Here is a 53,240-nt window from a genome sequence, read left to right as displayed (position 1 = left end):
CGTCTCCCTCGTGCCGGCTGACGACGGTCGCCGCGACCGTCAGCGCGATGTCCGCCATGGTGCACCGTCCGAGTTCGAGCTGCTGGGCGTCGCCGAACACGTAGACGCCCGGCCGCACCTCGGTGGTCGCCGAGGTGCCCGTCAGCTCCGCGGTCGGGGTGGATCCGCCGCTCACCCGGGTGACCTCGAAGCCCGCGGCGGCGAGCAGTTCGGCGGCCCGCCCGAGGGCCTGCTGCTCCTGATCGGCCGCCTTCGCGGGCATGTCCGGTGCGTAGCCGTGGCCCGGGAAGGTGAACACACCCGCGACGCGGAACCCGGCGCCGGCCGCCGCCCGGGCGACCGCCACGGCCTGTTCCGGGCGGACGCCGCTGCGGTGGTGGCCGCTGTCGATCTCCACCAGGACCTCGATGCCGGCGGCCGCGGCGCCGAGGTGGCGGCCCGCCGCCTCGGCCGCTTCGACGGAGTCCGTTCCGATCGCGACCTTCGCCGTGCCGGCGAGCCGTCGCAGCCGCTCCGCCTGCCGGGGCCCGATCCACAGCGGATAGGCGATGAAGAGATCGGTGGCGCCGTGCTCGGCGAAGACCTCGGCCTCGCCGATGGTCGCCACCGTCAGCCCGACGGCCCCCGCCGCGAGCTGTCGCGCGGCGATCTCCGGCATCTTGTGGGTCTTGGCGTGGGGGCGCAGCCGCAGGCCCTTGGCCCGTAGGGCTGCTGCCATGCGCTCGATGTTCCGGTCGAGGACGTCCAGCTCGACCATGATGTCCGGGGTGTCGATCTCCGCCGGGATTGCGTTCATCCGCTTTCCTTCCCATTCGCGTTGCACGGGACATCTTCCCGCTCCGCGCGGATCCGTTCGAACAGCCCGTGCGGGGGCCGACCCAGGACGGGCGGGCCGACCCGACCCGACCCCTGCGGCGCGCTCCGCGGTCCGTCAGGCGACGAGCTGGTGGATGCTCGCGCCCGTCAGCCAGAGTCCGGCGACCAGGGAGAGGGTGCTGACCAGTTGGTCCTGATGCTGGGCGAGCCAGGTCCGCAGGGCATTCAGCCGGGTCTCGGCGGCGCCCGGGGCCCGGACGGCGTAGAGCTCCATGACCAGGAGGCTGAGGGTCGCCAGCAGGCAGTAGCCGGTCAGGGCGAGCCAGTCGGTGAGGGAGGAGAGGTCGGCGTCGACGACCGTGGCAGCGCCCGCGGCGACCATGGCCCACGGCTGGAGCAGCCAGGCCAGGCCGGCCGCGGTGCCGAGCGAGGCGTTGTCGATGCGGCCCGTCCAGCTCGGCGGCCGGCGCGGGCGGGGCGGCCGCCGGCGCCGGTACTCGCCGTACAGCACCAGGCCGACGCCGATCGCCAGCTTGGCGGCGACCGCGGCGGTCGACGACGACCCGTGGTGAACGGGCGGGGTCCCGCCGGTCAGCAGCACCACGAAGGCGACCACCACGGCCAGGTCGGCCAGCCAGGACAGCAGGAACGCCAGGCCGTTGCGGACACCGCGCCGCGACGAGAGCAGCAGGATGAAGGCACTGTTGTGCAGCGGCCCGAGGGTGATGGCGGTGCCGATGACGACCAGGTCGAGGACCATCGGCTCAGCCGCTCCCGGAGGTCGGGGCCACCCGGCGTCCCCGGACAAGCGGTGCGGCGGGCGTGCCCGGCAGGCGAGGGGTGCCGGCGCCCGCGCGCCGCGATCCGACTCTGCGGCCCCCGCCCCGGCAGGTCAAGCAGGCCACGCCGACACGGCGTCCGCGCTGCCGGCGCCCCGAGGTCGCCGGTCGGGGTGCACTCCGGCCGTGGCCCGCGCGTCCGGCCGGGCCGGAGTCGGTCACGCCCCTGGCGTGGTTCGCGGCGCCGGCCCGCGCGTCCGGCCGGGCCGGAGTCGGTCGAGCCCCTAGCGTGGTTCGTCAACGACCCGGGCGGACCGCCGCCGGGATCCAGGTCCACGGAGGCACCTCGACCATGACCATCACCCCCGCCGAGCTCACCGGGGACTACGTCCTCGACCCCGCCCACACCCGGATCGGCTTCGTCGCCCGCCACGCCATGGTGACCAAGGTCCGAGGCGCGTTCCACCAGTTCGAGGGCACCGCCCACCTGGACGGCACCGATCCGACCCGCTCCACCGCCCAGGTAGTGATCAAGGCCGAGAGCATCGACACCGGCGTCGAGCAACGCGACCAGCACCTGCGCACCAACGACTTCCTCGACGCCCCCAACCACCCCGACATCACCTTCCGGAGCACCTCCGTCGAGCCGCGGTCCGACAGCGAGTACCGCGTCACCGGCGACCTCACCATCAAGGGCACCACCCGCCCCGTCACCATCGACTTCCAGTACACGGGCAGTGCCGTCGACCCCTACGGCAACCTCCGGGTCGGCCTGGAGGGATCGGCGGCCATCTCCCGCAAGGACTTCGGCGTGACCTGGAACGCGGCCCTGGAGGGCGGCGGCGTCCTGGTCGGCGACAAGATCGTCCTGGAGTTCGACATCTCCGCGATCAAGCAGGGCTGAGCCGGGCCGGCCGGCAGCGCCCGGCCGTCCGCCCGCCCCCGGGCCGGTCGCGGGCGGCCGGGCGGTTCAGGCGGCGACGGCTCGGGCGGCGCGGAGGGGCGCCAGTGCGGTGCTCCAGGCGATGACCTGGTCGAACAGGGTGTTGAGGGCGGCCAGGTTGTAGTCTCCGGGCTTGAAGACGCGGTAGTTCTCGAATTCGGTGATCAGGGACAGCGCCACCTGCTGGCGTACGTCGGCCAGTTGGAGCTCCCCGGCCACCAGCCGCAGCTGCTCGACGGCGCGGACACCGCCGACGCCGCCGTAGGAGACGTAGCCGACGGCCTTGTTGTTCCATTCGGCGTAGAGGTAGTCGAGGGCGTTCTTCAGCACGCCGGGGATGCCGTGGTTGTACTCGGGCGTGACGATGACGAAGCCGTCGAACGCGTCGATGGTCTCGGCCCAGCGCCGGGTGTGCTCGTTCTGGTACTGGCCGATGGAGGGCGGCAGCGGCTCGTCGAGGTGAGGGAGGGGGTGCTCGCGCAGGTCGATCAGCTCGAAGCGGGCGTCGGTGCGGCGCGAGGCGTGGTCGAGGACCCAGTGCGCCACCTGGTCTCCGAGGCGGTTGGGTCGGGTGCTGCCGAGGATGATGCCGATCGTGGGCATGGGTGGGGCCTGCCTTCCGAGTCGCGGTGCCCGGCACCTGCGCGGAACATGAGCTGCCCGGTAGATCGTCTGCCGAGCAGACGATCTGATCAGCAAAGTATCGCCCGGTATTATTCCCCCATGGACGAGAGGGATCCGACCCCCGCGACGGGGGCGGGATGCGCCGATCTCACCGCGGACTTCGGCTTCTCACTCATGTCGGTGGCTCACGCCTACCGGGCGGCGGTCTCGCCGGCCCTCGCGGGCATTCCGCAGGGGGCGCGCGGCTACCAGACGCTCGCCGCCGTCGTCCACGGTGAACGGCCGAACCAGCTCGCCCTGGCCACCTACCTGCGGATCGACCGGACGGTCATGACCTATCTGCTGGACGATCTCGCCGCCGCCGGGCTGGTCGAACGCCGGCCCGATCCGAGCGACCGCCGCCGCCGGCTCATCCTCGCGACGCCGAAGGGTGCCGCGACCCTCGCCGCGTTGGAGCGGCAGGTCGCCGAGGCGGAGGCGTCACTGCTCTCGGTGATCGACGAGACCGACCGCGCGGTCCTCCGCGAGCTGCTGGCCCGGATCTCCCAAGGTGTCCAGAACACCGGGCAGGAGACGTGCGACACCCCGCCGCCCTGCGCCTGACCCGGGCTCACAGGGGGCCTGACCCGAGGCCGCGGAGGGCCTGACCCGGGTCGGCCCAGGATCGGCCCCGGGAGGTCACCACCGGCGCGCCTCACCGAACCGGCGCCCGCTCACCGACCTGGCCCTCGGCGCCCTGCGGGACCGGGAGCGCGTCGTCGAACTGACCGACACCCTGCTGACGGCCCTCCAGACGTGGGAGCCCGCGACCGCGCCCGCGCCGCTCTCCCTGGAGCTGTCCGCCTTCGTCGCCGCGGACTCCCCGGCGGCCGCGGCAGCGGCGCCTGCGCGCCCTGCTCGGAACGCCGGAGGGGCCGGCCCTGCTGGGCGGCGCGGTGGCGGAGATCCTGGGGCAGCGCCGGAGCGCCCTCGCCCGGGCCGACGAGCGGCTGTCCGAGCTGGCGCCGCCGGGCGGCTCGGCACGGACCGCGGCCGGCTGCTCGGCAGCTACGTCCACCTCCACTGCAACCGGCTGCTGGCCGAGCGGCGCCCGTCCGAGGGGCTGCTGGTTCAACTGCTCCAGCGGACCCGCAAGGGGCTGAGCCTGGAGCCCGCCGCCGCACGCGGCCGGAGCCGCGCGTGACGCCCGAGTAGCCGCGGTATCCCGGCCGTGGCAACGTGGTGATGGAGGCCTCCGACCGGGTCGCGCGGAAACGGGCGACGATTTCCTCCGAAGGAGCCCACACATGGCCAGCAACGCCCGCGGAGCATCGACGGGTACTCACGTCAGCCGGAAGCCGTTCGCCACCGGCTGGACCTTCTTCGCCGCCTGCATGCTGATCTTCGGCGGCGCGATGGCGGTCTTCGAGGGCATCGGTGCCATCGTCAACGACGACCGCTACGTCATCACCGGCAACTACGTCTACAAGTTCGACGTCACCGGCTGGGGCTGGCTCCACCTCGTCCTGGGCATCGTGCTCGTGGTGGCCGGCTTCCTGCTCTTCACCGGCGCGATGTGGGCACGGATCATCGGTGTCGTCGCCGCGGGGCTGAACATGATCACCAACTTCCTGTGGCTGCCCTACTACCCGTTCTGGGCCATCGTCATGATCGCCGTCGACATCGTCGTCATCTGGGCCCTGACGGCCGGCACGCACCGGCAGGAAGCCCCGGTTTAGAGCGCGTCAGGCGATTCCCGTCGTCGAACCGACGGGAACCGTCCGACACACCCGGACTCCACGGCGCCGCCGGGCCGCGTCCTCTCGACCGGCCCGGCGGCGCCGCACGCGCTCCTCGCCGCCCAGGGCCGCGAAGCGGGCCACCGGCCGGGAGTGGCCCACCGGCCCGGAGCGGCCCACCGGCCCCTCAACCGTGGTTGACGATGATGAAGATGCCCCAGCCGATGGCGGCGAGGACGACGGCGAAGCACACGACGGCCACCGCGCGTCCGAGCGGACCGGCGGTGGCCCGGCCGGCGGCGGCCTCTTCGGCGGTGCCCTCGCCCGCCCGGGCCGGCGGGTTGAGGGCCCGCACGCCGACGGCGAACAGCGCGGGCAGGCCGGCGCCCGCGAGCAGTCCCACCACGATGATCTTCCACAGCGCGTTCAGGTTGATCCAGGGGTTCACCGGGTCACCTCGTCCGTGGGCTGCGGGACGACCGAGCCGGTCCAGGCGGCGTTGACGTTCTCCGGAGTGACGGCCGGATGCCGGGAGGCGGCGTAGAACGCGACCGAGGCCAGCACCAGGAGGACGAAGATCACCGCCACGCCGGCGGTGCCTCCGATGGCGTTCGCGCACCAGTAGGCCAGCGCGCCGGCCAGGCCGGCGGCCGGGAGGGTGAGCACCCAGGCGGCCACCATGCGGTGGGCGATGCGCCAGCGCACCACCGCGCCCTTCTTGCCGACCCCCGAACCGAGGATCGACCCGGTGGCGACGTGGGTGGTCGAGAGCGAGTAGCCGAAGTCGGTGGAGGCGAGGATGACCGCGGCCGAGGCCGATTCGCTGGACATCCCCTGCGGAGGCTCGATCTCCACGAGTCCCTTTCCCAGCGCCCGGATGACCCGCCAGCCCCCGATGTACGTGCCGAGGGCGATCGCCACGGCGCAGGAGGTGATCACCCAGGTCGGGGACGTCGCCCCCGCGCCCAGCGTCCCGTTGGCGATCAGGGCCAGGGTGATGACGCCCATGGTCTTCTGCGCGTCGTTGGTGCCGTGGGCGAGCGAGACCATGCAGGCCGAGCCGACCTGGCCGTTCCTGAAGCCGCGCGCACGTGGCTCCTCGGGCACGCCACGGGTGAGACGGTAGACGAGTACGGTGCCGAGCGCGGCGATCGAACCGGCGATGACCGGCGACAGGGCCGCCGGCACGATGACCTTGGCGACCAGGCCCTGCCACTTGACGGCGGAGGAGCCGGCCGCCGCCATGGTCGCCCCGACGACGCCGCCGATCAGCGCGTGCGAGGAGCTCGACGGGATCCCGAAGTACCAGGTCGCCAGGTTCCACAGGATGCTTCCGGTCAGGCCCGCCATGACCACGGTCAGCGTCACGTCGTGACTGTTGACCAGGCCGCTGGCGATCGTCGCGGCGACCGCGGTCGACAGGAACGCACCCACCAGGTTCAGCAGCGCCGCGACGCCGACCGCGACGCGCGGCCGAAGGGCACCGGTGACGATCGACGTCGCCATCGCGTTGCCCGTGTCGTGGAACCCGTTCGTGAAGTCGAAGCCCAGCGCGGTGGCCACCACCAGTGCCAGAACCACATCATTGCCGGTCACGGGCACGAACGTAACCCGCCGCCCCTCCCCGGTTCGTGCCCGCGACACCCGGCGGGGCCGGAATTCGCCGGGCATCATCCGGTCGGACCAGCGCGGCGCGGGTCCCGGGGAGGTGTCGCCGCCGGCGACGGCGGCGGCGTGCTCAGTGGCCGACCGGCTCCCGCTCCAGCGCCTCGACCAGCTCGTGCTTGCTCATCCGGGAACGGCCCTCGACACGGGCCTCCTTGGCCTTCTCGTAGAGTTCGGCCCTGGTCGCGCGTTCCAGCTCCTCGTGCCGCCCGTCACCCGATTCGTCACCCGGTTCGTCACCCGTACCGGTCCCGGAGCCGTCCTCCGCCTCGCCGGCCAGCCTGCGCAACTCCTCGGTACGGCGGTGCAGGAAGTCCTCGCCGAGCCGGTGCAGCTCCCGTTCACCCACCGCCTCGCGCAGGGCGGGCAGCACCTCGCGCTCCTCCTGCTCCACGTGGTGGGTGACGGCGTCCACCAGTTCGTCGAGCCGGCGGTCGAACTCCTCACCGCGCAGTTCACCCGAACGCAGCCGCTCGATCAGCTGTTCAGCCTCCTCGTGCTCCTCGCGGCTGTGCTCGATCTGTTCCTCCTCGTCGGGCACCCGCTCGGAGACCGCGGGGTACACGCACTCCTCCTCGGCGCGCGAGTGCGCGACCAGCAGCTGGCCGACCTCCTCCAGGACGCCGGCGGCGTCGGCGTGACCGGACCTCAGCTGATCGAACAGCCGCTCCACCTGACGGTGATCCGACGTGATCAATTCGATGGCGTCGTCAGCCATGACACACTCCCTGCGCCGTCGTCCGTGACCGCGTGCGCGGTCGATCGCACCGGCGGCTACCCCGCCGTTCGCGGGCCAATCACCGATCGGAGGGCGGCTGCGACGCCGGCGTGCACCGCCTCGGGGCTCGGGCGTAGCGGGGAGTGACGCGTCGGCGGCGCGGTCCGGGGGGCGAAGCGAGGGGCGACGCGCCGACGGCCGGGGACAGCCCGTCCGGGCTGAAGACCGCCGCGGGCCCGGCGGGGAGTCGATGGTGTGCCTGCGGGATCGCTCCCGGCACGCGGCTGACCCGGCTGCTGGCCCCCAAGGGTGCCGACCGGGTCGTCCAGGTCGTCGACACGGTCGAGGAGGCCGTCGAGGCGCCGGACCGGATCGAGCACCGGTCCTGATCCCGCCGCCGGGTGTCGGGGCGCGCACATCGGGTAGCCGTCTCCGTCAGAGCCGAGCGCGACCGCTTGGGATAGCCGCCATGACCGCTGCCCCCGCTCCCGCCCCCGCGCAGCGGAGCCTGCGCTTCCGTCCGCACACCGATGCCCCGGTCACCCTCGGCGTCGACTTCGCCCGCCAGGTGCTCGCGGAATGGCACCTGCTCTCCCCGCGCCACGACCGTCCGCCCCACCTCGCCGAGGACACCGTCCTGGTCGTCGGGGAGCTCCTGGCCAACGCCAGCCGGCACGCCGACGGCCCGCAGAGTCTGGTGCTCACCCTGCGGGCCGAGCGCCTGCGCGTCGCCGTCGTCGACCACAACCCGGCGCCGCCGCGCCCGAGGCGTGCGGACCCCGCCGGTGCGGGCGGTTACGGGCTGCACCTCCTGGACCGTCTCACCACGGCCTGGGGAACCGCGTGCGGCACCCGCGGCAAGACGGTCTGGGCGGAACTCGCCACCACGACGGCCGACCGGCGCTGACCCCGGCCGGGCGCCGGCACGGCGGGGGCGCGGCACGGAGCGGATCGGCCGTCCGCCGGTGCCCGGGCACCACGGAACGCCCGCCGTCGCGCGCACCACGGAACGTCCGCCGTCGCGCCCCATGACCCGCCGGCCCCGGGGTTCTCCGCGGGCCGCCGGGCCGACCGCGCTTCCCTCGGCGGTCGGCCCGGCCGGGCTCACCCGCCGGCGCGGTCGGAGGGGCGTCGGCCGGGGCGGGCGGGATCCGGGTCGACGGTGTCCGGGCCGCAGTCGCCTTCGTAGGGCGTGCCTTCGGCGTCGTGCCACCCCGTCCCGGGGTCCGCCTCGGCGGACTGATCGTCACTCTCCCGGGCGCTGTCGGGCATCCGGGGTGCGGACTCGTTCTCCGGCCCGCGGTCGGCGGGTCGCTGTTCGTCGGACATGTCCGTCTCCTTCGGGCCGGGACACCGCAGCCGTCCTCCGCGGGCGGCCACCCGCGGCCCACCGTTACGAGCGGCCTCGCCCGGTGACGAGGTCGCGAGCGCGGTCCACCAGCCCGGCTCCCGGGGCGAGCAGCTTGTTCGCGGGAGGAGTGTCCGGCGCGCCGGGGTGCGGGCGGGTCGGGGCCAGCTTCTTCGCGGCCCGGATCCTGTCGCCCAGGTCGTTCAGCTCGTCGGCCGAGCAGACGTCGCCGAGGGCCGGGAAGAGGGTGCCCTCCTCGTCCGCGATGTGTTCCCTGACGTCGGCGACCACCTTCCGGATGATCTCGTCGAACCGGTCCTCGGCGGGATCGGTGCCTTCGAGCTCCTTGAGCAACCGCTCGACCTCGGCGTGGTCCGCGAGTTCCTTGTCGGCCATCGGGCCTCCGCCGGGCACGTGCTCGCGCACGGCCGGGTAGAGGTACTGCTCCTCGGCGACCGAGTGCCGGACGAGTTCGATGGTGATCTCGTCCGCCAGCTTCCGCCGCCCGTCGTCCCCCGGCGGCAGGGCGAGCACCTTCTCGAACATCTCCTCCACCTCGCGGTGGTCCGCCATCAGCTCGGCGATGACGCTTCCGCCGTGTCCCATGCTCCTCACACCTCTCCGTGTCACCGACTCCCGGCCGCGGTAGCCGTTCCCGGCCGCCGTCCCCGTCACCGACCGGGCTCGGGCACCGGAGGATGACGGGGTAGCGACCCGGCTGCCCGGTCGGAGTGGGTCGAAACCGTCGCGGGCCGGATCCGGGCCGGATCCGGCGGCCGGCGGCGGACCGTTTCCACCCCTGCGCACCGGGCAGCCGCCCCACGGAGCGCGCGCCGCGCGAGGGCGGACCGGCTGCCCCGGCCGCCTGCGGCCCGCCACCGCTCCGAGCCGCCCGCCGGCGGCGACCCGCCGGTCTCCGCGGGCCGGCACCAAGACGAAGGGACGGCCGATGAGCATCAGTCCGATCGACGTTCAGAAGGCCCTGCTGGGCATCCGTCATCCGGCCGACCGGGAGGAGCTGATCGAGACGGCCGGGTCGAACGGGGCCGACGACTCCCCGCCGGAGCGGCCGTCCGACCTCGGCCGGGAAGGCTCCGACGGCCCCGACGAGGTCAGCCGGGCGCCGTTCGACGAGGACTGATCGCCCCGGCGGCCGGTACCCGGGGCCGTGCCGGCCGCCTGCACCCCGTTCAATCTCATCTCCCGCCGGGCGGTGGGCCCCGTCACCGCCCGACGGCCGGAGAACGACCATGACCAGTCCCGGGTCCCGCACCGGCGGACTCCGCCCGCCCCGGGCCGTCGTCACCGGCGGCGCCGGCTTCCTCGGCTCCCACCTGTGCACGGCCCTGGTGGAGCACGGCTACCGGGTCATCTGCCTCGACGACTTCTGCACCGGTTCGGCCGGCAACGTCGCCCACCTGGTCGGCCGGAGCGGCTTCGAGCTGCGCCGCCTCGACGTGTCCGAACCCTTCACGCTGACCGGCCCGGTGGACCTGGTGTGCCACCTGGCCTCCCCCGCCTCGCCCGCGGACTACCTCCGGCTCCCCCTGCACACCCTGGACACGGGCAGCCTCGGCACCCGCAACGCGCTGGCGGTGGCCCGCGCGCACGGTGCCCGATTCCTGCTCACCTCGACCTCCGAGGTGTACGGGGACCCGAAGCAGCACCCGCAGACCGAACGCTACTGGGGCAACGTCAACCCGGTCGGACCGCGCAGCGTGTACGACGAGGCCAAGCGCTTCGCGGAGGCCCTGACCACGCCGGCCTTCCTCGCCGTCGGCGGCTTCCACCCGCTGCTGCACTTCGGTGGCGCGTCCACGAGCCGGTGGCCCGCCACGCCCTGCTCTCCGCGCTGGCCCGGCTTCCCGCCGCCGTCCGGCAGCGCCGGCCCGTGCCCGAGCGGGTGGAACGAGCCGCCCGACTGATGGAGGGTGGCGCCGCGCCCACACCACCCGACCGCGCCGAACCGGCGGTCACCGTCGTCGTGATCACCCACAACCGCCGCCGGGAACTCCTGCACACCCTCGACCGGCTCGCGGAACTGCCCGAACGCCCGCCCGTCATCGTGGTCGACAACGGCTCCACCGACGGCACCGCCCGGGCAGTGGCCCGCCATCCCGGAGGTGCCCGGCTGCTCCGGGCCGGGCGCAACGCCGGCGCCTGCGGCCGCAACCTGGCGGCCCGCGAGGTCCGCACCCGCTACCTCGCCTTCTGCGACGACGACACGTGGTGGGAGCCGGGCTCCCTGGCCGGGGCCGCCCGGCTGTTGGACGCCCACCCGCCGGTGGCGGCGGTCACCGCCCGCATCGTCGTCCACGACCCGGCCCGGCCCGGCGAGCCGCCCCACGAGGACCCGGTGGTCACCGAGCTGCGGTTCTCCCCGGTGCCCCGGCCGGACTGGCTGGCCGGACCGGCCCTCGGCTCCTTCCTCGCCGGGGCGACCGTGCTGCGCACCGGGCTCTTCCGTGCCGCCGGCGGCTTCTCGCCCCGCCTGTGGCTGGGAGGTGAGGAGGAGCTGCTGGCCGCGGACCTGGTGACGGCCGGTCACTGACTGCTGTACGCCGAGGAGCTGACCGTCCACCACCGGCCGTCGCCGGCCCGCGACGCGACGGTTCGCAGGCGCCTCGGCATCCGCAACACCCTGTGGTTCACCTGGTTGCGGCGGCCGGTGTGGCCCGCACTGCGCCGCACGGCGTTCCTGGCCCGGAACGTGCCGCGGGACGCGACCTCCGCACGGGCCTTCGGCGAGGCCGCGGCCGGCCTGCCCTGGGTGGTGCGGGAGCGGCGCCGCGTGCCCCCCAGGGTCGAGCGGGCACTGCACGTGCTGGACGCGCCGCAGCGCGGCTCGCGGGCGCGCCGCTACGTCGGGTGACCGGCGGGACCGGCGGCCGTCCGGGGCGTCGGTCCCCCGGCCGCGTGGCGTCCCCGACCGCGCGGAGTCGCCGGTCGCGCGAAGTCCCCGACCGCGCGGGATCGCCGGTCGCGCGGGTCCGTCCGGCGGCCACGCTCATGGGCGGGCGGGCCCGGCCGGCCTGGTACGGCGCCGGCGCTCACGGGGCACCCGGTCGGACGGGCGGCCGGGCCGGCGGGTGTGACCGGGCCCGGTGGGGGTAGCCGCACCACACCGGCGGACGGCCGTGTCCGCCCCCACCCCCTGGAGGCAGCCGTGACCGCCAGACGTCGGTCCTGGGCCGTGGCGATGGCCAACCGTTCGCACGATCCGGCCGAACACCGGGACCAACGGACCGACCGGGCGCACCGCGCCGGGGACGGCGGCGAGGCCGCGCCGCCGGGCCGAGGGCCGTCCACCGCGGACGCTCCGGCGGCGGGCCGGGACCGGGAGGACGGCGACGAACCCGAGCCGCCCGCCGCGGACCGGGCCGCACCGTGAGGGCGGGGCCGTGACGGCCGGGTGAGCCCTACGGCCCGTACGGCGTTAGCCGTTTCGCGTGCTCTGGCCGGGGCAGACACGACGGCGCAGGCAACGGCCGACGTCGTGGAGGACCCTCATGAGCCAGAAGATCAGGGACATCATGACCAGCAGCCCGGTCACGGTCCCGGAGCAGACCTCGGTGCACGACGCGGCACGCCGGATGCGCGATGCCGACATCGGCGATGTCCTCGTGATGGACGACGGCCGGATGTGCGGCATGATCACCGACCGCGACCTCGTCGTGCGGGCACTCGCCGAGGGCCTGGACCCGGACTGGACGCCGGTGGGCGACATCTGCAGCACCGAGCTGATCAGCGTGGGCCCGGACGACGACGTCGGGCACGCCGTCGACCTGATGCGCCACCACGCGCTGCGCCGGCTGCCGGTGATGGACGACGGGCGCCCGGTGGGCGTGGTCTCGCTCGGCGACCTCGCCATGGACCGGGATCCGCGGTCGGCGCTGGCCGACATCAGCTCCGCCGAACCCAACAGCTGATGACCGAACCCAACAGCTGAGGACCGGCCCCGGCAGCTGAGGACCGGCCCCGACCTCCGTGCAGGCCCGTCGGACGCTACGCCGACGGCCCTGCGCCGATGCCCCCGCGCGGGGCCGCCGCTCGCGCGGCCGGGTGTGGGCAGGCAGCCGCACGTGGTCGCCGGTGCCTGTCCGACGCCGCGGCCCCGCGTCCCCGGTCCGGCCCCCACGGGCCACGCCCCGCGCAAGAGGGCCGACCGGGAGACCGCCAGGTCCCACCCCGGTCGTGTGCGCGCGCGTTTGGCGGCGGCCCGGACGGACAGACGCCGCACCCATCAACGAGGAGGTGCCGGTGATGCGCCACGGGAACGCCCTGGCCGGGCCGAGGGACCCGGCCTCCGGGCCGGTGAACGGCGGGCCCCGGCCCGGACCCGCCGGCGGTCCCCGGGCGGCGGCACGACGGGCCGGCCGTGAGGTGGGCGGGGAGGTGCGCGCGGTGGCGACGGGCGGTCCCCCGGCCTGGCTGGTCGACTGCCCCGAGGGGCTGGGCCCGGTACGGCTGACGAGGAACAGCCCGCACGGCCCGCACGGGCACCCGGTCTACCGGGATGCCGCCGGTCGGCTCCGCGCGGAGGTGGCCGCCTGCGGTCTGGTGTTCATGATCGTGGTCGACGGCGGGCAGCCCTACCTGCTGGCCCACGTGGACGGGCTGGTGGTGCTCACCGCTCCGGACGGGCGGCACACCGGCGACCTCTCCGTGTACGCGGAGGCCGTGAACGGCGACCGGCGCGTCCGCGCATGGAGTCCCGGTTCCCGGGCAGGCGCCGCAACGGGCGGACGGCACCGCCCCCGGAACGGGAGGAGTGCGGGCCGCGGGCACCGATGACGAGAGGCGTGCCACCGCCGAGAAGGCCCGGGGCGAGGTCGAGGAAGTTGCCGTCCGAGCGACGGGGGACCGTGCGATCGAGGTGAAGGGCCGGCGCGAAGGGGTGAGGAACGACGCCGGGCAGGCGATGGAGAAGATCAAGGACGCGGACGGGCACCCACCCGTGGCCCGGAGGCCGTCCTCGGGCGGTCACCGGTCCGGGGCCCCGCCGTCCTGGAGGAGGCGAGAGGCATGAGCGAGCAGGACGACCGGGCCCGGGAGGAGCCCGCGGTCCGGGTGGAGACGCCCGAGTCCCGGATGACCGGGGAGGGTGGGCCTCCCCCCGAGCACGAGGAGGAGAAGGGGCCGCAGGACGGCCCCGAGTACGCGGTGACCGAACCCGCGCACGAAGTGCCCCCGCAGGAGCCACCGGACTGAGCCGCGGGAAGCCGCGTGGTGCCGGTTCGCCCCGGGGCCCGCTCCTTCGGGTGGGCCCGGTCCGCGGGCGCCGCGTGGCACGGGATGCCGACCCGCGCTCACGCCCCGTCGTCGCCGGCGGCGAGGACGGCGCGGGCGGCGGTGAAGAGCCGTTCGCAGCGCCGGGCCATGGCGTCGGGTGACTCGTCGGGGTGGTTGATCCACCAGCGGACCAGCGCGGTGCACAGGCCGCGCCATGCGTGCTTGAGCGCGTCGGCGTCCAAGGCGTCGGCGGCCGGCGCGTCGGCGTCCAGCGCGTCGCCGTCCAGGGATGCGGCGTTGAGCGGGCCCGTTGGGCCGGCCGCGTGCAGCAGGTCGGCGGTGCCGAGTGCGGCGAGGTCGTCGATGGCGTCGCGGTAGTGCGCCGCGCGCCGGGCGGCCTCGCTGTCGGCCGGCAGCGTGGTGTCGTAGAGGACGAACCACGCCTCGCGCTGTCCGTCGAGGGCGGTGAACAGCGCGTGCAACACGCGCAGGGGGGTGGACGGGGCACCGGCGCCGGGTTCGGCCATCGCCGTGCGGATGGCGTCCAGCAGCCGGTCGCCGACCGGGTCCAGGCAGGCGCGGTAGAGGTCCTGCTTGCTGCCGAAGTAGTGGTGCAGCAGCGGCTTGGTGACGCCGACCCGGCCGGCGATGGCGGCCATCGTGGTGGCCTCGAAGCCGTGGCGGCCGAACTCCGCGGTGGCCGCGGCCAGGACCTGTCGTTCGCGGTCGGCCCTCGGCACGCCCTTGGTGCCGGCTCTGGAGTGAAGCGTTGCCATGGGAACGGATCTTACCCTACGGTAATTTACCGCTGGGTCAATGACACCGACCTCCCTGGAGCGCACCCGTGTCCGCCACCGCGACCGATCACCCCGGCACGTCCCGCCCCCGCTCCTGGTGGGGCTGGGGCTACGCCGACAACCACCCCGACGACGCCGAGTGCACCGCCCTGGGCGCCCTGCTGCCGGGCACCCTGGCCCGTCCGCTGCCGATACCGCGGGTGGCCGACCTGGCCATCGGCCGCCCCGGCGTGACTCCCCCGCCGGCCCTCGCCCACCTGGTCAGCGCCGACCCGCGGTCGCGCGCCGCCCACGCCATGGGCAAGGCCTACCGCGACGTCATCCGGGCCCTGCGCGGCCGTCCCGGCCGGATCCCCGACCTGGTCGCCCGCCCGACGGACGACCAGGAGGTGGCCGACCTGCTGGACTGGGCCGGCGAGCACGGCGTGGCCGTCATCCCCTTCGGCGGCGGCTCCTCGGTGGTCGGCGGGGTGGAGTACCGCGGCGACGCCCACCGCGCCGTGCTGTCACTCGACCTGACCTCGATGGACCGGGTCATGGAGATCGACACCGCCAGCCGCTCGGCCCGCATCCAGGCCGGCGCCCTCGGCCCCGTGCTGGAGGAACAGTTGCGGCCCCACGGCCTGACCCTGCGCCACTTCCCGCAGAGCTTCGAGTTCTCCACCCTGGGCGGCTGGCTGGCCACCGGCGCGGGTGGCCACTACGCCACCGGCCGCACCCGCATCGACGACTTCGCGCAGTCCCTGCGCGTGGTCACGCCCGCCGGGGCCGGTACCTCCTGGCGCCTGCCGGCCTCCGGCGCCGGGCCCTCGCCCGACCGCTTCTTCCTCGGCTCCGAGGGCGCGCTCGGCGTCATCACCGAGGCGTGGATGCGCCTGCAGGAGCGCCCCCGGCACAAGGCCTCGACGTCGGTGGCCTTCGCCGACTTCGGCCGCGCGCTGGACGCGGTGCGTGCCGTCGCCCAGTCCGATCTCGCCCCGGCCAACTGCCGCCTGCTCGACCCGGGCGAGGCGCTGCTGTCCGGCGCCGCGCACGACGGGTCGGCCGTGCTGGTCCTGGGCTTCGAATCCGCCACCGCCCCGGTCGAGGACCGGCTCGCGGCCGCCGTCGAGCTGGCCCGCGACCACGGCGGCCGCAGCGGCCACGGCGCCTCGCCCGCGGCGGACCGCGCCGCCCCGGCCGGCGCGGCCGACGCCGCCGTGCACGCCTGGCGTTCGGCGTTCCTGCGGATGCCCTACCTGCGCGACGGCCTGGCCCGGATGGGCGCCGTCGTCGACACCTTCGAAACCGCCACCACCTGGGACCGGCTCCCGGCCCTGATCGACGCCGTCCGCACCGAGGTCGGGGCCGCCGCGCTGAAGGCGACCGGGCACCCGGCCACCCTCAACTGCCGCCTCACCCACGTGTACCCCGACGGCGCCGCCCCCTACTTCACCGTGGCCGTCGCGGGCCGCCCCGGGGGCGAACTCGCGGTCTGGGACGAGATCAAGGCCGCCGCGACCGACGTCCTGCACCGCCACCGCGCCACCGTCACCCACCACCACGCCGTCGGCCGCGACCACCGGCCCGGCTACGACCGGCAGCGCCCCGAGCCCTTCGCACTGGCCCTGCGCGCCGCCAAGGACGCCCTCGATCCCCACCGGATCCTCAACCCCGGCGTCCTGCTCGACTGACCGGCCCGCGGCTCGCAGAAGGCGGCAGCGGACGGGCGGCGGCGAGGCGGACGGCGGCGGCCGCCGCCGTCCGGCGGGTCGACGGGGCCGGCCGGACCGCCCGCCCCGGCTCAGGCGACCGTCAGGACGATCTTGCCGGTGGTGCGGCCCCGCTCGCCGATCTCGTGCGCCTCCGCCGCCTGCGCCAGCGGCAGGACCGTCTCCACCACGGGCTTCAGCGCGCCCCGCTCCACCAGGGCGGCGATCTCCCGCAGCCCCAGGTGGTCCGGCTCGACCAGGACCCACGTGGCCCGCACCCCGTCCTGGGCGGCGGGAACGTCGTCCGGCCCGGGCAGGGTGATCAGCCGGCCGCCGGCTCGGAGCACCTTCAGCGAGCGCTCGGCCGTCTCACCGCCGAGCCCGTCCAGCACCACGTCGACATCGGAGACGACGTCCTCGAACCGCACGGCCCGGTAGTCGACCACCTCGTCCGCGCCCAGCTCCCGCAGCAGGTCGTGCTTGCCGGCGCTGGCCGTGCCGATGACGTGGGCGCCGCGGGCCTTGGCGATCTGCACCGCGAGGTGGCCGACCCCGCCGGCGGCCGCGTGCACCAGCACGCGCTCCCCGGGACGCACGTCGGCCGCGTCCACCAGGGCCTGCCAGGCGGTCAGCGCGGCCAGCGGCAGCGCCGCCGCCTCGACGTGCGACAGGTTCGCGGGCTTCGGGGCGAGGTGCCGGGCCGGCGCCACCACGTACTCGGCGTAGCCGCCCGCCTGGCGCGGGAACAGCGGCATCCCGAAGACCTCGTCGCCGGGGCGGTACAGCCCCACGCCGGGCCCGACGGCCTCGACCGTGCCGGACACGTCCCAGCCGACCACCGGCACCGTGCCCCACTCGACAAGGGCGCCGGACGCCCGGGTCTTCCAGTCCACCGGGTTCACTCCGGCCGCGTGCACGCGCACCAGGACCTCGTTCAGTCGCGGTTCGGGGCGCTCCACCTCGCGCTCGACCAGGTTCTCGGGCCCGCCCCACTGCTCCACGACCACCGCTCGCATGCTGTCCGACCTCGCCATTCGTCCGATCCGTTCGCTCCGTGCGTCGCCGGGCTCCCCGGCGACGCGGTCCACGATCCGGCATCCCCGGCCGCCGCGGTGTTGGCCGTCCGGCCACTATGTGACAGGATCTGGCCATGGACGGAACGCGGGCGAACGGACCGGAGAGCGAGCGGGAGCGGGCGGGCGGGGCACCGCCCCGGCGGCACCGGATCGCCGTGCTCGCCCTGCCCGGGGTGCCGCCGTTCGAGCTGGGGATCCCCTCCCGCGTCTTCGGCAGCGCGGAGGACGCCGAGGGCCGCCCGCTCTACGAGGTCACCGTCTGCACCGCGGACGGCGCCCCCGTCCTCAGCGACGCCGGCTTCACCGTGCAGCCGGCCGCCGGCCCCGAGGCGCTCGCCGCCGCGGACACCGTGATCGTGCCGCCCACCCACGCGATGCCCGAACTGGGCCGCGGCGGGCCGCTGCCCGCCGAGGTCGGCGCGGCCATCGCCGGCATCCGGCCCGGCACCCGACTGGTGTCCATCTGCACCGGCTCCTACGTACTCGCCGCCGCCGGACTGCTCGACGACCGGCCGGCCACCACCCACTGGAACCTGGCACCCGAGTTCCGCCGGGCCTACCCCCGGGTCAAGCTCGACGAGGACGTCCTCTTCGTCGACGACGGCGACGTGCTCACCTCCGCCGGCGTGGCCGCCGGCGTCGACCTGTGCCTGCACATGATCCGCCGCGACCACGGCGCGGCCGTCGCCAACCGGGCCGCCCGCATGTGCGTGGTCCCGCCCTGGCGGGACGGCGGGCAGGCGCAGTACATCGACCGCCCGGTCCCCGAGCCCACCGTCGCCAGCACCACCGCCACCCGCGCCTGGGCCCTGGAGCGCCTCGGCGAACCGCTGCCGCTCACCCGGCTCGCCGAGCACGCCCGGATGAGCCTGCGCTCCTTCACCCGGCGGTTCCGCGACGAGGCCGGCATGACCCCGGTGCAGTGGCTCACGGCACAACGCCTGGAAATGGCCAAGCAGTTGCTGGAGACCACCGACCTGTCGATCGACCTGGTCGCCCACCGGGCGGGATTCGGCTCCGGGAACTCCCTGCGCTCGCACATGCGAACGGCCTTCGGCGTCTCACCCGCCGCCTACCGCCGCACCTTCAGCCCCCAGGACGCGGTCAGCGCACCCCGCTGATCCCAGGTCGGACCACCCGCGCGGGCGGGCGCATCCCGCCCCGCCACCGAGGGCGGGCGGGATGCGCGGCGGAGCTCAGGCGCCGTCCGCGTTCAGCCAGTCGCCGGGGAGCGTCTTGCGCAGGTCCGCCAGCGCCTCCGGGGTGCGCGCCCGGGCGTACAGGGGGCCGCCGGCGTCCTCCCGGAGCAGTACCTCGTCCCCGGCGAACCACCGGCTGCCGTGCGGCGCGGCGAACACCGGGTAGTCGGGGAAGGGCAGTTGGACGTACTGCTGCTCGACCGTGCGCAGCGCCGCGTCGTCGAGCGGTTCGAGGAGGTCGCTGCGGTCCGCGGGGGCGTGGAGGGACTCCGAGAGGACGAGTTCGACCAGGGCGACGGAGAGCCGGTCGAGCCAGGGCTGCCAGTCGCCGCCGCGCGAGTACAGCACGGCCGGGTCGGGCCGGTGCAGTTCGTCGAGGCCGACGCCCCAGGCGGCGGCGTCCTGGTTCCCGTGGCGGAGGACCAGCACGCGGCCGTCCTCGTCGAGGTGGAGCGCGGCCGGGCCGAGCAGCGCGTGGTGCTGGGCCGTGAGGTCGGAGCGGCGCCCGAACAGCCCGTAGGCCTCGCGCAGCGCCGCGGGCAGCCGGAGGCCGAGCCGCTCCTCGGCGGCGGCCAGGTCGGCCTCCGTCCAGCCGTCGCCGTCCCCGAGCGGAACGGCCCAGTGCTCCGCGAAGTCCTGCACGAACCACCAGGCCGCGGCGCGGTCCTCGAGACCGGCCGCAACGCCTTCGACGAGATCGAACCTCTGTGTCATACCCCGGACCCTACCGGGCCCGGCCGCTCTCCCGGGACGGGCCGGAAACGGGACGACGGCCCGTCAGCCGGTCTGGCAGTCTGGGCGGATGATGGACAACGAGGAGTGGGTGAGGATCTTCACCGTCGAGAACGCGCCCGGCCTGCCGCACCCGAGGATCGCCCTCGCCGTTTGACTGCGCGACCGCGGGATCGACTGGTGGCCGCTCGACGCACGGGACGTCCGCTTCGACCTGGTCTGCGGGCGCGACCCCGCGCTGGGCCGCTGGCGCGGCTTCACCACCGCGTCGGTCCGGGCCGGGGCCCTGCGCCCGCTGGGCCTGCACCCGGACCAGCCGACCGCCCGGGCCCGTGCGCCGCTCGCCCCCGACTGGTGGGGTTCCTGGACGCGCGGCCGGAAGGCGCTGGTCCCGCGCGCGGAAGTCGCGAAGGCCCGGCTCCTGTGGACGGACGCCGCCGGAAGCGGCGACGGGGGCGGAGAGGACCGCTCGTGAGGCCCACTCCACGCCGTAAAGGCAATGATCCTGCGTTAGTCTGGGCCCATGACCGAGAGAGCAGGCGCGCGCCCCGGGGGCCGGAGCGCGCGCGTCCAGGAGGCCGTCCACCAGGCGGTGCGCGAACTGGAGGCGGAGGGCGGGCGCGGGGCGGTCTCCGTGCCCGCGATCGCCGCCCGGGCCGGCGTGACGCCGTCGACGATCTACCGCCGCTGGGGGGACCTCGCGAGCCTGCTGGCCGATGTCGCGGTGGAACGGCTGCGGCCGGACGGGCCGCCCGCGGACCACGGCGGACTGCGCGCCGACCTCGAAGCCTGGGCGGAGCAGTTCGCGGAGGAGATGGGCTCCCCGGCGGGCCGCCGGTACCTGCGGGACGCGGTGGCCGGGGCGGAGCCGGACGGCGCGGCCGGCCGCTGCTCGGACCACGCGGCCGAACAGCTGCGGGCGATCGGGGTCCGCGCGGCCGGTCGGGGCGAGGCGGTCCCGGGCGTGGAGACGCTGCTGGACGCGGTGGTGGCACCGCTGGTGTACCGGATCCTGTTCCGCCCGGACGGACTCTCGGCGGACTACGCGCGGTCGCTGGTCCGGGCGGCACTGAAGGACTGACGACGCCACTAAAGCTCAATATTTGCGAGACCGGCGGGCGCCGTGGCAGAGTCGCTAACGCAAAGATGGCGCGTTAGCGATCCCTGGACGAGATTCTGCCTGCCCCGGACACCCCGCCGCTCGGCACGCACTTCCCCCAGCCGACCGGTGGCCTCGTCCGCCGCGACGGCACCGGCCGCTACCGCCTGCGCCCCGAGCCCGGCACCCCCACCCCGCCGGCACCCCGACCGGGCCGGGCCCGGCAGACCGGTGACGACCGGATCTCCTGAACGCCGGCCTCCCGGCACTCAGGAGCCGCAGAGCCGCTTGAGCTGGGCACTGTCCGCGTTGATGTCCGCGATCACCTGGTTGGGGTCCGCGCCGACCATGCCGGTCAGCCGGAAGCTCAGTTCCTGGAACTCGGCGGACAGCCGGTTGATCGTCGAGCCGACCGCTCCCTGCGCGTCGAGGGCAGCGCCCATCAGGTCCTGGCGGGCCTGGCTCGCCGCGGCCGCCTGGCTGCCGCGGGTCGTCCCGGCGTTCCTGCGGTACGCGGCCAGTCCCGCCTCCGCGCGGTCGCAACCGCCGGGCCGGATCGTCGGCAACGGCGGCTCGGGCGACGGTACCGCCGGCCGGGTGGAGACCGGCTCGGCCGTGAGGCTCGGGCTCGGTGACCGGACGGGGTCCGAGGTGGGCGACCCGGGCGGTGAGCCGGCGGGCGGCGACGTGACGGGCGGCGGCTCGGGCGCCGGGGTGCCGGTGCTGGTGGGCGTCACCGGGCCCGGCGGCAGCGGGGCCGCGCCGGTGACCACCGGGGTGACCGCGGACTGCTCCGGCGGCACCAGATAGGCGACCAGCGCCACCACGGCCGCCACCGCACCCGCCAGCGCCCCCACCGCCCCCCAGTCCGGACGCGGGACACGTCCACCGCCCGGCGCCGAGGAGGACCGCTCCGGCGGCGGTGTCGATCGACTGTCCGTCATGCCCTCATCGTGCTGCGCCCGCCGGACCCCCGTCCAGCGCCGCACCCGCTGACCTTCCTGAACACCGGTCCACCGATCGACCGGCCCCGGCACGGCCGCCCGGGAAGCGCGCAGCACGTGGGCATCGCCTCGCCCCCGCAACCCTGGAACCGCCGCGCGCCCCGTCCGCAACGGCTGTGAGCACCCGTCACACCAGCCCCGTGACCAGTGGTTTCGCGAACTGGGAAAGGACTTCGGCGTCCACCGACCGTCCGGAGCGGGCCGGCGGGCGCCGTCAGCCGCCGCTCGGAGGCTTGGGGAGTGCGCGGTGGGCGTACCAGGCCGCACGGGCCTGGGCGCGGGTGCCGGTCGGGTTCCGCCCGTGCCAGGCGCTGGTGAAGCGGTTGAACTCGAACTGCTCCGCGATCTCGCGGGGCAGGGCCGCGTCCGGGCGGGTGGCGTGCCAGTGGGCGACCGCGTCCGCCAGGGTCCGGCCGGGATTCCGGGCGATGAAATCGCGCATGAAGGCGTCGAAGTGGAAGCCGGGGCCGATCGCCTCGACGAAGTACCTGCGCAGGACTTGGCTGCACCGCTGTCCGGGCGGGATCACGGTGTCGCCGTCGACGGGCTCGGCCAACTGCGCGCCCGCCGGGCGGCGGGCCGGGGCGGCCGGCAGCGGCCGGCCGTCGAGGGCCGCGGCGAGCCGGGCCGTGAGCGCCGTCTTGCCGCCGTGCCGCGCGACGCCCATCGTGCGGGCGAGCCCGGTGAGCTCGTCCAGCGTCCAGTACCAGCGCAGCAGCTCGGCACCGGTGAGGTCGGCCGTCAGCGGCGGTCTGGACTCGGCGGCCGTCGCACCGGCGTTCCCGTTCTCGTTCATGGCCGTCATTCTGCCGGGCCGCGCCCGCCCGTCCGCCACGGGTTCGGCGGTGGGCCGCCGCACGTCACCGCCGGCGTGACGACGCGGTCAGGCCGGCTGCCACAGCTCGATCCGGTTGCCCTCGGGATCGGTGACCCAGCCGAACCGCCCGACCCCCTCCATGTCCTGCGGCTCCCCGGCCACGTCCGCCCCCTTGGCACGCAGCTGCGCGAGCATCGCGTCCAGGTCGCGGACCCGGAAGTTGAGCATGGTCTGCTGGGAGCGGGAGCCGAAGTAGTCGGTCCCGGACTCGAACGCCGCGAACACCGTCGGCCCGGCTTCCTGACGCCACAGGCCGTGCTCGTCGGCGTCCAGCCCCACGCAGTCGCGGTACCAGGCACTCAGCGCCGCGGGGTCGGCGGCCCGCAGGAAGTACCCACCGATTCCAAGCACACGTTCCATGCCGCCATCCTGCCAGGACGCCGGGCGGCCGGCCCGGAACACGTCGGCACGCCGCTGCCGGACCAGCCGGCCCGCTCTCCCCGTGCCTGCCCGCCGGACGAGCACTCCGGGGCAGCCGCACGGCGCGACGGCGTGGCCCGACCTGGGCGCGGAGGCGGCGTCAGTGCCCCAACGCCGCCTTGGCGGCCACGATCACCAGGCCGAGCAGCAGGTTGGCGAAACCCTCGCCGATCGCCATCCGGCGGGACGCCCCGGCCCGTACCGCCCCGAGGGTCGCCCACGCGACCTGCTGGGCCACCGCGACGGAGAGGGCGAGCCAGGCCGTACCGGCCAGGTCGAGGCCGAGGAGCGGGCTGACCGCCACCGCCACCGCGGGCAGTACGGCGGCCTCCACGATGGACCACTCGTGCCGGGCGACCCGCCGTACCTCCCGGCGGTCGACGGGCCTGCCGACCACCCGCTCGCCCGCGACCAGCGCGTAGACGTGCGCCGCCCAGAACACCACGCCCGTGACCAGCAGGAGTCCGATCAGCTGGAGCCGGGGGAAGTTGCCCGAGGCGCCCGCGGTGGCCACCACGGAGGCCGCGAGGAGCGAGCCGTACACGGCGCCCGCGTAGTCCGTCCGGCCGGGGCGGAGCCGCGCGCGCCCGGGCTGCGTCGGGGCTGGAGAACTCGTCACCCGGCACAACATAAGGGCCGAGAACCGAAACTCCGGTGAACGACGCCGATCTGACGGGTGGTGCGGCGTGCGTCCTCAGCCGGTCGCGGCGCCGCGGTCCTCGACGAACCGCTTGAAGCGGCGCAGGTCGCCGCGCACCTGGCGGTCGAGCACGCCCAGCTTGTCGGCGGCCTTCTCGGCCAGGCCGGTGGGCGTGAAGACCATGGTCATCCGCACCCGGGTCCGGCCCGCGCCCAGCTGCTCGAAGTCGACCGTGCCGGTGTGCTTCACGCTCTCGCCGGTGGTCCGCCAGGCGACCCGTTCCTCGGGCACCCGCTCGACGATCTCGGTATCGAACTCCCGGGCCAGCCCGGCGATCTTCGTCCGCCAGTGGGCGTGGCGGTCGTCCAGCTGCCTGACCTCCTCCACGCCCTCCATGAACCGCGGGAACTCCTCGAAGGTCGCCCAGTGGTCATAGACGACGCGGACCGGCACGTCCACGTCGATCGACTCCTCCACCGTGCTCATCGCCGCACCTCCACCTTCAGGCTGGCCCCTCCGCCGGGCGACGGCAACCGGCGCCCCCGGCCGAACCTCAGCGCCGCACGCCGTCGATCGCGAGCCGCAACTGGCGGGGCCCGCGCAGCACCGCGTTGGTGCGGTACGGCGGCGGGTCCTCGACCAGCCGCGGCCGCTCCAGCCGGCGGGCGAGCTCGGCCAGCGCCAGCTGGGCCTCCAGCCGGGCGAGCGGCGCGCCGAAGCAGCTGTGGATGCCGCTGCCCAGGCCCAGGTGCTGGACGTCCACGCGGTCGGGGTCGAAGCGGTCCGGGTCCGCGAAGCGCTTCGGGTCGCGGTTGGCGGAGGCCAGCATCAGCCAGAGCGGGGCCCCCTTGGGGATGGTCGTGCCGGCGACCTCGATGTCGGTGATCGGCGTGCGGCTGGGCACCATCTGCACCGGCGGCTCGTACCGCAGCAGCTCCTCCACCAGCGGCACCGCCAGCCGCGCGTCGGCGCGCAGCCGCTCCAGCACCTCCGGGTGGCGCAGCAGGGTGAGCATGCCGTTGGTGATCAGGTTGACCGTCGTCTCGTGGCCGGCGATGAGCAGCAGCGCGGCGGTGCTGAGCACCTCCATGCCGCTCATCCGGCCCTCGGGGCCGTCGCCGGTGGAGAGTTGGGAGAGCATGTCGTCGCCGGGCGACTTGCGGCGCTCCTCGATCAGGCCGTTCAGGTAGAGGCCGAGCTCGATGCGGGCCTGCTGGGCGGTGCGGTCGCGTTCGGCGACGTCCTGGCCGGGCTGCGGGTCGAGGGTGGCGACGAGGGTGTCGGCCCAGCCGTGGAAGCGGCTCTCGTCCTCGCGGGGCACGCCCAGCAGGCGGCAGATCACGGTCACCGGGAACGGGTAGGAGAACCGCTCGACCAGGTCGATCTCGTCGCCGTCCAGGGCGTCGATCAGGTCGGTGACGATGGTCTTCAGTTCGCCGCGCATGCCGTCGACGCGGTGGGGGCTGTGCGGCGGGCCGAACGGGCGGTTGGTGATGGCCCGCAGCCGGTCGTGCTCGGGCGGGTCCAGGCGCAGGAAGTTCGGCGGCAGCGTCCCGCCGTCGTCGCCGTCCTCCTGCCCGGGCAGCGCCGTGGTCGCCGTCCGGTTGCGGCGCTCGGAGCTGATCCGCGGATCGTGCAGCAGCGCGAGCACCTCGTGGTAGCCGCCGATCACGTACGGGCCGGTCTCGTCGTGGTGGACCGGCTTCTCGCGCAGCCGCGCGTACAGCGGGTACGGGTCGTGGCGGTTGGAGTAGTCGGTGATCTGCTGCAGCAGTGTGAGGTCGCTCATCGGGGGTCCTCGGGTTCGTGGGGCACCACGCGCGTCGTGCGGCGCGGCGGGCACGGGACGGCCCGCGGCGCGTCCGCCGCCGACGCGGGGCCGGCGGCGGAAGGGCGGGCGCGGAAGGGCGGGCGCGGAAGGGCGGGCGCCGGTCAGGCCCGGCCGGGGGTGAAGGCCACGGTCCGGTCCGCCGGGGAGTAGCCGCTGACGGTGACGGTCGGGCCGTGCGTGGGCACGGACGGGTCGGGGAAGCCGGCCGGGCGCGGCCCCACGCCCTCCTTGGGCCGGTCCATGGTCGGGAACGTCGGCGGGAAGGGCGCGGTCTTCTTGATCAGGTCCTCGTAGAACGGGAGCCAGCGGCCGTGGTCGAAGGTGACCGCGCCGATCACCCGTCCCTGGTGCCCGTACACGGCGGTGAAGCGGCGTCCGCTGAGGGAACCCTGGGTGACCATGATCTCCTCGCCCATCGACGGCACCCCGACCGACTTGATGTTCACCCCGAACTGGGACGACCAGAAGGCCGGCACCCACAGGTGCGGCAACCGGTCGTGGGCGGGGCTGATCATGTTGTGCGCGGCGATCCGCGCCTGTTCGACGGCGTTGCCCCAGTGCTCCAGGGAGAGGAACTGGTAGCCGAACAACGGGTGCGGGGCGCGCGCCACGTCCCCGGCGACGAACACGTCGTCGGTGACGATGCCGCGCACGTCGAAGGCCCGGCAGCCGGCGTCGCAGGCGATGCCGCGCGGGCCGGCGCCCAGCCCGGACCCGGCGAGCCAGTCGGTGTTGCGGATCGCGCCGAGCGAGACGATCACGACGTCGGCGTCGACCGTCGTGCCGTCCGACAGGGCCACCGAGCGGACCCGGCCCGCGGCGTCGCCCTGCAGGGCGGTGACGGTGACCGAGCACCGCAGGTCGACCCCGGCGTCGAGGTGCATCTGCGAGGCCACCTCGCCGATCACTCCGCCCAGCGCGCCCACCAGCGGCGCGGACCCGCGCTCGGCGACGGTGACGGCCAGGCCGCGCTCCCGGCACGCGGAGGCGATCTCCGAACCGGTGAACCCGGCCCCGATCACCAGCACCCGGCGCGGCCCCGCCGCCAGCCGGCGTTCCAGCGCGGCGGAGTCGTCGCGGCCGCGCAGCACGAACACGCCGTCCAGGGCGGCCTCGGCGGCGTGCGGCCAGGGGCGGGACCGCACCCCGGTCGTGATCAGCAGCCGGTCGTACTCGACCTCGTCGCCGTCGGCCAGCTTGACCCGGCGCGCGGCCATGTCCAGCCCGGTCGCCGCGTTGCCGAGCCGCCAGTGCGCGTCCAGGTCACGCCGTCCGGGCAGCGCGGTGTGCTCGGCGGGCGCCATGCCCAGCAGCACCTGCTTCGACAGCGGCGGCCGGTCGTACGGGCCGTAGGGCTCGTCGCCGACCAGCGTGAGCGAACCCGTGAAGCCCTCCTCCCGCAGGGTCTCCGCCGCCCTCAGCCCGGCGAGGGAGGCGCCCACGATCACGATGCGTCCCTCGCGCCGGAACTGGTCCAGCCAGCCGTCGCCGTTCACCGCCGACCACCTCCGTGGCCGTCGCCCCGCGCCCCGCCGGCTCCGCCGCCGCCGGGGGGCGCGGCACCCTGCCCCTCGTCGCCGTCGTCCACGAGGATCGCCTGCACCGGGCACGCCGCGACGGCCCGCGCGAGGCGCTCCCGCTGCTCGGTCCCGGCGCGCGGGGCGTAGAGCAGCGCCTCGTCCCCGTGCATCCTGAAGACTTCGGGCGCGAGGAACGCGCACTGCGCGTACCCCTGGCAACGATTGAGATCAACGACCACCCTCACGGGGCACCACCCTCACGACACGCGGGTCAACGTCCCGGCCAGCCTCCGCCACCCCGGCTGCCCACGCCCGCTGGGAGACCCCCATCGAGTGACCCGGCCGGGCACGGTCTCCGGTCGCCGGCGCGCGGTGGCCCGGTGGTGTCCAGTGGCGCGGCCCGAGCCGGGTGGCGCGGTGGTGCCGGCGCCGCCCCGGGAGGCGGCGCCGGGTCACCGGGCGTGCTGGCTGTCGCCGGCGCGGGCGGCGGCCACGTGCCCCAGCAGGAGCATCGCGTCGTGGTCCGGGCTGCCCGGTTCGGCCTGGTAGACGATCAGCCGGTGGCCGTCGGTGCGGGCGACCTCGTACGCCTCGTAGCCCAGCGTCATCGTCCCGGTGGCGGGGTGGGTGAAGTGCTTGCGCCCGTTGGTGCGGTTGCGCACCTCGTAGCGCTGCCACAGGGCCGCGAACTCCTCGCTCTTGACGACGAGTTCGCCGACCACCCCGGTGACGTCGGGCGCGTCCGGGTACCGTCCGGCCACCGCGCGCAGATGGGCGACCGTGGCCGCGGCGACGTCCTCCCAGTTCCCGTACAGGCTGCGCGCGGCGGGGTGGAGGAAGGTGTAGCGGGCGGTGTTGCGGCGCTGCCGCGGCCACTGCTCGATGCCGGGCAGCAGGAGTAGACCGCGGGTGTTGGCGGCCAGCAGGTCGTTGGCCCGGCTGAGCACGTACGCGGGACAGGGGTCGACGATGTCCAGCATGCGCAGGACGTCCGGGCGCAGCGTGCGCGACGGCGCCGCCCCGGCCGCCGCGGCGTCCGCGGTGACCGACCGGGGCGCCCTGGCCAGCTCGAAGAGGTGCCGCCGCTCGTCCTCGTCCAGCCGCAGGACCCGGGCGACCGCTTCGAGGACGGCCGTGCCGGGCCGGTGCTGCTTGCCCTGTTCCAGCCGGCGGTAGTACTCGATGCTCACGCCCGCGAGCAGCGCCACCTCCTCCCGGCGCAGGCCCGTGGTGCGCCGGCGTCCGGTGGTCGCCGGCAGGCCCGCCTGCTCGGGCGTGACCCTGGCCCGCCGTATCCGCAGGAACTCTCCCAACCCGGGTGTCTTGTCGATGTCCACGAAGCGATTATGACGATCACCCCGTCACCCGAGAGGGGCCCTGCGAGGGCCCCCCTTCGGCGGGTGTCCCCAAGCGCGGGCCGCCCGAGCAGACTTGGTCCGGACAGCGGCGGACCGCAACGGACGGCCGTCGCGCGGAGCCGGATGAAAGGGCGTCAAGAGATGGCGAACGTGGCAGTGGTGGGGCTGGGCATCATGGGCCGGGGCATGGCCGAGAACCTCCTGAAGCACGGGCACACCGTGACCGTCTGGAACCGCACCCCCGGGCGGGCCGCCGAACTCGCCGACGCGGGAGCCACCGTGGCGGCCACCCCGGCCGAGGCCGCGGCCCGCGCCGACGTGGTCTTCGAGGTGACCGCCGACGACGACTCCTCCCGCGCCGTCTGGCAGGGCCCCGACGGCATCCTGGCCGGCGCGCGCCCGAACGCCGTCCTCATCGCCTCCGCCACCCTGTCGGTCGGCTGGATCGAGGAGCTCGCCGCCCGGTGCGCGCAGCAGGGGGCGGCCTTCTACGACATGCCGCTCACCGGCGGGGCCGCCGCCGCCCGGACGGGGAACCTGGTCCTGCTCGCGGGCGGCGACGCGAGCGGCCTGCCCGCGCTGCGGCCGGTGTTCGACGCGATCGCCCGGGACGTACGGCACTTCGGCCCGGCCGGCGCGGGCACCCGCTTCAAGCTGGTCCTCAACGCGCTGCAGGCCGTGCACCTGGCGGGGTTCGGCGAGGCGCTGCGGCTGGCCGAGGCGGCGGGCCTGGATCCGCACCAGGTCGGCGAGGCCCTGCTCGACCGCCCCGGCGGCGTGGTCACCCGGCTCGCCTGGGACAGCTACCTGACCCCGCCCGAGCCGCTGAACTTCTCGGCCGCGTGGGCCCACAAGGACCTCTCCTACGCGGCCCGCATGGCGGACGGGGCCGGCCAGGACCACCACCCCCTCCTCGACGGCGTCCTGACGCTCTTCTCCGCCGCGCTCGCCGAGGGGCGGGGCGAGGAGGACTGGAGCACGGTGAACCCGACCGCGTCGCGGTGACGGGCCCCGGGCCCGAGGCCCCGGGCGGTACGTCCGGTCGCGGCACGTCCGGTCTCCGTCGCCGGCACGGGCCGTCAGCTCCCCGTGATGTACTACGTGTTCACCCTTCCCACACACCACACACGGATTCGGAGCCCCCCTCCCGATGACTGCCACCTGCCCCGGGTGCGCTGCGGCGGACCAGACCGTCGCCGTGCCACGAGCCCTGACGGACATCGACCGGCCGCTCGACGAGCCGACGCGGGCGTTGTTGTCCCCGCCGCCCGAGCCCGCGGGCATGAGCGGGGCCGCGATCACCCTGTTCATCCTGGCCGGCCTCCTCGGCCTGCTGGGACTGCGCGGGCTGCTCTCCAACACCGGCCGCGCCGGCTCCGACGCCGCCTACCAAGCCGGCTACGCCCTGGGCCCCTTCCTCCTCGCCGCGATCCTGCTGGCCGCCGGATTCATCGTGCACACCGCCTCCCGGCGCCGTCGGCTCAGGACGGCGGCTCCGCACCCGCAGCAGCGCGAGCAGTGGCAGCGGCTCCGCCAGGTGTGGCGGGCGGCCTGGCTGTGCCGACGCTGCCAGGTCGCGTTCCTCCCCAGTGGGTCGATCCGCCCGGACTCCCCCGCCTCGCCCCCGATACCCCTGACCGAGTTCCCGCACTGGATGGCGACGACCGCGGAACGGTCCAACGGCGCGGGCCTGCCCTCGCCCTGATCGCGTCACCGCCAGGAGTGAAGCGACCCCCTCCGACGGGCCCGTCACCCCGGACACCGGCCCGAGACCCTCGGTCCGCCGGCACACTGACGCTCCCACCCCCGTTCGCCGTTCAGCCTCGGCCGGTCAGGACCAGCGGCTGGAACTGCGGCGACTTCGGGGTGACCCCCGCGCCGACGGCGGTCAGCCGGCCGCCGGGAGCGGCGACCACGGCCTGGTAGGAGGCGGTCGGGTAGCCCGGCACGGAGAGGTCGAGCGTCTCCCAGCGGCCGCGGGTGAACCGCAGGCCGAGCGGGCGGTCGTACTCCCCGCTGGCGTCCCAGCCCACCGCGGCCATGCCGCCGGGGACGGCGGTCACGGACCAGAGCTTCCCGGCGACGCCCTCCGGCGCCGCGACGGTCGTCCAGGTGCGGCCGTCGAAGTGGGCGACCAGCGGGTGTCCGCGGTCCTTGTCCGCCAGGACGGCACGGCCCACCACCCACACGTCGTCCCGGCCGCCGGCGGCGACGCTCTGGTACTCGCCGTACAGTCCGGTGAACGGCGGGGCGTCGACGCGCTTCCAGGCGCGGCCGTCGTAGTGCAGCAGGACGGGCTTGTCGTCCGGGTAGGCGGTGTTGCCGACGGCCCAGACGTCGTCCGGCGCGATCTCGGTGACGGCGTTGAGCCACCAGTCACCCTCGATCGCGGGCGTTTCCAGGCGGTGCCACGCGGTGCCGTCCCAGCGCTCGATCAGGCCGGTGGTGCGGGTCACGGTCTCGGGCGGGCCGCCCGGGGTGGGGCTGGGGATCCGGCCGGTGACCACGCTCGCGCCGCCGACCGCCCAGGCCCGGCCCGGCCTCGGGGCGGAGGCGCCCAGGAGGTAGCCGGTGCTGAGCTCCCCGGCGGGCTTTTCGATCTCGGCGCTGCTCCAGGCCGCGCCGTCCCAGTGCCGGGCGAGGAACCGGCCGCTCGACGACTCGAAGTCGCCCAGCAGCCAGGCGTCGCGCGCCGAGCTGCCCGCGACCGCCGTCGCCCTGCCTTCGAAGTCCGCCGCGGGGGCCGGGAGTTCCGTCCACCCACTGGCCCGGCCGTCGCGGGCGACGACCACCGGCGCGAAGCGCACCGCCTGCCCCTCCTCGATCACCCGGAACCCCGCCGCCCAGGTGGTGTGCGCGTCCAGCTGGACGGCGCTGCTCAGCACCGCGCCCTCCACGGGCAGTTTCGCCGGCGTGAACCCGGCCCTCCCACCACCGGGCGCGGCGGCGGACACCGGCGGCTCCTCCGCCGCGGCCGCGGCTGTCGCGGCCGTGACACCCGTGACAGCGGTGGTCGCGGACGTCACACAGATCACCAGCGCGGCGGCCGCCCACCCTCGTACTCGTCGCATACGTCGTCGCTCTCCCGCTCCTCATCGATCCACCTGCCGCGGGCGCCACCGAAACGGTCGCGCCCGCCGCTGGGAAAGAGGGCCGAGCGCCGCCGTTCTGTTACACCCCCGGCCTTGGTACTGGTGGGCTCTCGTGTTCAACTGTCGCCAGATCGCCGTGGAGTCCGACTTGCTGGTGACCTTGTGTGATCGTCAGCGGCGCACGGCTCCAGGTCCCGCTGGTCTCCTTCATCGGACGCGGCCGGGGGCCTTCGAGTCGCTGATAGATTCCTGCGGTGAGCGAGCAACTGCCCAGCGGCGGCATCGAGCTGTCACCCGACGAGATCGAAGCCCTCCATGCCAGGTGGTCGTCCTGCTGGACCCCGAGTGTGGTCGCGGAGCAGTTGGCCGGGATCGGCACGCCCTGGTACGTGGCCGCGGGCTGGGCGCTGGACCTGTTCCGCGGCAGGCAGACACGCGCGCATGGGGACATCGAGATCGCGATTCCGGCCGCGAGCTTTCCCGAGATCCGCTGCCGCTTCCCCAGGTACGTTTTCGACGCGGCAGGCAGCGGCCGGATCTGGGAGGACGCCACACCGGAGGTGCTGGCCGCCGTATACCAGACATGGATCCGCGATCCGGTCACCGGAAACTACCTGCTCGACGTGTTCCGCGAACCGCACGACGGCGACACCTGGATCTGCCGACGCGATGGGAGGATCCGGCTTCCCTACAGCGACATCATCCTGCACACCCAGGACGGCATCCCGTATCTGGCACCCGAACTGGTCCTGCTGTTCAAGGCCAAGCATGTCCGCCGAAAGGATCAGTCAGACTTCGACGCGATCGTCCCGCACATGACCCCGGCTCAGCGCGAGACCCTGACCGAGCTGCTCGCCCGCGTACATCCGGGGCATCCCTGGATTGCGGGCCTGTAGCGGCCCCTCTACCGGCGGGCTCTCGTACCAACTGTGCCGGTTCACCGACAGCGCGAGCAGTCGAAAGTCTGGGAGAAGCCGGCGCAGGTCGTACAGATCGCGGAGCCGTCGCCGGGGTGGAGCCCGGGGAGAGCCCGGTCCTGGCCGCACCCCGGGCAGGTGCCCCGTGTTCGCACCGCGCGGTCCGAACAGGTCCGGCAGACGTATCCGTCCGGCCGGCAGGGCGCCCGCCGGGGCCCGGCTTCGTTGGGGTCACCGGCCGGGGTCTGGGGACGAGGGGGGCGTGCCGCAGGCCCCGGCCGGTGGGGAGGCTCCGGCCGTGCGGGGGTCGGCCGGGCAGGTGGCGGCCCGGGTGCTGCTCCCGAGGGCCGCCGTGGGGGGAATGCTAGGCCCGCCGGTGCCGTCGTGAACAGGGCTGTGACCAGCGGTTTTTTCGGCCGCGGACATGCCAGGGGCGCGGCGGGGCGGTCGGCCCGGGGTGAGGGCGCGCTGGGCGTGCGGCGGGCGACCCGGCCGGCGCCCTACTCGCTGTGCACGAGCTGGATCAGGTTGCCGCAGGTGTCGTCCAGGACCGCGGTGGTGACGGGGCCCATCTCCGTCGGCTCCTGGGTGAAGCGCACCCCGAGCCCGCGCAGCCGCGTGAACTCCGCCCGGACGTCGTCCACCGCGAAGGACGCGGCCGGGATGCCGTCGCGGACCAGGGCCGTCTTGTACGGCTGCACGGCGGGGTGACCGGAGGGTTCGAGGAGCAGTTCGGGCCCGTCGGGGTCCTCCGGCGAGACCACGGTCAGCCAGCGGGCCGCGCCCAGCGGGATGTCGTGCTTCTTCACGAAGCCCAGCACGTCGGTGTAGAAGCGCAGGGCCTCGCCCTGGTCGTCGACGAAGACGCTGGTGAGGTGGATCCTCATGCGGTGCTCTCCGGTGCGTCGGGCCTGAGCCACCGCGGCACGGTGCGCTCCAGGCGGGCGGGGTCGGCCGGGGCCGTGGAGACATCCTCCGCCCCGGCCGTCCGGGAGGCCCGGCGCCGCTCCGGGACGCGCGACGGCGTCCCGGAGCGCAGGGGTGCCGGAGGGAGGGCCGGGATCAGCAGCCGACGACCACGTCCACCACCGAGGTGGGCGGGGGCGTGCCGAAGTCCGTCAGCGCGAAGGACGCCCGCACGGTCGATCCGCAGGGGACGACCGCGCTCGGTCCGCCGACGTAGGCGGTTCCGGCGCCGAAGAAGGCGGAGCCGCTCTCCGTGCCGAGTGACGCGCCGTCCACCACGGACGCGGAGACCTTGAAGATGTAGTCCCGCCCCGGCCCGGTGACCAGCTGGGTGCTGACGCCGTAGACGCGGACGGACGACCCGTCGACCGTCACGCAGACGGTGTTCAGCCTGGTGATCATCCGTACGGAGGGGCCGCAGCCCGTGGTCGCCGACGAGGTGGCAACGGCGGGGCCGGCGGATGCCGGGGCGGCCTCGGCGGCCGGGGTGGCCGCGAGCGGCAGGGCGAGCGCGGCCAGGGCCGCGAGAGTGAGGGCGGTTCGGTTCACGGGAGTCCTCCTGGAGGTCGCGAGGCATGCCGTGTGGGGCCGACACCCTACCTGAGCCATGTGATATGTCACATCTGACTCTCATGATGCCATGCCCGCGGCGTCGCCCGTGCGCGTCCGGGTGACCACTGGCGGAAGCTTCCGTGAACCGACGCCCCGTGCCGGAGACGGACGGGTGCGGACGGGGGAGGGCCTTCCTCCCCCTGGCACGAGCCTGTCGTGCGTACGAGTCCTGGTACGGGCGTCGACGCTCGCGGGAGCCGCAGGTGCTCGGCCTGCTCCACGCGCAGGCTCTGCACCAGCCGGATCGGCGAGCAGCCGAGGACGCGGGTCACCGTCCGCTGCAGGGTGCGCTCGCTGACGCCGAGGTCCCGGGCGGCCTCCGCGATCGACAGCGGCTCGCCGATCCGGGTCCGCACCCACTCCTCGAACGCCGCGACCAGCGGGTCGTACTGCCCCGGTGGAACCCACTGGGGCGTGTCCGGCGATTCCCGCCGGGACCGGGCGGCGTCCGGCTGCGGTGCGGGGTGACGGCGTGGGCCGGGTGGCGCGGCGTCAGGCGCGGGTGAAGGTCACGTGGGTCACGCCGCTCGGGCTGGTGACGGACTCGGTGCGGAAGCGGTCCTCGACGCCTTCCAGCCCCTCCCACAGCCGCACGCCCCGGCCGAGGACGATCGGCACCACGACGACGTGCAGGTGGTCGATCAGGTCGGCGGCCAGGAACGCGCGGACCGTGCTGGGCCCGCCGCCGATCCGGACGTCCAGGCCGCCGGCCGCCTCCCGGGCCCGGCGCAGCGCCTCCTCCGGCCCGGCGTCGAGGAAGTGGAAGGTGGTGCCGCCCGCCATCTCCACCGTCGGCCGCGGGTGGTGGGTCAGGACGAAGACCGGAGTGTGGAACGGCGGATTCGGGCCCCACCAGCCGGTCCACTCGTGGTTCTCCCACGGGCCGCGCTGGGGGCCGAACTTGTTCCGCCCCATGATCTCCGCCCCGATGCCGTGGCCCCAGGCCGCGGCCATCGCGTCGTCCACACCGGTGTCGCCGCCCTCCTGGCCGTGCATCCGCCGGAACGTCCGGGTCTGGAAGAACCAGCGGTGCAGCCGGTCGCCGGCGTGGCCGAACGGGGACTCCAGGCTCTGTCCCTCTCCGGTGCCGTAGCCGTCGAGGGAGATCGAGAAGTTGTGGACGCGGACCAGGGACACGGGCGGACCTCCGGGCTTCGGCGCTCCCGGCACGGGCGGACCGCGCCGGCCGGAGTCCGAGGCTATCCCGCGCCCGCCCGCTCCTCCGCCGACCGACGCGCCAGCCGACCGACGCGCCCACGAGGCGGTCGGGCCGGGCTGCTCCCCGGGTGCCCGCGCACGGTGGCGCGGGCACCCGGGAGCACCGCCGTGGGTGCGGTCAGCTCACCCGTGCCGTCCACCGCGGGTCGCGGCCGGTGAACGCGAGGAGCTTGTCGGCGCGGCAGGCGTCGGCGGGGACGTCGACCGTGGGGCCGAACTTGCCGAACGTGTCGCGGACGAAGTCGACGATCTGCCCGGCCGGGACCTCCAGCCGCGCCGCCATGGACTCGTCGAGCGGAAGGTCCTGGCCGGTGGCCCGGGCGATGTCCCAAGCGTGGACGGCGGCGTCGAGCGCGGCGACGGCCGTCCCGGCGTGCGCGGGCATCGGACCCATCGGGGTGCGCACGCTCTCCGCCTCCCGCACCGACTCCCACGCCTTCATCGCCGCCCCGAGCAGTGCCTCCAGCTGCACCGCCGCGTCCCGGCCGTCGGCCTCCAGCGCGTCCACCGGCTGGAACGGGTCCCCCTCGGGGGCGTCGCCGGTGATCTGCATGACCAGCGCCTGCTGGTCGAGCCGGGCGTGGTGGAACACCTGACGGACCGTCCACTCGCTGCACGGCGTCGCGGCACCCCATGCGCCCTCCGGCACCCCCCGCACCGCCTCCAGTAGGTACGCGTGCGCCTCGGCCAGCAGTTTGAAGCCGTCCACGGCCATCTTTTTGCCTCCCCCACAGTGGAATTCACCCCAGCACCACGGCTGTTGACTCATACCTTAGGCCCCAGCGCCGACATGGGAAGCGCCGGGTGACGGTGAAGCGGCCGTCGGGGCATCGCCGTCGGCCCGCTTCGCCGGAGGCCGCTCTCAGGGGCGGGCGGTGATCCCGTCGAGGACGCGCTCCAGCGACCAGAGCCACGGTGCCCTGAGACGAAGGCGGCGATCTCGCCGGCCGCCCGGACGGTGCGCGGGTAGCGGTCGGCGGGGGCGGCGTCCAGGGCCTCCCGGCGGGCGGCGATGACGCGTCCCGCGCCGCGTGCGGGGCCGCGTCCGAACGGCGCTCAGGCGTCCGCACGGCGCTCAGGCGTCCGCACGGCGCTCAGGCGTCCGGACGCCACTGCGGGTGCTCCCGGGCGGCCCAGCCGCGGTCCACCCGTCCGGTCCGCATCCCGCGCAGCGCCTCGCGGTCCCCGAGCGCCATCCGGACGTGGCCGGCCGTCACGACGGCGACGGCCGCGGCGAACCAGTCGTGGACGAAGGTCGCGCCCGTTCGCCAGGCGGGCGGCGCCAGGTGGACGAGCCACATCAGCAGCCCCGTCCCCAGCAGCACCAGCATCGATCCGAGCGTCCACTGCGCGTACAGCTTCTGCCCCGCGTTGAACTTGCCCGACGGCCGGCCGGCGCGGCGGGCCCGGACGGTCCGCAGCCACTCCCGGTCGGCCGGGGCGAACCGGCTCAGCAGGCCGGCGTCCGCGCGCAGCGCCCGGGAGAGCAGACCGAGGAGCAGGGGGACGGGCAGCAGCAGGCCGCACCACACGTGGACGGTCACCACCAGGCGCCGGCGGCCCACCAGTTCGGCGAGCGGCGGCAGGTACAGGCAGGCGGCGGTGGCCAGGCAGGTGAGCAGCAGGAGCGCGGTGGTGTGGTGGACCCACCGTTCGGCCCTGGCGAAGCGGAGCAGCCGCTCAGGCGGTCGGGGCATCGTCACGTCCGTTCGAGCGTCCGACCCAGGCGTCCACGTCGTAGCCGTTCTGCTCCCAGTAGCCGGGCTCGACCGTCTCGGTGACGGTGATCCCGGACAGCCACTTGGCCGACTTGTAGAAGTACATCGGTGCCACGTAGAGCCGGACCGGGCCGCCGTGGGCGTGGGAGATCGGGGCGTCCTGGAGCTTCAGGGCGACGAGCACGTCGTCGCGGCGCGCCTGGTCGAGCGTCAGGCTCTCGGTGTACACGCCGTCGAAGCAGCTGAACCGCACGGCCCGTGCGCCGGGCCGGACGCCGGCGGCATCGAGCAGCGCGGCTAGCGGCACGCCCTCGAACGGCGTCTCCGGCACCCGCCAGCCGGTCACGCACTGGACGTCCCGGACGATCCGGCGCTGCGGCATCGCCCGGAGGTCGTCGAGCCGGTGGCTCGCCGGGCGGTCCACCAGGCCGTCCACGGTCAGCCGGTAGGTGTCGGCGGTGCGGTCCGGGACCGAGGAGGCCACGGAGTAGTACCGGAAGCCGCCGGCTGCGGGCAGCAGCCCGGTCAGCCCGCTGGGGTCTCGGCTCGCCACCGCGTCCTGGGCGCGTTGCAGTGCGGGGCCCGCGGCGACGCCGACGGCGCCGAGCCCGATCAGCCCCAGGACCACCCGGCGGCCGACCGGGGTCGTCCGCGTGCTTCGTTCCGTTCCGTCTTCCACACCGGGGATTCGACCAGGTGCGGCCGGTCCGCCGCCAGGGGTCGGGCCGCGGCGTCAGGGTTTCGTCATCTTTCGGCAGCGGGTGCGCGGGCAGGGCCCGCGCACGGGTCTTACCGATCGGTGACGGCCGCCCGCGCCGGCGGCGCCCGGAGCCGACCGGTCGATAGCGTCGGTGGCATGAGGATCCTGGTCACCGGCGGTGCCGGTTTCATCGGCTCGTCCGTGGTACGCGCCCTGGCCGCGGCCGGGCACGAGGTGCGGGTGCTGGACGCCCTGCTGCCGGCCGTCCACCCCGGCGGACGGCCGCCCGCGCTGCCGGCGGGCGTGGACTTCCGGCACGGCGACGTCCGTGACGCGGCGGCGGTCGGGCGGGCGCTCGCCGGGGTGGACGCGGTCTGCCACCAGGCGGCGATGGTCGGGCTGGGGCTGGACCTGGACGACGCCCCGGAGTACGCGGGCTGCAACGACCTCGGGACGGCGGTACTGCTGGCCGCCATGGCGCGGGCCGGGGTGCGGCGGCTGGTGCTGGCCGGGTCGATGGTGGTGTACGGGGAGGGGCGCTACCGCTGCCCGGAGCACGGGGACGTGGCGCCGGGCCCGCGCCGGCCGGCGGAGCTGGACGCCGGGCGGTTCGAGCCGCCCTGCCCGGTGTGCGGCGCCCCGCTGCTGCCCGGGCTGGTGACCGAGGACGCACCCGGCGACCCGCGCAACGTGTACGCGGCCACCAAGCTCGCCCAGGAGCACCTGGCCTCCGCCTGGGCCCGCGCCAGCCACGGCACGGTGCTGACGCTGCGCTACCACAACGTGTACGGCCCCGGGATGCCGCGCGACACCCCGTACGCGGGGGTGGCCTCGCTGTTCCGCTCGGCGCTCGCCCGGGGTGAGGCGCCGCGGGTGTTCGAGGACGGCGGCCAGCGCCGGGACTTCGTCCACGTCGAGGACGTCGCCGCCGCCAACCTCGCGGCGCTGGCGGCGGTCGGCGCCCGGCCGCCGGGCAGTGCCCGGGCGTACAACGTGGGCAGCGGCGAGGTGCGCACCGTGGGCGAGATGGCGGGCGCGCTGGCGGCGGCGTACGGCGGTCCGGCGCCCGTGGTGACGGGCGAGTACCGGCTCGGCGACGTACGGCACATCACCGCCGACTCGGCCCGGCTGCGGGCCGAGCTGGGCTGGGTCCCGCGCGTGCCGTTCGCGGCGGGCATGGCGGAGTTCGCGGCCGCCCCGCTCCGGGGGTGAGCCGGGGCGGGGGCGGCCTGGGGGGCGTGGGGGGCGGGGCGGCCGCGGGGCGGCGTACGGCGGGGCGCTCAGGCGCGGGCGGCGGGCAGGGCGATCTCGAAGCAGCAGCCGCCCGCGACGTTGTGCACGCGGGCCCGGCCCGCGTGCGCCTCCACGATGCCCCGCACGATGGCCAGTCCGAGGCCGGCGCCGCTGCCGCCGCCGTCGGGCTGGTGGCGCCGTTCGCCGGGGTCAGCCGGCCGGGGCGTGCGGGCCGCGCTGCCGCGCCAGCCGGTCTCGAAGACCCGGGGAAGGTCCTGCTCCGGGATGCCGCCGCAGCCGTCGGTGACCGAGAGCACCACCTCGTCCGCCTCCCGCCGGGCGGACACCGCGACCACGCCCTCCTCCGGGGTCGAGCGGATCGCGTTGACCAGGAGGTTGCCCAGCACCCGGGTGATCTCGCGGCTGTCCACCTCGACCGGTTCCGGCTCGACCCGGCGCCCCTCCAGCCGGACTCCGCGCTGGCGGGCGAGCGGGTACGCGCCGGTCAGCGCGTCGTCGACCAGGTCGTAGACGGACACCCGTGCCAGCGAGAGGGAGAGTGCGCCGGCCTGGATCCGGGACAGCTCGAACAGGTCGTCCACCATGCCGGTGAGCCGCTCGACCTCGGTGCGGATCCGCACCAGGTAGCGCTCCGGCTCCTCGGCGACGCCGTCCTCCAGGGCCTCGGCCATGGCCCGCAGGCCGGCCAGCGGGGTGCGCAGGTCGTGCGAGATCCAGGCGATCAGCTCGCGCCGGGAGTGTTCGAGGGCCTGTTCCCGGGCCCTCGACTCGGCCAGCCGGGCACTGGTGGCGGCCAGCTCCTCGCTGAGCTGGGCCAGTTCGCGCCCCAGCGGGCGGTCGGGTGCCGCGAACCCGGTGTCGCTGCCGACGGTACGGGCGGCCGCGGCCAGTGCGCGGCTCCCGGCGACCACCTGACGGCCCAGCAGCGCGGCGGTGAGGAGCGACACCACGGCGGCCACGGCGAGCACCGTAATCACCACGCCGAGGTCGTGGGAGGAGAGGAACATGGCCTGCGCGACGGCGAACGTGCCCGAGGTGACGGCGAGGACGGTGACGGCCGCGACGCAGAACAGCGACAGGGCCACCGAGCGCCGGCGCAGCAGCCGGACGGCGGGCCAGCCGAGCAGGCCCGCGCCCCCGGCGCCGAGCGCGGCGAAGAGGGCGATCAGCAGCAGGTCCTTCATGCCCGGGCCTCCTCGGCGCCGTCGGCGGCACCGTCCGCCGGGTCGTAGCGGTAGCCGACGCCCCACACCGTGCTGATCAAGCGCGGCGCGGCGGGGTCGTCCTCGATCTTCTCGCGCAGGCGCCGGACGTGGACGGTGACGGTGGACAGGTCGCCGAACTCCCAGCCCCAGACCCGGGTCATCAGCTCCTGGCGGGAGAACACCGTGCCGGGGTGCCGCAGGAGGAACGCCAGCAGGTCGAACTCCCTGATGGTCAGGGCGAGTTCGCGGCCCGAGCGGTGGGCGCGCCGGGCCTGCGGGTCGAGCGTGACGTCCCCGGAGGCGAGCGGGCCGGGCCCCTCTGCGGCGGCCGCCGCCGCGCCGGCGCGGGCGCGGCGCAGCACCGACTGGACGCGCAGGACGAGTTCGCGCGGGCTGAACGGTTTGGTGACGTAGTCGTCGGCGCCGAGTTCGAGGCCGAGGATGCGGTCGGCCTCGTCGCCCTTGGCCGTGAGCATCACCACCGGCAGATCGGTGCCCCCGGCGTCCGCGCGCAGCCGGCGCAGCACCTCCAGGCCGTCGATGCCGGGCAGCATGAGGTCCAGCACCAGCAGGTCGGGGCGGTGGGCGGTGGCCAGGGCGAGGCCCCGGTGTCCGTCGGCGGCGTGGTCGACGCGGTGTCCGGCGCGGGTGAGGTAGCCGGTGACCACCTCGGCCACGGTCGGGTCGTCGTCGATCACCAGGATGCGGCCGGTCGGCGGCGGTCCGGGGGTGGCTGAGGGCTCGTTCACCCGCCCGAGGATAGGGGCCGCGCACCGGGTTCGGCGCCCCGTCCGGTGCCCGTTCGGGTTCCGTAAGATCCGGCGGCGTCCTCTCCGGTCGGCCCCGGTGGTGCGGCGTGCGGCGCGGCGCGACGTACGACTTCCGTAAGGTGCCGCTGCGGCCGTCGCGGGCCTTGGCGCGGCTAGCGTGACGGCCGTGACCTCTACTTCCTCACTCTCCGTCGACGTGGTGTTGCCCTGTCTGGACGAGTCCGCGGCATTGCCCTGGGTGCTCGGCCGGATCCCGCGGGGCTGGCGGGCGGTCGTCGTGGACAACGGTTCGCGCGACGGCTCGGCCGAGCTGGCCCGCTCGCTGGGCGCGACCGTGGTCGAGGAGCCCCGGCGCGGGTTCGGCGCCGCCTGCCACGCCGGGCTGCTCGCCGCCACCGCCGACGTGGTCTGCTTCCTCGACTGCGACGGCTCGCTCGACCCCGCCCAGCTCCCGCTCGTCACCACCCCCGTCACCGCGGGCACGGCCGACCTGGTGCTCGGGCGCCGCCGGCCGGTGACGGCGGGCGCGTGGCCGGTGCACGCCCGGCTCGCCAACGCCGTGCTGGCGCGGCGGTTGCGCGCCTCGACCGGCGCGCCGCTGCACGATCTGGGCCCGATGCGGGCCGCCCGGCGGGAGCGGCTGCTCGCCCTCGGCCTCGGCGACCGTCGCTCCGGCTACCCCCTGGAGATGGTGCTCGCCGCCTCGGCGGCCGGGATGCGCATCGCCGAGACCACCGTCGACTACCTGCCCCGCACCGGCCGCTCGAAGGTCACCGGCACGCTGCGCGGCACCCGGCAGGCCGTCCGCGACATGCGGGCCGTGCTCGCCGCCCCACCGCCGACCCTGCTGGTGATCACCAAGGCGCCGGTGCCGGGCCGGGTGAAGACCCGGCTCACGCCGCACTTCACGCCCGAGCAGGCAGCCGACCTGGCGGCGGCGGCGCTCGAAGACACGCTGCACACGCTCTCCGCCGTCCCGGCCGGGCAGCGGCTGCTGGTGCTCGACGGTGAGCCCGGCGCATGGCTGCCGGCCGGGTGGCAGGTGGTCCCGCAGCGCGGCGGCGGCCTGGACGAACGGTTGGCGGCCGCGTTCGCCGCGGCGGCCCGGCTGGCACCGGGCGCACCCGCCCTGCTGGTCGGGATGGACACGCCCCAGGTGGGGGCGGCGGTGCTGGCCGAGCCGCTGTCGGCGGCGCGCCGGGCGGGCGTCGACGCCTGGTACGGCCCGGCGGCCGACGGCGGGTTCTGGGCGCTCGGGCTGGCGCGGCCGACGGCGGCGCTCGCCCGGCGGCTGCTGGTGGACGTGCCGATGTCCACGCCGGGGACCGGCGCAGCGCTCCTGGACCGGCTGGGGGCGGCCGGGCTGGTGGTGGAGGGCCTGCCGGAGCTGACCGACGTGGACACCGTCGGGGACGCCCGGCTGGTCGCCGCGCAGGCTCCGGACGGCCGGTTCGCGGCGTGCCTGCGAGCGGTCGAGCGGGCCGCGGAGAAGGCCCGTTGACCGAGTTGACCGTCACCGCGGCCTGGGTCGACGACCCGTTCGCCGAGGCCGTCCGGACCGGGCGCGGCCCGCTGTGGCTGCGCCGGGACGACGGCGGCCGGATCCTGCTGGACATCGAACGCTGGTGCGCGCCGGCGGCCGGGGCCGACCACAGCCTGCTGCTGCGCTGCGTACGGCTGGGGGCGCCGGTGCTGGACCTCGGGTGCGGGCCCGGCCGGCTGGTGGCGGAACTGCTCGCGCTCGGCGTGCCGGCGCTGGGGGTGGACCTCACCCCGGCGGCCGTCGCCCACACCCTCGGGCTCGGCGGCGCGGCGCTCTGCCGCTCGGTGTTCGACCGGCTGCCCGGGGAGGGGCGCTGGGGCGGCGCGCTGCTGGCCGACGGCAACGTCGGCATCGGCGGCGACCCGGCGGCGCTGCTGGCGCGCTGCGCCGAACTGCTGGCACCGGGCGGGACGTTGCTGGTCGAGGTGGCCGCTGGGGCGGTGGACGAGCGCTGCACGGCGCGGGTCGAGGGCCCCGGCGGACGCCTCGGCCCGCCGTTCCCGTGGGCCCGCGTGGGGGCGGACGCGGCCGCGCGCCACGGCGGCCGGGCCGGGCTGGTCGAGACCGAGCGCTGGACGTCGTACGGCAGGCGGTTCGTGGCCCTGGTGAAGGGCTGAGCCGGGCGGGGCGGGGCCGACCGGGGTGATCCGGTCGACCCCCGGTCAGCGCGGCTCAGACGGTGCCGAACTCCCCGGCCCGGACGGCGGCGACGAAGGATCGCCAGGCCTCGGCCGGGAAGACGAGAGCGGGCCCGGAGGGGTCCTTGGAGTCACGGACCGGCATGAGGTCCGGGAACCCGTCACTGACCTCAACGCAGCCGCCCTGACCATTGCTGTAGGTGCTCTTGCGCCACTGAACACCGCTGAGGTCAACGGACATGGTCCTCGAAGTCCTTCCGTACTCTGCGAATGAAGGCCAACGATGCCCGCTGGGACAGCGCCTCGACCTGCAGCCGATCGTAGCTGCTCACCCAACGCCCTACCGTTTCAGCATCTCGCTCAAGATACCCACGCTGAAGGGTCTCCGTGTACCCGATTGTGCGCCGGTCCGGAAGTGTCAGCAGAGCGAGCGGGTAGTTGAGCGGCCGGTCCTCCCCCAAGTCCAGCGGGGCGATCTGGAGTACGACTGTCGGCCTGGCAGCCATCGCTTCGAGATGCAGCAGCTGCTCGATCATCACCTCGGCACCGCCGATCGGCCGCAACAGGCAGGTGGCATCGAGAACTGCCTGGACGCTTGGCGACTGGGGGTCGGACAGGCGACCCTGCCGCGACTTGAGGAAGGTCAACCGCTCGGCGGCCTGGGCGGGTGTCGAATTCCCCTGCCGCACCGCGGCCATTTCGTAGGCTTCGGCGTAGGGCTGAACCTGCAGCAAGCCAGGGACGACGCCGATCTCGAAAAGACGTATGGCCGAAGCGCGTGACTCGTGCTCCGCAAACTCGGGGAAGCCCTCGATCAGCACGCTGTGCTCCAGTTGATCGAGCATCAGCTCGATCGTCCCACCGGTCTCCAGAACGCGGTCGGCCTCCTGGGCCAGCCGCCGGCTCGGCGGCTCCACACCTCGTTCAATTCGCGAGATGTAGGACGCGGAGAACCGGATGAGCTCGCCGAGCTGAGCCTGCGTGAGGGCACGGGACTCCCGCGACCTGCGAAGTTGAACGCCCAGGGCCGCACTTGGGGATGACGCTGGATCAAGCTCTCGACGGTTCATGGAACTCCTCAACTGAACCCAGCCCAACTCGTCAGTTCCGAGGCTTCCGATCGTAGCCCCGGTCACCCCACCATGGACACAGGTCGTAACGACCCAACAGCCCAGAGCTACCGACGGAGTCACCCATGCCCAGCCGCCCCCGCACGCCCTCCTACCAGCCCAAGGTGGGCGAGATCGTCCACGACCTCGCCCACCGGACGGTCACCGGGCAGCCCTCGGAGGGCGTCTACATGGCCACCCTCAACGGCCTCGCCTACCTGCGGCCCGAGGGCGGCGGCTGCGAGTGGACCACCGACCCCGTGCACCTCCGGCGCCTCAACGTCCCCCGCTACCGCACCGTCCAGCGCCCGAGCCGGCCCCGCGTGAACGACACCTCGGCGTGAGCCCGGCCGGCCGGCTCCTGGCGGTGATCATCACCGTCCCCGTCCTCAGCGCCCTCACCGCCGCGCTCGTCTGCCGGCCGATCCGCGAGGGGCCGCTCGGGCCGCGTCTCCTCGTCCTCGGGCTGGTCCTCGCCACCGGCGTCGTCTCCGGGCTCCCGGCGTGCGCCCGGCTCGAAAGGCGGGCGCATGTGCGAGGCTCGAATGATGCCGATCGCCCTCGCCGCCGCTCCTGCCCCCGCGGAACCGATAACGCCCGATCCGGTGCGTGACGTCCCGGCCACGCTGCTCACCCAGTCGTGGCTGGACCTGTCGTTCCTGCACTGGGCCGCCGACCCGGCGGACGTGGCGCCGCTGCTGCCGGCCGGGACGGTGCCGGACACCCACGACGGGGTGACCTACATCGGGCTGGTGGCGTTCCGGATGCACCGGGTGGGCTGGTTCAAGGTCCCGGGCATCCCGTACCTCGGCACCTTCCCGGAGACCAACGTGCGGCTCTACTCCGTGGACGGCCACGGTCGGCGCGGTGTGGTGTTCCGCTCGCTGGAGGCCTCCCGGCTGCTCCCCGTGGCCGTGGCCCGCAGCACCTTCCGGCTGCCCTACAAGTGGGCGAGGATGTCGATCGACCGCGAGGCGGACACCATCGCCTACAGCAGCAGCCGACGCTGGCCGGGGCCGCGCGGGGCCCGCAGCCGGCTCTCGGTGCGGATCGGCGAGCGGATCGAGGAGCCGAGTGACCTCGAACACTTCCTGACCGCCCGCTGGGGCATGCACAACACGTTCTTCGGCAGGTCCGTCTACCTGCCGAACACCCACCCCCGCTGGCCGCTCCACCGGGCCGAGCTCGTGCACTGCGAGGACGAGCTGATCACCGCCGCCGGTCTCCCGGCGCCGGTCGGGCCGCCGGTGAGCGTGCTGTACTCCCCCGGCGTGCCGGTCCGCTTCGGCGGCCCCGCCCGCCCGGGCGGCCTGCCGACTCCCTGAACCGTGCCGGAGCCGACCGGCCGCGCTTGCGGCGGTCGGCGTCCCGCCGGCCACCGGCCCGGCGAGCGGGGAGGACCGGACGCTCTCCCCGCTCGCTGCCGGGCGCGATCGCCGCGCCGGTCAGATGATGCGGCCACCGTAGAACGGGCCGTAGTAGAGCCCGTACGGGGCGCGGAAGTCGGGCTCCGTCCCGGCCGAGCGGTCGTCGTACGACGGACTGTTCTTGATCTCGTCCTTGGACCTGTCGACGTACACCTTCCGCTCGCCGAGTTCGATGCGGATCACCGTTCCGGCCGGCAGCAGCACGAGCTTGCCGAAGATCCAGGGCCCGGTGTCCACGACCAGGTACTGGCCGTCGACGTCATCCGACAGCCGGTCCACCTTGCCGATGTGGCCGTCGGTGGCCTCGACGTGGAAGCCGACCAGGTCGGTGCCGACGGTGTAGCCGGCGGTGGTGCGGAACTCCCAGATGTTGATGCCCTCGTTCATCCGTTTCTCCTCTCTCGTCCGCGCTTCTCGTCCGCGGCGCCGCACCCGGCCGGTCAGGCGGCCCGGCGGCCCGACTCGACGTGGTGCTTGAAGTCCCTCAGGTCGTCGATCACCCTGCGGTCGACGAAGCCGAGCGCCTCGGCGAGGCGTTCCAGCAGGCCGGGCGGCTCGATCTCCAGCTGCAGCATGAGCCTGGTGGTGTCCTCCTCGATCCGGTGGAAGGTCACCACTCCGGCCTGCCGGACGTCGCCGGCCACGCTCTCCCAGGCGAGCCGCTCCCCCGGGACGACCTCGGTGGTACGGGCCTCGAACTCCCGGTGGACGCCCACGGCGTCGACGACCCAGCGGGTGGCTCCGGGGGCCGTCCGCTCGACGCTCACCACGCCGCGCATGAAGTCCGGGAACTCCTCGTACCTGGTCCACTGCTCGTACACCGCCGGAAGCGGCGCGTTCACCTCGACGGACTCCTCGATCCGAGCCATCGCTCCTCCTCCTCGGTCTGGTGCGGCCACCCCCGGGGAGGCCGCCGGTCCCCTCGTGTGCCCCCGGACCGGCGGTGTATGCACCCTTCGTCCGACCGGCCGTCGGCCGACCACCCGTCACCGCCGGGACGGCACAGGGTGCTTGAACCCAGCCGAAGGGGGAAGACGGCGAGCCGGGTCGGCGGCGCGGGGCCCCGGCGCACGGCGAGAAGGGAGCCGGATCGGTGTGGTGGAGTGCTGTCCGCCTGCTCGTGGTGGCCGCGGCCGCGGCGCTCGCCGCGTACGGCCTGAACCGCGGCTCGGAGCTGCTCGCGCGGCGGCTTGCCGCGCAGGCCCGCACCAGCGGCGCGCCGCGGCTGCTGCGCGACTGCCGTCGGCCGTTCCTGGCGGCGACCGGGTGCGGGCTCCTGCTGGGGGCGCTGCCGTGGATCGGCGCCGCGCCCGCGGCCGAGGACACCCTGCGCCACGCCTTGGTCCTCGCCACCATCTGCTCCTGGGCGTGGCTGGCCGCGCGGGCGGTCGGACTGCTCGTGGACGGCGCCGTCCACCTCGCCGTCCGCCGCCGCGACCCCGCCCAGGCCGGCCGCGCCAGGACCCAGGCCGGCTTGCTCGGCCGGATCTGCCAGGCCGCCATCGCCCTGATCGCGCTGGGCGCGATGCTGATGACCTTCCCCGCCGTCCGCGGTGTCGGCACCAGCCTGCTCGCCTCCGCCGGTCTGGTCGGCGTGGTGGCCGGTGTGGCGGCGCAGAGCACGCTCGCGAACCTCTTCGCCGGTGTCCAGATGGCCTTCGGCGACCTCGCCCGGATCGGCGACGTCGTGGTGGTGGCCGGCGAGTGGGGCACGGTGGAGGAGATCACCCTCACGTCCGTCGTGATCGCCACCTGGGACCAGCGGCGCCTGGTCATGCCGATGTCGTACTTCGCCGGCCGCCCGTTCGAGAACTGGTCGCGCCGGACCACCCGAATCACCGGCACGGCCCTGCTCCACCTCGACCACAGCACGCCGGTCGCCGACCTGCGGCAGGAGTTCGACGCCTACCTCGCCAAGAACCCGCTCTGGGACGGCGAGGGCAGCGCCCTGCAGGTCGTCGACACCACCCCCAGCACGATCGTCGTCCGCGCCCTGGCGACCGCGGCCAACGCCGACGAGGCGTTCGAACTGCGCACCTGGTGGCCTACGTGCGCGAGCACCACCCGTACGCCCTGCCCCAGGTGTCCGTCAGCCACCCGCCCCACCCGGGCGCCGAACCGGGCCGGTCTCCGGAGGACCTTCACGTCCGGGGGGAGCATCGATCCGCCGACACCGGGTAGCGGGGTGCCGACCGGCCCGGAGCCCGAGCCGCGCGGCGGCGCAGCGCCGCGCCGGCGAGCACGCAGGCCAACGCCGTGCCGTAGGCGGCCTGTTGGGCCGCCGGGCCGCCGGCGAGGTAGAGGTACTGGCCGGCGGCCGGTACGGCGAGCCACTCCCAGCGGCCGTCCATCGCCACCAGGGCCACCACCAGCAGCCCGTACCAGGGGTAGCCGGGGGCGACGAGCAGCAGGGCGGTTCCGGTCACCGTCAGCGCGCCGCTCCACGGGCGGGCCGGGTCTCCGCGCCACAGCACCCGGAGCACGACGAGTGCCAGCACCGCGCCGGCCGCCCACGGTGCCGCCGCGTCGGGCACCAGCAGTCTGAGCACGCCGAAGCGGTCGAGGTGGTCCTGGTCGTAGCCCTCCTCCCGCAGGTAGCCGGGAAGGTAGCCGAGCACGCCGGTGCCGGAGGCGAGCACGTACGGCAGGTACGCCACGGCGAAGGCGGCGAGTGCCGCGCCGACGAGGAGCAGTGCCCGCCGGGGCTCGCGCCGGGCGCCGGACAGGGCGCCGGGCAGGGCCAGCCCCGGCAGCAGCTTCACCGCCACGGCCCCGCCGAGCAGCAGGCCGCCCGCGAGCTGCCGGCGCCGTGCGACGGAGGCCAGCCCGGCCACCATCAGCAGCGCGCCGAGGGTGTCCACGTGCGCGTCGTTCACCGACCAGACCGCCACCCCGGGGCACCAGGCCCAGAGCGCGGCGCGGCGGGCGCGGCCGGCGAGCAGGAGCACGCCCGTCGTCGCCACCGCCAGCAGCGCGCCGCCCGCCTGGACGCCGCGCACGCCGCCGCCGAACGGGTGCACCACGAGGAACCAGGCCTCCGCCACCGGCGGGTAGACCGTGTGCACGGCGGGCCGGTTGATCCGGGTGCAGTCCCCGGCCGTCGTGCGCCGCTCGTCCCAGCCGGTGCAGGGGCCGCCGGCCGGGAACAGGCCCGGGTCGCGCAGCCGGGCGAGCGCCGGGTCGTCCGGCGCGTGCGCGTACGGCGAGACGCCCGCCGCCTGCACCCGGCCGTCCCAGACGTAGCGGTAGGCGTCGTCGCTGGTGCGCGGCGGGGCCAGCAGCCCGGTGGCCGCGACGGCGATGCCGCCGGCCAGGACGAGCCGCCCGACGTACCGGCCGGGGACGCGCCGCAGCAGGAGCACGGCCGCCGCGAACAGCGCGGCGTCGAGCGGGTACCAGCCGTACAGCGGGGCGCGGTGGCCGAGCGTGCCGCCGGTGGTGACGGTCGCCGCGAGGGCGGCCACGAGGGCGGTGAGGGCGAGGACGCAGGGCAGGACGGGTCGCGGCAGCACGCGGCCCACCCTGCCACCGGGCCCCGCCCGCGGGCCGCACCGGCAGGGCGCCGTTCGGATTCCGTAAGCACGTCGAACCGCCCGGGGACGGCGCCGGGACGCTTCGATGGAGCCGTGAACTCCGATCCCTCCCCCGCCCGTCCCGCCTCCGCCCGCCGCCGCTACGACCCGCCGCTGCCGTCCCCGCCGGACGCCCTGCGGCGCGGCCCGTTCCGTGCCGGCGCCTTCACCTCGGTGCTGCACGAGCCGCGCACCACGGTCGTCGTCGGCCGCTGGCTCGGCGGCGCGCTGGTCGTCTGCTTCCTGACCGGCCTGGCGAGCCATCTGCTGCAGGACCCGCCCTCCTGGCTGGCCGGGCACCTGCCGAGCCGGCCGGTGAACGGCTACCGCGTCACCCAGGGGCTGCACGTGATCAGCGGGCTGGCGGCGGTCCCGCTGGTGGGCGCGAAGCTGTGGGCGGTCTACCCGAGGCTCTTCGAGTGGCCGCCGGCCCGCAGCGTCCTGCACGCGCTGGAGCGGCTCGGCATCGCCGTCCTGGTGGCGGCCACACTGCTGGAGCTGTTCACCGGCCTGCTGAACACGCTCCAGTGGTATCCGTGGCCGTTCCCGTTCCGGCAGACCCACTTCTGGCTGGGCTGGCTGGCCACCGGCGGCCTGCTGATCCATCTCGCCGTCAAGGCACCGCTCATCGCCGCCAATTGGTGGCGCCGGGCCGCGCCCGCCCTGGCCCAGCGCCGGGCCTTCCTCGCCACCACCACCGCCGCGGTCGGCGCGGTCACGCTCGTCACCGCCGGGCAGTCCGTCCCCTGGCTCCGCGCGCTGGACCTGCTGGCCCCGCGCCGCCCCGACCTCGGCCCGCAGGGCCTCCCGGTGAACCGCACCGCCGCCCAGGCCGGGACGGTCACCGTGCCGGCCGACTGGCGGCTGCGGGTCGACGGGCCGCGGCCCTACCAGCTGACCCTGGCCGAGCTCGGCGAACTACCCCAGTACGAGGTGGAGTTGCCCATCTCCTGCGTGGAGGGGTGGAGCGCCGCCGCGCGCTGGACCGGGGTCCGGGTGGCCGACCTGCTGACCCGCGCCGGGGCCCCGGCCGGCACCGGCGTGCGGGTGACCTCGCTGGAGGCCGAGGGTCCGTACCGGGTGATGGAGATGCCCGCCCAGTACGTCGACGATCCGCTCAGCCTGCTCGCCCTGCGCGTCAACGGCGAGGTGCTGACGGCGGACCACGGCTACCCCGCACGGATCATCGCGCCGAACCGGCCCGGGGTCCTGCAGACCAAGTGGGTCGCGCGGATCGAGGTGATCGGCCGATGAACCGGATCCGCGGCCTGCTGCTGGCGGCCGGCCTCGCCCTGACCGGCTACGGCGTGTACGGGATGCTCGGCGATCCCTACATCACCGATCCGGTGGAGGTGCTGGTCTGGGCGGTCGGCGCACTGGTGATCAACGACGGGCTCTGGGTGCCGCTGCTCTGCCTGCTCGGCGCGTTCCTGGTGCGCGGGCCGGTGCCGCGCGGCTGGCTGGTCGTCGTTGCGGCGGTCACCGCGGTCGGGCTGCCCGCCGTGCTGCGCGCCGACGACGACCACGGCAACCCGTCGGTACTGCCGCTGCCCTACCTGCGCAACTGGCTGCTGGTGCTCGCCGCCACCGCCGTCCTCGCGCTGCTGGTGGCGCTCGTCGGGCGGTGGCGGCGGGGTGACCGGGCGCCCGGTCGCCGTGACCGGGCGGTCAGCCTCCGTGACCGGCTGGTCAGGCGCCGGGCACGCCGGGAAGACCGGTCGTGAGACCGTCCAGGGCGCTCCGGCACGGGCACTCGCGCACGACCGGCAGCCGCTCAAGGGCCTTGAACAGGACGGTGCGCAGGCGGTCGACGTTGCGGGCGAAGACCTCCAGGACTTCGGCGTGGGTGACGCCCTCGCCGCTCTCGACGCCCGCGTCGAGGTCGGTGACCAGGGCCAGCGAGGTGTAGCAGAGGCCGAGTTCGCGGGCGAGGACGGCCTCGGGGTGGCCGGTCATGCCGACCACCGACCAGCCGTTGGCGGAGTACCAGCGGGACTCGGCCCGGGTGGAGAAGCGCGGGCCCTCGATCACCACCAGGGTGCCGCCGTCGACCGGCTCCCACGCGGCGCCGCGGGCGGCGTCCAGCGCCACCGCCCGCCCCGCCGGGCAGTACGGGTCGGCCATCGACACGTGCACCACCTCCGGCACCGTGCCGTCCGGCAGCGGCAGCCCGTCGTAGTAGGTCTGGAGCCGCCCCGAGGTGCGGTCGACGAACTGGTCCGGGACGAGCAGCGTGCCCGGCCCGTACTCGGGGCGCAGCCCGCCGACCGCGCACGGCCCGAGCACCTGCCGCACACCCAGCGCGTGCAGGGCCCAGAGGTTGGCGCGGTAGTCGATGCGGTGCGGCGGGATCCGGTGACCCCGCCCGTGCCGGGGCAGGAACGCCACGCTGCGCCCGGCGACCTCGCCGAGGAACAGCGAGTCACTCGGCGGCCCGTACGGGGTGTCGACGGAGACCTCGGTCACCTCGTCCAGCAACGCGTACAGGCCGGAGCCGCCGATCACGCCCAGTTCGGCACGCGGGGGAACATTCTGGTCGGCCGTCATCGGTCCGCCTCTCGTGTCGGGAAACCTCCCGGCCACTGTAGGAACGGACCCGCCCGAAGCCCGGGCCGACCGGGCTTACGGATTGCGAACGTCCGCCTCCCCCTGGGGGCGGCGGTCCGCTCAGACCACCGGGTTCGGCCGGGTGACGCGCTCGGCGACGGCGAGCGTGGCGCGTCGCGGCAGCAGGCGGGGCGTCATGGCCACGATGCGGTTGAGGAACCCGTCCACCACGCTCGGACGCCCCTTCCGCAGGGCGGCCAGGGTGGTGGCGACGACCTGCTCGGGCCGGCGACGGACGCCGACGGCGGCCTGCTCGCCGATGACGTCGAAGAACGGGGTGTCGGTGGCGCCCGGGCAGACGGCCAGGGCCCGGACGCCGCTGCCGCGGAGCTCGTTCGCGAGCGCCTCGGTGAACGAGAGCACGTAGGCCTTGGTCGCGCCGTAGACGGCCATCCGGGGAATCGGCTGGAAGGCCGCCGTGCTGGCCACGTTCACCACCGCCCCGTGACCTCGCTCGACCATGCCGGGCAGCAGCCGGGCGGTCAGGTCGGTGAGCGTGAGGCAGTTGAGGTGCACCTCTTCGGCCATCCGCGTCGGATCGCCCTCGGCGACGGCGCCGAAGGTCGCGAAGCCGGCGTTGTTGATCAGCACGTCGACCGTCACGCCCAGTTCCTCGACGCGGCGCTGCACCTCTGCGCCCGCCCCGGGGCGGGCGAGATCGAGCGGGACGACGTGCACGGTGACGCCGTGGGCCGCCGCCAGTTCCTCCCGGAGGCTCGTGAGCCGGTCCTCGCTGCGGGCGACGACGACCAGGTCCGACCCGCGGGCGGCGAGCTCGCGGGCGAACGAGGCCCCGATGCCGGTGGACGCTCCGGTGATCAGGGTGGTCCTGCGCGTGAAGTCCATGGTTCTCCTCGTTTCCGGGACGCGGCTTGCCGGGACGCGGGCGAGCGTCGGTTCCGCACTGCGGCTCAATGTAGTCAGTGCCAACAAAGTAGTCAACGCCTACATGCTCGTATGCTGATGCCCATGCGAACGGGCCGCTATCACCACGGAGACCTCCGCGCCGCACTGCTGGAGCGCGCCGAACAGACCCTGCGCGAGCAGGGCGTCGAGGCGCTGTCGCTGCGCGAACTCGCCCGCGCCCTCGACGTCAGCCACGCCGCGCCCAGCCGCCACTTCAAGGACCGGCGCGCCCTGCTCGACGCGCTCGCGCTGACCGGCGTCCAGCGGCTGACCACGGCGACCCGCGGCGGACTCAGCCGGAGCGGGGAGGGCTTCCACGAGCGGGTGTTCGCCTTCGCCCGCGCCTACGTCGACTTCGCCGCCGAACACGCCGCGCTCCTGGAACTCGCCTTCGCCCGCAAGCACGACGCCGCCGTCGCGGACGAACTGGAGCTCGCCTGGCAGCCACTGAAATCCGACCTCCGCGCCGTGATCGACCACGGCCAGCGTGAGGGACTGATCCGGCCCGGCAACGCCGACCGGATCGGCAACGTCCTCTACGCCGCCGTGCACGGCGTGGCCTCCCAGGCCGCGAGCGGGCAGCTCCACGGGCCGGCCCTGGACCAGGTCTTCGAGGACCTGTTCACCCACCTGCTCCGCGGCCTCGCACCGATCGCCGGCGACGAGCCGCTGAGCGAGCCCGCCGTGCCGACCTGCTGAACGGGGCCCACCTCCCGGCCCACGGCCTCCGGCCACTCGGGCCCCTCCGCGAGAAGCCCCGCATCGGCAGCCCGCACGCCACGGGTTCGTCACGCGGCGTCGATGTCGGGCGGGCGTTGGGTGAGGGCTGTGGTGCGGGCCACCGCGAGGCCGCCCGCCACCCCACCCTTCCCGCACACGCCGCCGACCGGCCGTCACCC

62 protein-coding genes and 4 pseudogenes (1 of these 66 cut by a window edge) are annotated in these 53,240 nt (G+C 75.1%); 29 read left to right on the top strand and 37 right to left on the bottom strand.

The genetic code is table 11. The features are described 5' to 3' along the window. Positions 1–796, bottom strand: the 5' portion of a protein-coding gene (locus tag ACFVHB_RS06545; protein WP_380316053.1) for a D-TA family PLP-dependent enzyme. The gene continues 305 nt to the left of window position 1, outside the view; 796 of the gene's 1,101 nt are visible here — the first part of the coding sequence; it begins with the start codon at positions 794–796; its stop codon lies off the left edge, out of view. A gap of 135 nt (positions 797–931) precedes the next feature. Further along, positions 932–1,576, bottom strand: coding sequence for a GAP family protein (locus tag ACFVHB_RS06540; protein ID WP_380316050.1), 645 nt, complete (start codon positions 1,574–1,576; stop codon positions 932–934). 371 nt (positions 1,577–1,947) lie between these two features. On the opposite strand from ACFVHB_RS06540, the gene ACFVHB_RS06535 reads away from it, so the two are divergent. Further along, positions 1,948–2,499, top strand: a complete 552-nt coding sequence (locus tag ACFVHB_RS06535; RefSeq protein ID WP_380316047.1) for a YceI family protein — start codon at positions 1,948–1,950, stop codon at positions 2,497–2,499. 66 nt (positions 2,500–2,565) lie between these two features. On the opposite strand, the gene ACFVHB_RS06530 is transcribed toward ACFVHB_RS06535, so the two are convergent. Continuing rightward, on the bottom strand, positions 2,566–3,141 hold the full coding sequence (locus ACFVHB_RS06530; protein WP_380316044.1) for an NADPH-dependent FMN reductase: 576 nt from the start codon (positions 3,139–3,141) through the stop codon (positions 2,566–2,568). 120 nt (positions 3,142–3,261) lie between these two features. On the opposite strand from ACFVHB_RS06530, the gene ACFVHB_RS06525 reads away from it, so the two are divergent. The 3 genes from ACFVHB_RS06525 (at position 3,262) to ACFVHB_RS06515 (ending at position 4,880) form a co-directional block, all read left to right on the top strand. Further along, a complete protein-coding gene (locus ACFVHB_RS06525) occupies positions 3,262–3,765 on the top strand; it encodes a MarR family winged helix-turn-helix transcriptional regulator (protein WP_380316041.1) in 504 nt (167 codons plus the stop codon). Positions 3,766–3,805: 40 nt separating this feature from the next. Beyond that, positions 3,806–4,345 (top strand): lantibiotic dehydratase, encoded by a 540-nt coding sequence (locus tag ACFVHB_RS06520; protein ID WP_380316124.1) that lies wholly within the window; start codon positions 3,806–3,808, stop codon positions 4,343–4,345. Between the two features lie 103 nt (positions 4,346–4,448). Beyond that, on the top strand, positions 4,449–4,880 hold the full coding sequence (locus ACFVHB_RS06515; RefSeq protein WP_380316038.1) for a hypothetical protein: 432 nt from the start codon (positions 4,449–4,451) through the stop codon (positions 4,878–4,880). Positions 4,881–5,067: 187 nt separating this feature from the next. Here ACFVHB_RS06515 and ACFVHB_RS06510 read toward each other — a convergent pair whose 3' ends face one another. The 3 genes from ACFVHB_RS06510 to ACFVHB_RS06500 all read right to left on the bottom strand — a co-directional run bounded on the left by ACFVHB_RS06510 (position 5,068) and on the right by ACFVHB_RS06500 (position 7,263). Further along, positions 5,068–5,328, bottom strand: coding sequence for a hypothetical protein (locus tag ACFVHB_RS06510; protein WP_380316035.1), 261 nt, complete (start codon positions 5,326–5,328; stop codon positions 5,068–5,070). Then, entirely contained in the window at positions 5,325–6,476 is a 1,152-nt protein-coding gene (locus ACFVHB_RS06505) for an anion permease (protein WP_380316032.1), read from the bottom strand. Before ACFVHB_RS06505 ends, ACFVHB_RS06510 begins: the two co-directional genes overlap by 4 nt. 142 nt (positions 6,477–6,618) lie before the next feature. Further along, a complete protein-coding gene (locus tag ACFVHB_RS06500) occupies positions 6,619–7,263 on the bottom strand; it encodes a hemerythrin domain-containing protein (protein ID WP_380316029.1) in 645 nt (214 codons plus the stop codon). 143 nt (positions 7,264–7,406) lie between these two features. On the opposite strand from ACFVHB_RS06500, the gene ACFVHB_RS06495 reads away from it, so the two are divergent. Beyond that, positions 7,407–7,652, top strand: coding sequence for a hypothetical protein (locus tag ACFVHB_RS06495; protein WP_380316026.1), 246 nt, complete (start codon positions 7,407–7,409; stop codon positions 7,650–7,652). 80 nt (positions 7,653–7,732) lie between these two features. Beyond that, positions 7,733–8,170, top strand: a complete 438-nt coding sequence (locus tag ACFVHB_RS06490) for an ATP-binding protein (protein WP_380316023.1) — start codon at positions 7,733–7,735, stop codon at positions 8,168–8,170. Positions 8,171–8,367: 197 nt separating this feature from the next. On the opposite strand, the gene ACFVHB_RS06485 is transcribed toward ACFVHB_RS06490, so the two are convergent. Together ACFVHB_RS06485 and ACFVHB_RS06480 are read right to left on the bottom strand one after the other, a co-directional pair. Beyond that, complete coding sequence (locus ACFVHB_RS06485) at positions 8,368–8,592, bottom strand: hypothetical protein (protein ID WP_380316020.1); 225 nt, start codon at positions 8,590–8,592, stop codon at positions 8,368–8,370. Between the two features lie 64 nt (positions 8,593–8,656). Beyond that, positions 8,657–9,217 carry a hemerythrin domain-containing protein gene (locus ACFVHB_RS06480; RefSeq protein WP_380316017.1) on the bottom strand — a complete coding sequence of 187 codons (561 nt, stop codon included), beginning with the start codon at positions 9,215–9,217 and terminating at the stop codon, positions 8,657–8,659. Between the two features lie 343 nt (positions 9,218–9,560). Here ACFVHB_RS06480 and ACFVHB_RS06475 point away from each other — a divergent pair, with 343 nt between their 5' ends. The 7 genes and pseudogenes from ACFVHB_RS06475 (at position 9,561) to ACFVHB_RS06445 (ending at position 13,822) form a co-directional block, all read left to right on the top strand. Then, on the top strand, positions 9,561–9,752 hold the full coding sequence (locus ACFVHB_RS06475) for a hypothetical protein (RefSeq protein WP_380316014.1): 192 nt from the start codon (positions 9,561–9,563) through the stop codon (positions 9,750–9,752). Between the two features lie 109 nt (positions 9,753–9,861). Beyond that, a pseudogene (locus tag ACFVHB_RS06470) lies at positions 9,862–10,371 on the top strand (NAD-dependent epimerase/dehydratase family protein); the annotation flags it as partial. Positions 10,372–10,535: 164 nt separating this feature from the next. Further along, positions 10,536–11,483, top strand: a pseudogene (locus tag ACFVHB_RS06465) (glycosyltransferase family 2 protein). A 294-nt stretch (positions 11,484–11,777) separates the two neighbouring features. Then, positions 11,778–12,002 (top strand): hypothetical protein, encoded by a 225-nt coding sequence (locus ACFVHB_RS06460; protein ID WP_380316011.1) that lies wholly within the window; start codon positions 11,778–11,780, stop codon positions 12,000–12,002. Between the two features lie 118 nt (positions 12,003–12,120). Then, positions 12,121–12,540 carry a CBS domain-containing protein gene (locus ACFVHB_RS06455; protein ID WP_380316008.1) on the top strand — a complete coding sequence of 140 codons (420 nt, stop codon included), beginning with the start codon at positions 12,121–12,123 and terminating at the stop codon, positions 12,538–12,540. 475 nt (positions 12,541–13,015) lie between these two features. Further along, a complete protein-coding gene (locus ACFVHB_RS06450; RefSeq protein WP_380316005.1) occupies positions 13,016–13,405 on the top strand; it encodes a DUF6296 family protein in 390 nt (129 codons plus the stop codon). A gap of 231 nt (positions 13,406–13,636) precedes the next feature. Beyond that, positions 13,637–13,822: a hypothetical protein gene (locus ACFVHB_RS06445; RefSeq protein ID WP_380316003.1), complete on the top strand. Its 186-nt coding sequence runs from the start codon at positions 13,637–13,639 to the stop codon at positions 13,820–13,822. 98 nt (positions 13,823–13,920) lie between these two features. Here ACFVHB_RS06445 and ACFVHB_RS06440 read toward each other — a convergent pair whose 3' ends face one another. Then, a complete protein-coding gene (locus ACFVHB_RS06440) occupies positions 13,921–14,619 on the bottom strand; it encodes a TetR/AcrR family transcriptional regulator (RefSeq protein WP_380316000.1) in 699 nt (232 codons plus the stop codon). Between the two features lie 68 nt (positions 14,620–14,687). On the opposite strand from ACFVHB_RS06440, the gene ACFVHB_RS06435 reads away from it, so the two are divergent. Further along, positions 14,688–16,313, top strand: coding sequence for an FAD-binding oxidoreductase (locus ACFVHB_RS06435; RefSeq protein WP_380315997.1), 1,626 nt, complete (start codon positions 14,688–14,690; stop codon positions 16,311–16,313). 110 nt (positions 16,314–16,423) lie between these two features. On the opposite strand, the gene ACFVHB_RS06430 is transcribed toward ACFVHB_RS06435, so the two are convergent. Next, the gene (locus ACFVHB_RS06430; protein ID WP_380316121.1) at positions 16,424–17,347 is read right to left on the bottom strand and encodes an NADP-dependent oxidoreductase; all 924 of its coding nucleotides are present in this window, start codon (positions 17,345–17,347) and stop codon (positions 16,424–16,426) included. Positions 17,348–17,481: 134 nt separating this feature from the next. On the opposite strand from ACFVHB_RS06430, the gene ACFVHB_RS06425 reads away from it, so the two are divergent. Continuing rightward, entirely contained in the window at positions 17,482–18,528 is a 1,047-nt protein-coding gene (locus ACFVHB_RS06425; protein ID WP_380315994.1) for a GlxA family transcriptional regulator, read from the top strand. 75 nt (positions 18,529–18,603) lie between these two features. On the opposite strand, the gene ACFVHB_RS06420 is transcribed toward ACFVHB_RS06425, so the two are convergent. After that, entirely contained in the window at positions 18,604–19,320 is a 717-nt protein-coding gene (locus ACFVHB_RS06420) for an SMI1/KNR4 family protein (protein WP_380315991.1), read from the bottom strand. A 541-nt stretch (positions 19,321–19,861) separates the two neighbouring features. Between ACFVHB_RS06420 and ACFVHB_RS06415 the strand changes: the two genes are divergently transcribed. Further along, complete coding sequence (locus ACFVHB_RS06415) at positions 19,862–20,419, top strand: TetR/AcrR family transcriptional regulator (RefSeq protein ID WP_380315988.1); 558 nt, start codon at positions 19,862–19,864, stop codon at positions 20,417–20,419. 287 nt (positions 20,420–20,706) lie between these two features. Here ACFVHB_RS06415 and ACFVHB_RS06410 read toward each other — a convergent pair whose 3' ends face one another. The 9 genes from ACFVHB_RS06410 to ACFVHB_RS06370 all read right to left on the bottom strand — a co-directional run bounded on the left by ACFVHB_RS06410 (position 20,707) and on the right by ACFVHB_RS06370 (position 28,066). Next, a complete protein-coding gene (locus ACFVHB_RS06410) occupies positions 20,707–21,381 on the bottom strand; it encodes a hypothetical protein (RefSeq protein ID WP_380315985.1) in 675 nt (224 codons plus the stop codon). 274 nt (positions 21,382–21,655) lie between these two features. Beyond that, positions 21,656–22,237, bottom strand: coding sequence for a DUF6434 domain-containing protein (locus tag ACFVHB_RS06405; RefSeq protein ID WP_380315982.1), 582 nt, complete (start codon positions 22,235–22,237; stop codon positions 21,656–21,658). A gap of 87 nt (positions 22,238–22,324) precedes the next feature. Beyond that, complete coding sequence (locus ACFVHB_RS06400; RefSeq protein WP_380315979.1) at positions 22,325–22,678, bottom strand: VOC family protein; 354 nt, start codon at positions 22,676–22,678, stop codon at positions 22,325–22,327. Between the two features lie 160 nt (positions 22,679–22,838). Continuing rightward, complete coding sequence (locus ACFVHB_RS06395) at positions 22,839–23,357, bottom strand: hypothetical protein (protein WP_380315976.1); 519 nt, start codon at positions 23,355–23,357, stop codon at positions 22,839–22,841. Between the two features lie 75 nt (positions 23,358–23,432). Next, entirely contained in the window at positions 23,433–23,864 is a 432-nt protein-coding gene (locus tag ACFVHB_RS06390) for an SRPBCC family protein (RefSeq protein ID WP_380315973.1), read from the bottom strand. 67 nt (positions 23,865–23,931) lie between these two features. Continuing rightward, positions 23,932–25,167: a cytochrome P450 gene (locus tag ACFVHB_RS06385; RefSeq protein ID WP_380315970.1), complete on the bottom strand. Its 1,236-nt coding sequence runs from the start codon at positions 25,165–25,167 to the stop codon at positions 23,932–23,934. 143 nt (positions 25,168–25,310) lie between these two features. Further along, a complete protein-coding gene (locus ACFVHB_RS06380) occupies positions 25,311–26,705 on the bottom strand; it encodes an NAD(P)/FAD-dependent oxidoreductase (RefSeq protein WP_380315967.1) in 1,395 nt (464 codons plus the stop codon). Beyond that, complete coding sequence (locus ACFVHB_RS06375; protein WP_380315964.1) at positions 26,702–26,974, bottom strand: ferredoxin; 273 nt, start codon at positions 26,972–26,974, stop codon at positions 26,702–26,704. Before ACFVHB_RS06375 ends, ACFVHB_RS06380 begins: the two co-directional genes overlap by 4 nt. A gap of 207 nt (positions 26,975–27,181) precedes the next feature. After that, positions 27,182–28,066: a helix-turn-helix transcriptional regulator gene (locus ACFVHB_RS06370; protein WP_380315961.1), complete on the bottom strand. Its 885-nt coding sequence runs from the start codon at positions 28,064–28,066 to the stop codon at positions 27,182–27,184. Positions 28,067–28,075: 9 nt separating this feature from the next. Here ACFVHB_RS06370 and ACFVHB_RS06365 point away from each other — a divergent pair, with 9 nt between their 5' ends. Continuing rightward, the gene (locus tag ACFVHB_RS06365; RefSeq protein WP_380315958.1) at positions 28,076–29,092 is read left to right on the top strand and encodes an NAD(P)-dependent oxidoreductase; all 1,017 of its coding nucleotides are present in this window, start codon (positions 28,076–28,078) and stop codon (positions 29,090–29,092) included. A gap of 193 nt (positions 29,093–29,285) precedes the next feature. Continuing rightward, complete coding sequence (locus tag ACFVHB_RS06360) at positions 29,286–29,792, top strand: hypothetical protein (protein ID WP_380315955.1); 507 nt, start codon at positions 29,286–29,288, stop codon at positions 29,790–29,792. A gap of 112 nt (positions 29,793–29,904) precedes the next feature. On the opposite strand, the gene ACFVHB_RS06355 is transcribed toward ACFVHB_RS06360, so the two are convergent. After that, a complete protein-coding gene (locus tag ACFVHB_RS06355) occupies positions 29,905–31,041 on the bottom strand; it encodes a hypothetical protein (RefSeq protein ID WP_380315952.1) in 1,137 nt (378 codons plus the stop codon). A gap of 392 nt (positions 31,042–31,433) precedes the next feature. Between ACFVHB_RS06355 and ACFVHB_RS06350 the strand changes: the two genes are divergently transcribed. Next, positions 31,434–32,075 (top strand): nucleotidyltransferase domain-containing protein, encoded by a 642-nt coding sequence (locus ACFVHB_RS06350; RefSeq protein WP_380315949.1) that lies wholly within the window; start codon positions 31,434–31,436, stop codon positions 32,073–32,075. Between the two features lie 521 nt (positions 32,076–32,596). Here the strand turns inward: ACFVHB_RS06350 and ACFVHB_RS06345 are convergent. From ACFVHB_RS06345 to ACFVHB_RS06315, 7 genes are all read right to left on the bottom strand, one after another. Beyond that, positions 32,597–32,983 carry a VOC family protein gene (locus tag ACFVHB_RS06345; protein ID WP_380315946.1) on the bottom strand — a complete coding sequence of 129 codons (387 nt, stop codon included), beginning with the start codon at positions 32,981–32,983 and terminating at the stop codon, positions 32,597–32,599. A 175-nt stretch (positions 32,984–33,158) separates the two neighbouring features. Beyond that, positions 33,159–33,611, bottom strand: a complete 453-nt coding sequence (locus ACFVHB_RS06340) for a hypothetical protein (RefSeq protein ID WP_380315943.1) — start codon at positions 33,609–33,611, stop codon at positions 33,159–33,161. Between the two features lie 68 nt (positions 33,612–33,679). Next, complete coding sequence (locus tag ACFVHB_RS06335) at positions 33,680–34,030, bottom strand: helix-turn-helix domain-containing protein (RefSeq protein ID WP_380315940.1); 351 nt, start codon at positions 34,028–34,030, stop codon at positions 33,680–33,682. A gap of 136 nt (positions 34,031–34,166) precedes the next feature. After that, the gene (locus ACFVHB_RS06330; protein WP_380315937.1) at positions 34,167–34,811 is read right to left on the bottom strand and encodes a dihydrofolate reductase family protein; all 645 of its coding nucleotides are present in this window, start codon (positions 34,809–34,811) and stop codon (positions 34,167–34,169) included. Between the two features lie 199 nt (positions 34,812–35,010). Further along, the gene (locus tag ACFVHB_RS06325) at positions 35,011–35,607 is read right to left on the bottom strand and encodes a TIGR03086 family metal-binding protein (RefSeq protein WP_380315934.1); all 597 of its coding nucleotides are present in this window, start codon (positions 35,605–35,607) and stop codon (positions 35,011–35,013) included. Positions 35,608–35,986: 379 nt separating this feature from the next. Then, complete coding sequence (locus ACFVHB_RS06320) at positions 35,987–36,589, bottom strand: cytochrome b/b6 domain-containing protein (protein WP_380315932.1); 603 nt, start codon at positions 36,587–36,589, stop codon at positions 35,987–35,989. After that, on the bottom strand, positions 36,573–37,298 hold the full coding sequence (locus tag ACFVHB_RS06315) for a molybdopterin-dependent oxidoreductase (RefSeq protein WP_380316118.1): 726 nt from the start codon (positions 37,296–37,298) through the stop codon (positions 36,573–36,575). The genes ACFVHB_RS06320 and ACFVHB_RS06315 overlap by 17 nt, the downstream gene beginning before the upstream one ends. A gap of 168 nt (positions 37,299–37,466) precedes the next feature. On the opposite strand from ACFVHB_RS06315, the gene ACFVHB_RS06310 reads away from it, so the two are divergent. Beyond that, positions 37,467–38,522 (top strand): NAD-dependent epimerase/dehydratase family protein, encoded by a 1,056-nt coding sequence (locus ACFVHB_RS06310; RefSeq protein ID WP_380315929.1) that lies wholly within the window; start codon positions 37,467–37,469, stop codon positions 38,520–38,522. A gap of 68 nt (positions 38,523–38,590) precedes the next feature. Here ACFVHB_RS06310 and ACFVHB_RS06305 read toward each other — a convergent pair whose 3' ends face one another. Then, the gene (locus ACFVHB_RS06305; protein ID WP_380315926.1) at positions 38,591–39,748 is read right to left on the bottom strand and encodes a sensor histidine kinase; all 1,158 of its coding nucleotides are present in this window, start codon (positions 39,746–39,748) and stop codon (positions 38,591–38,593) included. After that, complete coding sequence (locus ACFVHB_RS06300; RefSeq protein WP_380315923.1) at positions 39,745–40,518, bottom strand: response regulator transcription factor; 774 nt, start codon at positions 40,516–40,518, stop codon at positions 39,745–39,747. The genes ACFVHB_RS06305 and ACFVHB_RS06300 overlap by 4 nt, the downstream gene beginning before the upstream one ends. Before the next feature lie 178 nt (positions 40,519–40,696). Between ACFVHB_RS06300 and ACFVHB_RS06295 the strand changes: the two are divergent. The 3 genes and pseudogenes from ACFVHB_RS06295 to ACFVHB_RS06285 form a co-directional block, all read left to right on the top strand. Continuing rightward, positions 40,697–41,377: pseudogene (locus ACFVHB_RS06295) on the top strand (glycosyltransferase family 2 protein); the annotation flags it as partial. Further along, entirely contained in the window at positions 41,351–42,040 is a 690-nt protein-coding gene (locus tag ACFVHB_RS06290) for a DUF2064 domain-containing protein (protein ID WP_380316115.1), read from the top strand. The pseudogene ACFVHB_RS06295 and the gene ACFVHB_RS06290, both read left to right, overlap by 27 nt. Then, positions 42,037–42,699, top strand: coding sequence for a class I SAM-dependent methyltransferase (locus tag ACFVHB_RS06285; RefSeq protein WP_380315920.1), 663 nt, complete (start codon positions 42,037–42,039; stop codon positions 42,697–42,699). Before ACFVHB_RS06290 ends, ACFVHB_RS06285 begins: the two co-directional genes overlap by 4 nt. A gap of 55 nt (positions 42,700–42,754) precedes the next feature. Here the strand turns inward: ACFVHB_RS06285 and ACFVHB_RS06280 are convergent, their stop codons facing one another. Both ACFVHB_RS06280 and ACFVHB_RS06275 read right to left on the bottom strand, forming a co-directional pair. Further along, positions 42,755–42,961, bottom strand: coding sequence for a DUF397 domain-containing protein (locus tag ACFVHB_RS06280; RefSeq protein ID WP_380315917.1), 207 nt, complete (start codon positions 42,959–42,961; stop codon positions 42,755–42,757). Beyond that, a complete protein-coding gene (locus ACFVHB_RS06275) occupies positions 42,951–43,790 on the bottom strand; it encodes a Scr1 family TA system antitoxin-like transcriptional regulator (RefSeq protein ID WP_380315914.1) in 840 nt (279 codons plus the stop codon). The genes ACFVHB_RS06280 and ACFVHB_RS06275 overlap by 11 nt, the downstream gene beginning before the upstream one ends. 125 nt (positions 43,791–43,915) lie before the next feature. Here ACFVHB_RS06275 and ACFVHB_RS06270 point away from each other — a divergent pair, with 125 nt between their 5' ends. Further along, the gene (locus ACFVHB_RS06270) at positions 43,916–44,173 is read left to right on the top strand and encodes a hypothetical protein (protein WP_380315912.1); all 258 of its coding nucleotides are present in this window, start codon (positions 43,916–43,918) and stop codon (positions 44,171–44,173) included. Positions 44,174–44,359: 186 nt separating this feature from the next. Next, entirely contained in the window at positions 44,360–45,154 is a 795-nt protein-coding gene (locus tag ACFVHB_RS06265; RefSeq protein ID WP_380315909.1) for a YqjF family protein, read from the top strand. Positions 45,155–45,274: 120 nt separating this feature from the next. Here the strand turns inward: ACFVHB_RS06265 and ACFVHB_RS06260 are convergent, their stop codons facing one another. Then, positions 45,275–45,643 carry a PRC-barrel domain-containing protein gene (locus tag ACFVHB_RS06260; RefSeq protein ID WP_380315906.1) on the bottom strand — a complete coding sequence of 123 codons (369 nt, stop codon included), beginning with the start codon at positions 45,641–45,643 and terminating at the stop codon, positions 45,275–45,277. A gap of 53 nt (positions 45,644–45,696) precedes the next feature. Further along, complete coding sequence (locus tag ACFVHB_RS06255; protein ID WP_380315904.1) at positions 45,697–46,125, bottom strand: SRPBCC family protein; 429 nt, start codon at positions 46,123–46,125, stop codon at positions 45,697–45,699. A gap of 656 nt (positions 46,126–46,781) precedes the next feature. Between ACFVHB_RS06255 and ACFVHB_RS06250 the strand changes: the two are divergent. Beyond that, positions 46,782–47,018 (top strand): annotated as a pseudogene (locus ACFVHB_RS06250) (mechanosensitive ion channel family protein); the annotation flags it as partial. 379 nt (positions 47,019–47,397) lie between these two features. Here the strand turns inward: ACFVHB_RS06250 and ACFVHB_RS06245 are convergent. Beyond that, entirely contained in the window at positions 47,398–48,768 is a 1,371-nt protein-coding gene (locus ACFVHB_RS06245) for a glycosyltransferase 87 family protein (protein WP_380315901.1), read from the bottom strand. A gap of 174 nt (positions 48,769–48,942) precedes the next feature. Here ACFVHB_RS06245 and ACFVHB_RS06240 point away from each other — a divergent pair, with 174 nt between their 5' ends. After that, on the top strand, positions 48,943–50,082 hold the full coding sequence (locus tag ACFVHB_RS06240) for a molybdopterin-dependent oxidoreductase (RefSeq protein WP_380316112.1): 1,140 nt from the start codon (positions 48,943–48,945) through the stop codon (positions 50,080–50,082). Next, positions 50,079–50,552, top strand: a complete 474-nt coding sequence (locus ACFVHB_RS06235; protein ID WP_380315898.1) for a hypothetical protein — start codon at positions 50,079–50,081, stop codon at positions 50,550–50,552. Before ACFVHB_RS06240 ends, ACFVHB_RS06235 begins: the two co-directional genes overlap by 4 nt. Here the strand turns inward: ACFVHB_RS06235 and ACFVHB_RS06230 are convergent. Beyond that, positions 50,518–51,375 (bottom strand): S-methyl-5'-thioadenosine phosphorylase, encoded by an 858-nt coding sequence (locus tag ACFVHB_RS06230; RefSeq protein ID WP_380315895.1) that lies wholly within the window; start codon positions 51,373–51,375, stop codon positions 50,518–50,520. The genes ACFVHB_RS06235 and ACFVHB_RS06230 overlap by 35 nt on opposite strands. Before the next feature lie 120 nt (positions 51,376–51,495). Continuing rightward, complete coding sequence (locus ACFVHB_RS06225; protein WP_380315892.1) at positions 51,496–52,281, bottom strand: SDR family NAD(P)-dependent oxidoreductase; 786 nt, start codon at positions 52,279–52,281, stop codon at positions 51,496–51,498. Between the two features lie 123 nt (positions 52,282–52,404). Here ACFVHB_RS06225 and ACFVHB_RS06220 point away from each other — a divergent pair, with 123 nt between their 5' ends. Beyond that, a complete protein-coding gene (locus ACFVHB_RS06220) occupies positions 52,405–53,040 on the top strand; it encodes a TetR/AcrR family transcriptional regulator (protein ID WP_380315889.1) in 636 nt (211 codons plus the stop codon). The last annotated feature ends 200 nt before the right edge of the window (positions 53,041–53,240 follow it).

This window comes from Kitasatospora sp. NPDC127111 (assembly GCF_042677465.1).
In the GTDB taxonomy this organism is placed as follows: Bacteria; Actinomycetota; Actinomycetes; order Streptomycetales; family Streptomycetaceae; genus Kitasatospora.
This window is presented reverse-complemented; position numbering and strand designations above follow the sequence as displayed.

Coding starts and splice junctions, on each gene's coding strand:
- ACFVHB_RS06540 (WP_380316050.1), bottom strand. CDS start 1,576: ATGGTCCTCGACCTGGTCGTCATCGGCACCGCCATCACCCTCGGGCCG.
- ACFVHB_RS06480 (WP_380316017.1), bottom strand. CDS start 9,217: ATGGGACACGGCGGAAGCGTCATCGCCGAGCTGATGGCGGACCACCGC.
- ACFVHB_RS06345 (WP_380315946.1), bottom strand. CDS start 32,983: ATGAGGATCCACCTCACCAGCGTCTTCGTCGACGACCAGGGCGAGGCC.
- ACFVHB_RS06225 (WP_380315892.1), bottom strand. CDS start 52,281: ATGGACTTCACGCGCAGGACCACCCTGATCACCGGAGCGTCCACCGGC.
- ACFVHB_RS06490 (WP_380316023.1), top strand. CDS start 7,733: ATGACCGCTGCCCCCGCTCCCGCCCCCGCGCAGCGGAGCCTGCGCTTC.
- ACFVHB_RS06265 (WP_380315909.1), top strand. CDS start 44,360: ATGTGCGAGGCTCGAATGATGCCGATCGCCCTCGCCGCCGCTCCTGCC.
- ACFVHB_RS06475 (WP_380316014.1), top strand. CDS start 9,561: ATGAGCATCAGTCCGATCGACGTTCAGAAGGCCCTGCTGGGCATCCGT.
- ACFVHB_RS06445 (WP_380316003.1), top strand. CDS start 13,637: ATGAGCGAGCAGGACGACCGGGCCCGGGAGGAGCCCGCGGTCCGGGTG.
- ACFVHB_RS06320 (WP_380315932.1), bottom strand. CDS start 36,589: ATGCCCCGACCGCCTGAGCGGCTGCTCCGCTTCGCCAGGGCCGAACGG.
- ACFVHB_RS06325 (WP_380315934.1), bottom strand. CDS start 35,607: ATGGCCGTGGACGGCTTCAAACTGCTGGCCGAGGCGCACGCGTACCTA.
- ACFVHB_RS06385 (WP_380315970.1), bottom strand. CDS start 25,167: ATGAGCGACCTCACACTGCTGCAGCAGATCACCGACTACTCCAACCGC.
- ACFVHB_RS06255 (WP_380315904.1), bottom strand. CDS start 46,125: ATGGCTCGGATCGAGGAGTCCGTCGAGGTGAACGCGCCGCTTCCGGCG.
- ACFVHB_RS06220 (WP_380315889.1), top strand. CDS start 52,405: ATGCGAACGGGCCGCTATCACCACGGAGACCTCCGCGCCGCACTGCTG.
- ACFVHB_RS06430 (WP_380316121.1), bottom strand. CDS start 17,347: ATGCGAGCGGTGGTCGTGGAGCAGTGGGGCGGGCCCGAGAACCTGGTC.
- ACFVHB_RS06525 (WP_380316041.1), top strand. CDS start 3,262: ATGGACGAGAGGGATCCGACCCCCGCGACGGGGGCGGGATGCGCCGAT.
- ACFVHB_RS06515 (WP_380316038.1), top strand. CDS start 4,449: ATGGCCAGCAACGCCCGCGGAGCATCGACGGGTACTCACGTCAGCCGG.
- ACFVHB_RS06400 (WP_380315979.1), bottom strand. CDS start 22,678: ATGGAACGTGTGCTTGGAATCGGTGGGTACTTCCTGCGGGCCGCCGAC.
- ACFVHB_RS06425 (WP_380315994.1), top strand. CDS start 17,482: ATGGACGGAACGCGGGCGAACGGACCGGAGAGCGAGCGGGAGCGGGCG.
- ACFVHB_RS06230 (WP_380315895.1), bottom strand. CDS start 51,375: ATGACGGCCGACCAGAATGTTCCCCCGCGTGCCGAACTGGGCGTGATC.
- ACFVHB_RS06405 (WP_380315982.1), bottom strand. CDS start 22,237: ATGAACGAGAACGGGAACGCCGGTGCGACGGCCGCCGAGTCCAGACCG.
- ACFVHB_RS06280 (WP_380315917.1), bottom strand. CDS start 42,961: ATGTCCGTTGACCTCAGCGGTGTTCAGTGGCGCAAGAGCACCTACAGC.
- ACFVHB_RS06310 (WP_380315929.1), top strand. CDS start 37,467: ATGAGGATCCTGGTCACCGGCGGTGCCGGTTTCATCGGCTCGTCCGTG.
- ACFVHB_RS06500 (WP_380316029.1), bottom strand. CDS start 7,263: ATGGCTGACGACGCCATCGAATTGATCACGTCGGATCACCGTCAGGTG.
- ACFVHB_RS06390 (WP_380315973.1), bottom strand. CDS start 23,864: ATGAGCACGGTGGAGGAGTCGATCGACGTGGACGTGCCGGTCCGCGTC.
- ACFVHB_RS06270 (WP_380315912.1), top strand. CDS start 43,916: ATGCCCAGCCGCCCCCGCACGCCCTCCTACCAGCCCAAGGTGGGCGAG.
- ACFVHB_RS06415 (WP_380315988.1), top strand. CDS start 19,862: ATGACCGAGAGAGCAGGCGCGCGCCCCGGGGGCCGGAGCGCGCGCGTC.
- ACFVHB_RS06420 (WP_380315991.1), bottom strand. CDS start 19,320: ATGACACAGAGGTTCGATCTCGTCGAAGGCGTTGCGGCCGGTCTCGAG.
- ACFVHB_RS06485 (WP_380316020.1), bottom strand. CDS start 8,592: ATGTCCGACGAACAGCGACCCGCCGACCGCGGGCCGGAGAACGAGTCC.
- ACFVHB_RS06530 (WP_380316044.1), bottom strand. CDS start 3,141: ATGCCCACGATCGGCATCATCCTCGGCAGCACCCGACCCAACCGCCTC.
- ACFVHB_RS06305 (WP_380315926.1), bottom strand. CDS start 39,748: ATGAAGGACCTGCTGCTGATCGCCCTCTTCGCCGCGCTCGGCGCCGGG.
- ACFVHB_RS06365 (WP_380315958.1), top strand. CDS start 28,076: ATGACGATCACCCCGTCACCCGAGAGGGGCCCTGCGAGGGCCCCCCTT.
- ACFVHB_RS06440 (WP_380316000.1), bottom strand. CDS start 14,619: ATGGCAACGCTTCACTCCAGAGCCGGCACCAAGGGCGTGCCGAGGGCC.
- ACFVHB_RS06455 (WP_380316008.1), top strand. CDS start 12,121: ATGAGCCAGAAGATCAGGGACATCATGACCAGCAGCCCGGTCACGGTC.
- ACFVHB_RS06260 (WP_380315906.1), bottom strand. CDS start 45,643: ATGAACGAGGGCATCAACATCTGGGAGTTCCGCACCACCGCCGGCTAC.
- ACFVHB_RS06275 (WP_380315914.1), bottom strand. CDS start 43,790: ATGAACCGTCGAGAGCTTGATCCAGCGTCATCCCCAAGTGCGGCCCTG.
- ACFVHB_RS06235 (WP_380315898.1), top strand. CDS start 50,079: ATGAACCGGATCCGCGGCCTGCTGCTGGCGGCCGGCCTCGCCCTGACC.
- ACFVHB_RS06410 (WP_380315985.1), bottom strand. CDS start 21,381: ATGACGGACAGTCGATCGACACCGCCGCCGGAGCGGTCCTCCTCGGCG.
- ACFVHB_RS06290 (WP_380316115.1), top strand. CDS start 41,351: ATGCGGGCCGTGCTCGCCGCCCCACCGCCGACCCTGCTGGTGATCACC.
- ACFVHB_RS06535 (WP_380316047.1), top strand. CDS start 1,948: ATGACCATCACCCCCGCCGAGCTCACCGGGGACTACGTCCTCGACCCC.